69 protein-coding genes, 1 tRNA gene and 5 pseudogenes (1 of these 75 running past the window's edge) are annotated in these 54408 nt (G+C 37.5%); 65 read left to right on the top strand and 10 right to left on the bottom strand.

What is annotated here, in order from left to right:
- Positions 1 to 41: 41 nt before the first annotated feature.
- From AC6I5B_RS18330 to rsmG, 9 genes are all read left to right on the top strand, one after another.
- On the top strand, positions 42 to 227 hold the full coding sequence (locus AC6I5B_RS18330; RefSeq protein ID WP_004613284.1) for a hypothetical protein: 186 nt from the start codon (positions 42 to 44) through the stop codon (positions 225 to 227).
- A gap of 69 nt (positions 228 to 296) precedes the next feature.
- Entirely contained in the window at positions 297 to 431 is a 135-nt protein-coding gene (gene rpmH, locus AC6I5B_RS18325; RefSeq protein WP_004613283.1) for a 50S ribosomal protein L34, read from the top strand.
- Positions 432 to 480: 49 nt separating this feature from the next.
- The gene (gene rnpA, locus AC6I5B_RS18320; RefSeq protein WP_004613282.1) at positions 481 to 831 is read left to right on the top strand and encodes a ribonuclease P protein component; all 351 of its coding nucleotides are present in this window, start codon (positions 481 to 483) and stop codon (positions 829 to 831) included.
- Between the two features lie 3 nt (positions 832 to 834).
- The gene (yidD, locus tag AC6I5B_RS18315; RefSeq protein ID WP_004613281.1) at positions 835 to 1047 is read left to right on the top strand and encodes a membrane protein insertion efficiency factor YidD; all 213 of its coding nucleotides are present in this window, start codon (positions 835 to 837) and stop codon (positions 1045 to 1047) included.
- A gap of 24 nt (positions 1048 to 1071) precedes the next feature.
- Positions 1072 to 2316, top strand: coding sequence for a YidC/Oxa1 family membrane protein insertase (locus AC6I5B_RS18310; RefSeq protein WP_156554948.1), 1245 nt, complete (start codon positions 1072 to 1074; stop codon positions 2314 to 2316).
- 54 nt (positions 2317 to 2370) lie between these two features.
- A complete protein-coding gene (gene jag / locus AC6I5B_RS18305; protein ID WP_004615696.1) occupies positions 2371 to 3180 on the top strand; it encodes an RNA-binding cell elongation regulator Jag/EloR in 810 nt (269 codons plus the stop codon).
- Between the two features lie 66 nt (positions 3181 to 3246).
- On the top strand, positions 3247 to 4620 hold the full coding sequence (gene mnmE / locus AC6I5B_RS18300) for a tRNA uridine-5-carboxymethylaminomethyl(34) synthesis GTPase MnmE (protein WP_004613278.1): 1374 nt from the start codon (positions 3247 to 3249) through the stop codon (positions 4618 to 4620).
- Positions 4586 to 6532, top strand: a complete 1947-nt coding sequence (gene mnmG / locus AC6I5B_RS18295; protein WP_004613277.1) for a tRNA uridine-5-carboxymethylaminomethyl(34) synthesis enzyme MnmG — start codon at positions 4586 to 4588, stop codon at positions 6530 to 6532. The genes mnmE and mnmG overlap by 35 nt, the downstream gene beginning before the upstream one ends.
- Before the next feature lie 6 nt (positions 6533 to 6538).
- On the top strand, positions 6539 to 7252 hold the full coding sequence (gene rsmG, locus AC6I5B_RS18290) for a 16S rRNA (guanine(527)-N(7))-methyltransferase RsmG (RefSeq protein ID WP_004613276.1): 714 nt from the start codon (positions 6539 to 6541) through the stop codon (positions 7250 to 7252).
- A gap of 47 nt (positions 7253 to 7299) precedes the next feature.
- On the opposite strand, the gene AC6I5B_RS18285 is transcribed toward rsmG, so the two are convergent.
- Positions 7300 to 8256, bottom strand: coding sequence for an alpha/beta fold hydrolase (locus tag AC6I5B_RS18285; RefSeq protein ID WP_004613275.1), 957 nt, complete (start codon positions 8254 to 8256; stop codon positions 7300 to 7302).
- A gap of 232 nt (positions 8257 to 8488) precedes the next feature.
- Between AC6I5B_RS18285 and AC6I5B_RS18280 the strand changes: the two genes are divergently transcribed.
- The 20 genes from AC6I5B_RS18280 to AC6I5B_RS18185 all read left to right on the top strand — a co-directional run bounded on the left by AC6I5B_RS18280 (position 8489) and on the right by AC6I5B_RS18185 (position 26036).
- Positions 8489 to 9598, top strand: a complete 1110-nt coding sequence (locus AC6I5B_RS18280; protein ID WP_497773521.1) for an ISAs1 family transposase — start codon at positions 8489 to 8491, stop codon at positions 9596 to 9598.
- 132 nt (positions 9599 to 9730) lie between these two features.
- Positions 9731 to 10498 (top strand): ParA family protein, encoded by a 768-nt coding sequence (locus AC6I5B_RS18275; RefSeq protein ID WP_004613274.1) that lies wholly within the window; start codon positions 9731 to 9733, stop codon positions 10496 to 10498.
- Positions 10498 to 11400 carry a ParB/RepB/Spo0J family partition protein gene (locus tag AC6I5B_RS18270; RefSeq protein ID WP_004613273.1) on the top strand — a complete coding sequence of 301 codons (903 nt, stop codon included), beginning with the start codon at positions 10498 to 10500 and terminating at the stop codon, positions 11398 to 11400. The genes AC6I5B_RS18275 and AC6I5B_RS18270 overlap by 1 nt, the downstream gene beginning before the upstream one ends.
- Positions 11401 to 11423: 23 nt before the next feature.
- Complete coding sequence (locus AC6I5B_RS18265) at positions 11424 to 11960, top strand: DUF4446 family protein (RefSeq protein ID WP_004613272.1); 537 nt, start codon at positions 11424 to 11426, stop codon at positions 11958 to 11960.
- Between the two features lie 19 nt (positions 11961 to 11979).
- Positions 11980 to 13257 (top strand): serine--tRNA ligase, encoded by a 1278-nt coding sequence (serS, locus tag AC6I5B_RS18260; protein ID WP_004613271.1) that lies wholly within the window; start codon positions 11980 to 11982, stop codon positions 13255 to 13257.
- Positions 13258 to 13272: 15 nt separating this feature from the next.
- Positions 13273 to 14148 (top strand): DUF3881 family protein, encoded by an 876-nt coding sequence (locus AC6I5B_RS18255; RefSeq protein ID WP_004613270.1) that lies wholly within the window; start codon positions 13273 to 13275, stop codon positions 14146 to 14148.
- A 327-nt stretch (positions 14149 to 14475) separates the two neighbouring features.
- Positions 14476 to 14549: transfer RNA gene (locus AC6I5B_RS18250), tRNA-Arg, on the top strand.
- A 249-nt stretch (positions 14550 to 14798) separates the two neighbouring features.
- Positions 14799 to 15764, top strand: coding sequence for a ParB/RepB/Spo0J family partition protein (locus tag AC6I5B_RS18245; protein ID WP_062807461.1), 966 nt, complete (start codon positions 14799 to 14801; stop codon positions 15762 to 15764).
- 14 nt (positions 15765 to 15778) lie between these two features.
- Positions 15779 to 16564, top strand: coding sequence for a ParA family protein (locus AC6I5B_RS18240; protein ID WP_497773520.1), 786 nt, complete (start codon positions 15779 to 15781; stop codon positions 16562 to 16564).
- Complete coding sequence (locus tag AC6I5B_RS18235) at positions 16554 to 17459, top strand: ParB/RepB/Spo0J family partition protein (RefSeq protein ID WP_497773519.1); 906 nt, start codon at positions 16554 to 16556, stop codon at positions 17457 to 17459. The genes AC6I5B_RS18240 and AC6I5B_RS18235 overlap by 11 nt, the downstream gene beginning before the upstream one ends.
- A gap of 78 nt (positions 17460 to 17537) precedes the next feature.
- Entirely contained in the window at positions 17538 to 18536 is a 999-nt protein-coding gene (locus AC6I5B_RS18230; RefSeq protein ID WP_270608467.1) for a DUF6017 domain-containing protein, read from the top strand.
- A gap of 9 nt (positions 18537 to 18545) precedes the next feature.
- Positions 18546 to 18842 carry a hypothetical protein gene (locus AC6I5B_RS18225; RefSeq protein ID WP_005334864.1) on the top strand — a complete coding sequence of 99 codons (297 nt, stop codon included), beginning with the start codon at positions 18546 to 18548 and terminating at the stop codon, positions 18840 to 18842.
- A 7-nt stretch (positions 18843 to 18849) separates the two neighbouring features.
- Entirely contained in the window at positions 18850 to 19254 is a 405-nt protein-coding gene (locus tag AC6I5B_RS18220; protein ID WP_270608468.1) for a hypothetical protein, read from the top strand.
- Between the two features lie 134 nt (positions 19255 to 19388).
- On the top strand, positions 19389 to 20366 hold the full coding sequence (bsh, locus tag AC6I5B_RS18215; RefSeq protein ID WP_270608469.1) for a choloylglycine hydrolase: 978 nt from the start codon (positions 19389 to 19391) through the stop codon (positions 20364 to 20366).
- A gap of 38 nt (positions 20367 to 20404) precedes the next feature.
- Entirely contained in the window at positions 20405 to 21085 is a 681-nt protein-coding gene (locus tag AC6I5B_RS18210; RefSeq protein WP_055166959.1) for a GTP pyrophosphokinase, read from the top strand.
- Positions 21086 to 21120: 35 nt separating this feature from the next.
- The gene (cls, locus tag AC6I5B_RS18205; protein WP_497773518.1) at positions 21121 to 22680 is read left to right on the top strand and encodes a cardiolipin synthase; all 1560 of its coding nucleotides are present in this window, start codon (positions 21121 to 21123) and stop codon (positions 22678 to 22680) included.
- 254 nt (positions 22681 to 22934) lie between these two features.
- On the top strand, positions 22935 to 24659 hold the full coding sequence (locus tag AC6I5B_RS18200) for a citrate synthase (protein WP_270608471.1): 1725 nt from the start codon (positions 22935 to 22937) through the stop codon (positions 24657 to 24659).
- Positions 24660 to 24662: 3 nt separating this feature from the next.
- Positions 24663 to 24938, top strand: a complete 276-nt coding sequence (locus AC6I5B_RS18195; RefSeq protein ID WP_270608472.1) for a molecular chaperone — start codon at positions 24663 to 24665, stop codon at positions 24936 to 24938.
- A gap of 239 nt (positions 24939 to 25177) precedes the next feature.
- A complete protein-coding gene (locus AC6I5B_RS18190) occupies positions 25178 to 25492 on the top strand; it encodes a helix-turn-helix domain-containing protein (protein ID WP_003864550.1) in 315 nt (104 codons plus the stop codon).
- 115 nt (positions 25493 to 25607) lie between these two features.
- On the top strand, positions 25608 to 26036 hold the full coding sequence (locus AC6I5B_RS18185) for a hypothetical protein (protein ID WP_195678624.1): 429 nt from the start codon (positions 25608 to 25610) through the stop codon (positions 26034 to 26036).
- A gap of 130 nt (positions 26037 to 26166) precedes the next feature.
- Here the strand turns inward: AC6I5B_RS18185 and AC6I5B_RS18180 are convergent, their stop codons facing one another.
- The 6 genes from AC6I5B_RS18180 to AC6I5B_RS18155 are packed head-to-tail and all read right to left on the bottom strand — an operon-like array spanning position 26167 to position 29892.
- On the bottom strand, positions 26167 to 26445 hold the full coding sequence (locus AC6I5B_RS18180) for a helix-turn-helix domain-containing protein (protein WP_005334794.1): 279 nt from the start codon (positions 26443 to 26445) through the stop codon (positions 26167 to 26169).
- Between the two features lie 4 nt (positions 26446 to 26449).
- On the bottom strand, positions 26450 to 26836 hold the full coding sequence (locus tag AC6I5B_RS18175) for a dCTP deaminase domain-containing protein (RefSeq protein WP_270608480.1): 387 nt from the start codon (positions 26834 to 26836) through the stop codon (positions 26450 to 26452).
- 16 nt (positions 26837 to 26852) lie between these two features.
- Positions 26853 to 27632, bottom strand: coding sequence for an FAD-dependent thymidylate synthase (locus AC6I5B_RS18170; protein WP_270608473.1), 780 nt, complete (start codon positions 27630 to 27632; stop codon positions 26853 to 26855).
- On the bottom strand, positions 27619 to 27945 hold the full coding sequence (locus AC6I5B_RS18165; RefSeq protein WP_029471619.1) for a hypothetical protein: 327 nt from the start codon (positions 27943 to 27945) through the stop codon (positions 27619 to 27621). The genes AC6I5B_RS18170 and AC6I5B_RS18165 overlap by 14 nt, the downstream gene beginning before the upstream one ends.
- A 29-nt stretch (positions 27946 to 27974) precedes the next feature.
- A complete protein-coding gene (locus AC6I5B_RS18160; RefSeq protein WP_497773517.1) occupies positions 27975 to 29528 on the bottom strand; it encodes a relaxase/mobilization nuclease domain-containing protein in 1554 nt (517 codons plus the stop codon).
- On the bottom strand, positions 29506 to 29892 hold the full coding sequence (locus tag AC6I5B_RS18155; RefSeq protein ID WP_270608475.1) for a plasmid mobilization protein: 387 nt from the start codon (positions 29890 to 29892) through the stop codon (positions 29506 to 29508). Before AC6I5B_RS18155 ends, AC6I5B_RS18160 begins: the two co-directional genes overlap by 23 nt.
- Positions 29893 to 30024: 132 nt before the next feature.
- Here AC6I5B_RS18155 and AC6I5B_RS18150 point away from each other — a divergent pair, with 132 nt between their 5' ends.
- The 17 genes and pseudogenes from AC6I5B_RS18150 to AC6I5B_RS18070 form a co-directional block, all read left to right on the top strand.
- Positions 30025 to 30282 carry a hypothetical protein gene (locus AC6I5B_RS18150; protein ID WP_270608476.1) on the top strand — a complete coding sequence of 86 codons (258 nt, stop codon included), beginning with the start codon at positions 30025 to 30027 and terminating at the stop codon, positions 30280 to 30282.
- Entirely contained in the window at positions 30275 to 30700 is a 426-nt protein-coding gene (locus AC6I5B_RS18145) for a GNAT family N-acetyltransferase (protein WP_497773516.1), read from the top strand. Before AC6I5B_RS18150 ends, AC6I5B_RS18145 begins: the two co-directional genes overlap by 8 nt.
- 528 nt (positions 30701 to 31228) lie before the next feature.
- Positions 31229 to 31828 (top strand): MptD family putative ECF transporter S component, encoded by a 600-nt coding sequence (locus AC6I5B_RS18140; protein ID WP_021925583.1) that lies wholly within the window; start codon positions 31229 to 31231, stop codon positions 31826 to 31828.
- Complete coding sequence (locus tag AC6I5B_RS18135) at positions 31828 to 32520, top strand: energy-coupling factor transporter transmembrane component T family protein (protein WP_117855326.1); 693 nt, start codon at positions 31828 to 31830, stop codon at positions 32518 to 32520. The genes AC6I5B_RS18140 and AC6I5B_RS18135 overlap by 1 nt, the downstream gene beginning before the upstream one ends.
- Positions 32520 to 33926: an ABC transporter ATP-binding protein gene (locus AC6I5B_RS18130; RefSeq protein WP_021925585.1), complete on the top strand. Its 1407-nt coding sequence runs from the start codon at positions 32520 to 32522 to the stop codon at positions 33924 to 33926. The genes AC6I5B_RS18135 and AC6I5B_RS18130 overlap by 1 nt, the downstream gene beginning before the upstream one ends.
- Complete coding sequence (locus AC6I5B_RS18125; protein WP_021925586.1) at positions 33916 to 34542, top strand: hypothetical protein; 627 nt, start codon at positions 33916 to 33918, stop codon at positions 34540 to 34542. The genes AC6I5B_RS18130 and AC6I5B_RS18125 overlap by 11 nt, the downstream gene beginning before the upstream one ends.
- Before the next feature lie 209 nt (positions 34543 to 34751).
- Entirely contained in the window at positions 34752 to 35129 is a 378-nt protein-coding gene (locus AC6I5B_RS18120) for a DUF6544 family protein (protein WP_021925587.1), read from the top strand.
- Between the two features lie 30 nt (positions 35130 to 35159).
- Positions 35160 to 35333 (top strand): hypothetical protein, encoded by a 174-nt coding sequence (locus tag AC6I5B_RS18115; RefSeq protein ID WP_270608951.1) that lies wholly within the window; start codon positions 35160 to 35162, stop codon positions 35331 to 35333.
- A gap of 59 nt (positions 35334 to 35392) precedes the next feature.
- Positions 35393 to 36226: a class I SAM-dependent methyltransferase gene (locus AC6I5B_RS18110; protein WP_270608950.1), complete on the top strand. Its 834-nt coding sequence runs from the start codon at positions 35393 to 35395 to the stop codon at positions 36224 to 36226.
- A 12-nt stretch (positions 36227 to 36238) separates the two neighbouring features.
- Positions 36239 to 36424: a hypothetical protein gene (locus AC6I5B_RS18105; protein ID WP_147608946.1), complete on the top strand. Its 186-nt coding sequence runs from the start codon at positions 36239 to 36241 to the stop codon at positions 36422 to 36424.
- Between the two features lie 97 nt (positions 36425 to 36521).
- Positions 36522 to 36617, top strand: a pseudogene (locus AC6I5B_RS18100) (helix-turn-helix domain-containing protein); the annotation flags it as partial.
- 204 nt (positions 36618 to 36821) lie between these two features.
- The gene (locus AC6I5B_RS18095) at positions 36822 to 37247 is read left to right on the top strand and encodes a GNAT family N-acetyltransferase (protein WP_270608949.1); all 426 of its coding nucleotides are present in this window, start codon (positions 36822 to 36824) and stop codon (positions 37245 to 37247) included.
- A 27-nt stretch (positions 37248 to 37274) separates the two neighbouring features.
- Positions 37275 to 37445, top strand: a complete 171-nt coding sequence (locus AC6I5B_RS18090) for a hypothetical protein (RefSeq protein ID WP_015535374.1) — start codon at positions 37275 to 37277, stop codon at positions 37443 to 37445.
- Between the two features lie 26 nt (positions 37446 to 37471).
- Positions 37472 to 38044: an alpha/beta hydrolase gene (locus tag AC6I5B_RS18085; RefSeq protein WP_497773515.1), complete on the top strand. Its 573-nt coding sequence runs from the start codon at positions 37472 to 37474 to the stop codon at positions 38042 to 38044.
- A gap of 238 nt (positions 38045 to 38282) precedes the next feature.
- Positions 38283 to 38507: a hypothetical protein gene (locus AC6I5B_RS18080; RefSeq protein ID WP_009244748.1), complete on the top strand. Its 225-nt coding sequence runs from the start codon at positions 38283 to 38285 to the stop codon at positions 38505 to 38507.
- Positions 38492 to 40024, top strand: coding sequence for a DUF438 domain-containing protein (locus AC6I5B_RS18075; RefSeq protein ID WP_370791335.1), 1533 nt, complete (start codon positions 38492 to 38494; stop codon positions 40022 to 40024). The genes AC6I5B_RS18080 and AC6I5B_RS18075 overlap by 16 nt, the downstream gene beginning before the upstream one ends.
- 9 nt (positions 40025 to 40033) lie before the next feature.
- A pseudogene (locus AC6I5B_RS18070) lies at positions 40034 to 40576 on the top strand (Rossmann-fold NAD(P)-binding domain-containing protein); the annotation flags it as partial.
- 60 nt (positions 40577 to 40636) lie between these two features.
- Here AC6I5B_RS18070 and AC6I5B_RS18065 read toward each other — a convergent pair.
- Positions 40637 to 41314, bottom strand: a complete 678-nt coding sequence (locus AC6I5B_RS18065) for a Crp/Fnr family transcriptional regulator (RefSeq protein WP_004613243.1) — start codon at positions 41312 to 41314, stop codon at positions 40637 to 40639.
- Positions 41315 to 41394: 80 nt separating this feature from the next.
- On the opposite strand from AC6I5B_RS18065, the gene AC6I5B_RS18060 reads away from it, so the two are divergent.
- Positions 41395 to 41529: a hypothetical protein gene (locus tag AC6I5B_RS18060; protein WP_497773514.1), complete on the top strand. Its 135-nt coding sequence runs from the start codon at positions 41395 to 41397 to the stop codon at positions 41527 to 41529.
- Between the two features lie 126 nt (positions 41530 to 41655).
- Positions 41656 to 41982, top strand: a complete 327-nt coding sequence (locus AC6I5B_RS18055) for a cupin domain-containing protein (RefSeq protein WP_044987364.1) — start codon at positions 41656 to 41658, stop codon at positions 41980 to 41982.
- A 27-nt stretch (positions 41983 to 42009) separates the two neighbouring features.
- Here AC6I5B_RS18055 and AC6I5B_RS18050 read toward each other — a convergent pair whose 3' ends face one another.
- On the bottom strand, positions 42010 to 42219 hold the full coding sequence (locus tag AC6I5B_RS18050; RefSeq protein ID WP_004613239.1) for a hypothetical protein: 210 nt from the start codon (positions 42217 to 42219) through the stop codon (positions 42010 to 42012).
- A gap of 323 nt (positions 42220 to 42542) precedes the next feature.
- On the opposite strand from AC6I5B_RS18050, the gene AC6I5B_RS18045 reads away from it, so the two are divergent.
- From AC6I5B_RS18045 to AC6I5B_RS17990, 12 genes and pseudogenes are all read left to right on the top strand, one after another.
- The gene (locus AC6I5B_RS18045) at positions 42543 to 42866 is read left to right on the top strand and encodes a hypothetical protein (protein WP_004613237.1); all 324 of its coding nucleotides are present in this window, start codon (positions 42543 to 42545) and stop codon (positions 42864 to 42866) included.
- 34 nt (positions 42867 to 42900) lie between these two features.
- On the top strand, positions 42901 to 43344 hold the full coding sequence (locus tag AC6I5B_RS18040; protein WP_497773513.1) for a GNAT family N-acetyltransferase: 444 nt from the start codon (positions 42901 to 42903) through the stop codon (positions 43342 to 43344).
- Between the two features lie 490 nt (positions 43345 to 43834).
- The gene (ltrA, locus tag AC6I5B_RS18035) at positions 43835 to 45130 is read left to right on the top strand and encodes a group II intron reverse transcriptase/maturase (protein WP_004615792.1); all 1296 of its coding nucleotides are present in this window, start codon (positions 43835 to 43837) and stop codon (positions 45128 to 45130) included.
- Positions 45131 to 45461: 331 nt separating this feature from the next.
- The gene (locus AC6I5B_RS18030) at positions 45462 to 46157 is read left to right on the top strand and encodes a class I SAM-dependent methyltransferase (protein ID WP_497773777.1); all 696 of its coding nucleotides are present in this window, start codon (positions 45462 to 45464) and stop codon (positions 46155 to 46157) included.
- Positions 46158 to 46216: 59 nt separating this feature from the next.
- A complete protein-coding gene (locus AC6I5B_RS18025) occupies positions 46217 to 46726 on the top strand; it encodes a GNAT family N-acetyltransferase (RefSeq protein ID WP_008981868.1) in 510 nt (169 codons plus the stop codon).
- Positions 46727 to 46763: 37 nt separating this feature from the next.
- Positions 46764 to 47069: pseudogene (locus AC6I5B_RS18020) on the top strand (class I SAM-dependent methyltransferase); the annotation flags it as partial.
- 37 nt (positions 47070 to 47106) lie between these two features.
- Positions 47107 to 47600, top strand: a pseudogene (locus AC6I5B_RS18015) (HD domain-containing protein).
- A gap of 83 nt (positions 47601 to 47683) precedes the next feature.
- Positions 47684 to 47905: pseudogene (locus AC6I5B_RS18010) on the top strand (GNAT family N-acetyltransferase); the annotation flags it as partial.
- A gap of 48 nt (positions 47906 to 47953) precedes the next feature.
- Positions 47954 to 48151 carry a DUF6019 family protein gene (locus AC6I5B_RS18005; protein ID WP_004613229.1) on the top strand — a complete coding sequence of 66 codons (198 nt, stop codon included), beginning with the start codon at positions 47954 to 47956 and terminating at the stop codon, positions 48149 to 48151.
- Positions 48152 to 48311: 160 nt separating this feature from the next.
- Positions 48312 to 49205, top strand: coding sequence for a GNAT family N-acetyltransferase (locus AC6I5B_RS18000; RefSeq protein ID WP_497773512.1), 894 nt, complete (start codon positions 48312 to 48314; stop codon positions 49203 to 49205).
- A 227-nt stretch (positions 49206 to 49432) separates the two neighbouring features.
- Positions 49433 to 49882 carry a YaiI/YqxD family protein gene (locus AC6I5B_RS17995; protein WP_044987465.1) on the top strand — a complete coding sequence of 150 codons (450 nt, stop codon included), beginning with the start codon at positions 49433 to 49435 and terminating at the stop codon, positions 49880 to 49882.
- Positions 49883 to 49909: 27 nt separating this feature from the next.
- On the top strand, positions 49910 to 50443 hold the full coding sequence (locus tag AC6I5B_RS17990; protein ID WP_004613225.1) for a GNAT family N-acetyltransferase: 534 nt from the start codon (positions 49910 to 49912) through the stop codon (positions 50441 to 50443).
- A 68-nt stretch (positions 50444 to 50511) separates the two neighbouring features.
- Here AC6I5B_RS17990 and AC6I5B_RS17985 read toward each other — a convergent pair whose 3' ends face one another.
- Positions 50512 to 51114 carry a cytidylate kinase-like family protein gene (locus AC6I5B_RS17985; protein ID WP_004613224.1) on the bottom strand — a complete coding sequence of 201 codons (603 nt, stop codon included), beginning with the start codon at positions 51112 to 51114 and terminating at the stop codon, positions 50512 to 50514.
- Between the two features lie 128 nt (positions 51115 to 51242).
- On the opposite strand from AC6I5B_RS17985, the gene AC6I5B_RS17980 reads away from it, so the two are divergent.
- From AC6I5B_RS17980 to AC6I5B_RS17960, 5 genes are all read left to right on the top strand, one after another.
- A complete protein-coding gene (locus tag AC6I5B_RS17980) occupies positions 51243 to 52637 on the top strand; it encodes a D-alanyl-D-alanine carboxypeptidase family protein (protein ID WP_022250024.1) in 1395 nt (464 codons plus the stop codon).
- 260 nt (positions 52638 to 52897) lie between these two features.
- Positions 52898 to 53140, top strand: a complete 243-nt coding sequence (locus AC6I5B_RS17975) for a hypothetical protein (RefSeq protein WP_144166796.1) — start codon at positions 52898 to 52900, stop codon at positions 53138 to 53140.
- Between the two features lie 18 nt (positions 53141 to 53158).
- A complete protein-coding gene (locus AC6I5B_RS17970; RefSeq protein WP_004613221.1) occupies positions 53159 to 53302 on the top strand; it encodes a hypothetical protein in 144 nt (47 codons plus the stop codon).
- Positions 53303 to 53479: 177 nt separating this feature from the next.
- Complete coding sequence (locus AC6I5B_RS17965; RefSeq protein ID WP_022250025.1) at positions 53480 to 53803, top strand: hypothetical protein; 324 nt, start codon at positions 53480 to 53482, stop codon at positions 53801 to 53803.
- Between the two features lie 88 nt (positions 53804 to 53891).
- Positions 53892 to 54408: the 5' end (the start) of a nucleotidyltransferase domain-containing protein gene (locus tag AC6I5B_RS17960; RefSeq protein ID WP_497773511.1), read on the top strand. The gene runs 665 nt beyond the window's last position; only the first 517 of its 1182 coding nucleotides appear in the window; the start codon lies at positions 53892 to 53894; its stop codon lies beyond the right edge, outside the window.

Below are 54408 nucleotides of genomic sequence, written 5' to 3'. Positions count from 1 at the left end.
TGTGGAAAACTTTTTAAACAGCGAAAAATAAGGAAAAATCGTTGAAAAGCAGAAAAATAAATTTTAAATTAACAGCTTATCCACAGGAAATCCACAAGTTATCCACAAAATGTGGAAAACTTGTGGAAAACTTTGGGGATGAAAGAGTGAGAAAATTAAGATGTGTATTAAGTTCAAAAAAATATCCAGAATCCCTTGACGTAGAGGGATTTATTGACTATAATTAAGTGCGATGTCTAAAAAAATATGTACTTATATTAATTATATATAGGTTTGAGTCAAGGAGGTGGATATCAATGAAAATGACATTCCAACCAAAAAAGAGATCTAGATCAAAAGTTCATGGATTTAGAGCAAGAATGAGCACAGCTGGTGGAAGAAAAGTTTTAGCAGCTAGAAGAGCAAAAGGAAGAAAACAGTTATCAGCGTAGGCCGCATATATGTGGCCTTTTCTTCTATGTAAAAAGTGGAGAGAGAAGAATGCATTTTTCCGAATCATTGAAAAAAAATAAAGACTTTCAGATTGTTTATAGAAAAGGACAGTCTTATGCTAATAAGTATCTGGTGATGTATATTTATCAGAATCAGAGTGAAAGAAATCGCTTGGGCATTTCAGTGAGTAAAAAGGTTGGCAATAGTGTGGTAAGACACAGGCTGACAAGATTGATCAGAGAGAGTTATAGACTACAAGAAGATAAATTCCAGAATGGATTGGATATTGTTATTATTGCGAGAGCAGGTGCAAAAGGTAGAACATATAAAGAGATAGAGAGTGCACTGATTCATTTGGGAAAACTTCATAATATTATAGATTCACATTTGGAGATGTAAAAATTGAAAAGAATATTTATAGGACTCATTAAGTTTTATAGAAAATATTTATCCGGACTGAAAACAGCAAGTTGCTGCAAATATTTTCCGACTTGTTCCCAGTATGGACTGGAAGCAATTGAAAAATACGGTGCATTAAAGGGTGGACTGCTTACAGTGTGGAGAATTTTACGTTGTAATCCATTTTCAAAAGGCGGATATGATCCGGTGCCTTAAGAATAACATTTGGAGGAGAAAAATATGGGTATTGTATTGACGCAGTCTAATACTTTTATTATTGGAAGTATTGCAAAACTGCTCGGATTTATCATGAATGGAATTTTCAATGCGTTGAGTTATATTGGTATTGAGAATATTGGTCTTAGTATCATTATATTTACAGTAATTGTCTATACATTGATGATTCCGATGACGATTAAGCAGCAGAAATTTTCAAGAATGTCGGCTGTTATGAATCCGGAGATTCAGAAAATTCAGAAAAAATATAAAAATAAAAAAGATCAGGCATCTATGATGAAGATGCAGGAAGAGACGAAGCTGGTTTATGAAAAATATGGGACATCACCGACTGGCGGGTGTCTTGGTTCACTGATTCAGTTTCCTATTTTGTTTGCATTATGGCCGGTTATTCAAAATATTCCAGCATATGTAACAAGTATTAAAGATGCATACATGCCTTTGGTCAACCAGATTATGGCGACAGACGGTTACCAGAAAATCATGGAAGGGATCGGAAAAGCAAGTCCGATCATGATCAATCCTGAAACATATGATTATAGCAAAGCAAATACACTCGTTGACGTATTATACAAATTCAGACCGGGAACCTGGGATACACTTGCAGATAAATTTCCGGATTTGACAAATTTAATTGATTCTACAAAAAACAGTTTAACACATTTGAATACATTTCTTGGAATCAATATTGCAGAGACACCGGGATCTATGTTCATGACAGCAACAAAGAACTTTTCTATCGGTCTGATCATCGTTGCGCTTGCAATTCCGGTATTATCCGGACTTTCACAGTGGATCAGTGCAAAACTGATGCAGCAGGCGACATCAACAGGAAATGATGATGATAACCCGATGGCAGCGCAGATGAAGACAATGATGAATGTTATGCCGTTGATTTCTGTGTTTATGTGTTTCTCAATGCCGGCAGGTCTTGGTATCTACTGGATTGCCAGTGCGGTAGTAAGAACGATTCAGCAGCTTGTAATCAATAAATTCTTAAGCAAGAAGTCAATGGATGAGCTGATTGAAGAGAATATCAAAAAAGCTGCGAAGAAGCGTGAGAAAAAAGATGCAGTTTCTGGAAAAGAGATCAATGCGATGGCACATAAAAATGTGAAGAACATTGATGAGCCGAAGAGAAAAACAACAAGCAGCAATAATATTGATTCTTATAAGCAAAATGCAAAACCAGGAAGTTTGGCATCGAAAGCAAATATGGTAAGTGATTTTAATAAAAACAAAAAATAGGCTAAACCAAAATTCTTATTTTTAGAAAGATAAGAATGTCAAGGAGGGTTTAAGATGAATGAGATTAGAGTATCAGCAAAAAATGTAAGTGATGCAATTACAGAGGCAAGTATTCAGCTTGGAGTTACAAGCAGTGAACTAGAATATGAGGTAATCGAAAAGGGAAGTACCGGTTTTTTAGGAATCGGAAGTAAACAGGCTGTGATCAGAGCTTGGAAAAAAGTGGTGGAAGAGCCTGTTGAGGAAGTAAGAGAAGAAGTTGAAGAAGTAAAACCTTCGTTGGAACAACAAATTGAAAAGGCAAAAGAAACTGTGGAATCACACAGAGAAGTAAAAAAAGAAGTGCATGTTAAGAAAGAACATGTGAAAGAGCCTGTGAGAAGAGAAGAAAAACTTTCGGAAGTACAGGAAAGTACAAAAGAAGCTTGTGAAAAATTCTTGCATGATGTCTTAAAAACAATGGGAATGGAAGTTGAGATTACTTCAAGTATTGATCAGGATGGCGCTTTGTGTATCGAGATGCAGGGCGAGCATATGGGAATTCTCATCGGAAAACGTGGACAGACTTTAGATTCTCTTCAGTATTTGACAAACCGTGTAGCGAATAAAATGCAGGATGGTTATGTGCGTGTCAAACTAGATACAGAAAATTATCGTCAGAGAAGAAAAGAGACATTAGAAAATCTTGCAAAAAACATTGCTTACAAAGTAAAGAGAACAAAGAAACCTGTTTCATTAGAGCCTATGAATCCTTATGAAAGAAGAATTATTCATTCAGCACTTCAAGCGGATAAATATGTGTCTACACACAGTGAAGGTGAAGAACCTTATAGAAGAGTAGTAGTGACATTGGCAAGAAAATAAATGTGAATTGGGGACGGGGGTGATATCATATCATCCCCGTCCTTAGTTACACTTGGAGGAAAAAGTATGAAAACAGATACAATTGCAGCAATTGCGACAGCTATGACGAATTCAGGAATCGGAATTGTCAGAATGAGTGGTGATGAAGCATTTGAAATTATCCAGAAGATTTATAAAGGAAAAAAAGAAAAATATTTTCAGGAAGAAAAAGGTTACACAATACATTATGGATATATTGTAGATGGTGAAGAGACAATTGATGAAGTGCTTGTGATGATCATGCGGGGACCACATAGCTTTACAGGTGAAGATACGGTGGAGATCAATTGTCATGGCGGTGTTTATGTGATGAAACGCATTTTGGAAACTGTGATCAAATATGGAGCGAGACCTGCCGAGCCCGGTGAATTTACAAAGCGTGCATTTTTGAATGGGAGAATGGATTTGTCTCAGGCAGAGGCGGTCATCGATGTCATTCATTCCAAAAGTGAGTATGCACTGAAGAGTTCTGTGAGCCAGTTAAAAGGAACGGTTCATCAGAAGATAAAGAAAATAAGAGAGGAAATTTTGTATCACACTGCATTTATTGAGACTGCCTTAGATGATCCGGAGCATATCAGTGTGGATGGATATGGTGGAGAACTGAAGGTGGTTGTGGATAAACTACTGGAAGAACTGAAGGCATTGTTGATAAGTTCTGACAATGGACGTATTATCAAAGAAGGGATTAAGACGGTTATTGTCGGAAAACCAAATGCAGGAAAGTCCTCGCTTTTAAATGTATTGGTCGGTGAAGACCGTGCGATTGTGACAGATATTGAAGGGACAACGAGAGATGTTTTGGAGGAATCCATTCAGCTTCAGGGAATCAGTCTGAATATCATGGATACCGCAGGGATCCGCAATACAGAGGATATAGTGGAAAAAATCGGTGTGGACAAAGCAAAAGAGCATGCGAATGAGGCTGATTTAATTATTTATGTTGTAGATGCATCTAGAAATCTGGATGAGAATGATATGGAGATCATTCAGATGATTCAGGATAAAAAGGCAGTGATTTTATTAAATAAATCAGATCTTGCTACTGTTGTATCAAAAGATATGTTAAAATCATATATTGAAAAGCCGATGATTGAGATATCTGCAAAAGAAGAGAGTGGAATCAAAGAGTTGGAACAGACATTAAAGGATATGTTTTTCCATGGAGATATTTCTTTTAATGATGAGGTTTATATTACAAATATTCGTCATAAGGCGGCAATTCAGGATGCTTATGACAGTTTGGAAAAAGTAAATATGAGTATAGAAAATAATATGCCGGAGGATTTTTATTCCATTGATTTGTTGGATGCGTACGAATCTCTTGGAAGCATTACCGGCGAGACGATAGGAGAAGATTTGGTAAATGAAATATTCAGTAAATTCTGTATGGGAAAATAAAGATGAATATGATGTAGTTGTAGTCGGAGCAGGGCATGCAGGCTGTGAAGCGGCGCTTGCCTGTGCACGACTGGGGATAAAAACAATTATTTTTACAGTGAGTGTGGATAGTATTGCTTTGATGCCTTGTAATCCAAATATCGGAGGAAGCTCGAAAGGACATTTGGTAAAGGAAGTAGACGCACTCGGCGGTGAGATGGGGAAAGTGATCGATCAGACATTTATCCAGTCAAAAATGTTAAATAAGTCAAAGGGGCCGGCAGTACATTCGTTGAGAGCACAGGCAGATAAAGCAAATTACAGCAAGACGATGCGCATGGTTTTGGAAAATCAGGAAAATCTTGAAATCAAACAGGCGGAAGTGACAGACATTCTTGCAAAAGACGGAAAAATTGAGGGAGTGCAGACCTACTCCGGAGCAGTTTATAAATGTAAAGCTGTTATTTTGTGTACAGGAACGTATTTGAAAGCGAGATGTATTTATGGAGAAATCAGTCAGGAGACAGGACCAAACGGACTTCAGGCAGCGACTTATCTGACAGATTCCTTGAAAAAACTCGGAATCGAGATGTATCGCTTTAAAACAGGAACACCGGCAAGAATTGATAAAAATTCCATTGATTTTTCAAAGATGGAGGAACAATTCGGTGATGAGAGAGTCGTTCCGTTTTCATTTACGACAAATCCGGAAGATGTTCAGATTGAGCAGGCATCTTGTTGGCTGACTTACACAAACGAAAAGACACATGAGATCATTCGGGCAAATTTAGACCGTTCTCCATTATTTTCAGGTATGATAGAAGGAACCGGACCGAGATATTGTCCATCTATTGAAGATAAGGTAGTGAAATTTGCGGATAAAAATAAGCATCAGGTATTTATTGAGCCGGAAGGCTTGGATACAAATGAGATGTATGTGGGAGGAATGTCAAGTTCGCTGCCGGAGGATGTGCAGTATGCTATGTACCGCAGTGTACCGGGGCTTGAACATGCAAAAATCGTGAGAAACGCATATGCGATTGAGTACGACTGTATCGATGCCAGACAGCTTTATCCAACATTAGAGTTTAAGAATGTTGGAGGTTTGTACAGTGGGGGACAATTCAATGGAAGTTCCGGATATGAGGAAGCTGCCGCACAAGGGCTTGTAGCGGGGATAAATGCGGCTTTAAAGATCTTAGGCAGGGAACAGATCGTCTTGGATCGTTCGCAGGCTTATATCGGCGTTTTGATTGATGATTTGGTTACAAAAGAGAGCCATGAGCCTTACCGTATGATGACGTCCCGTGCGGAATATCGTCTGTTGCTCCGTCAGGATAATGCAGACCAGCGTTTGACAAAGATTGGACATGAGATCGGATTGATTTCAGATGAGCGTTACGAGTATCTTTTGGAAAAAGAAAGAATTATTGTATCTGAGGTAGAACGATTAGAACATACAAATATCGGTGCAGCACAGGAAGTACAGGATTTACTTGTGAAATATGGAAGTACACCTTTGAACTCAGGAACAACACTTGCAGAATTGATTCGCAGACCAGAACTTTCTTATGAAGTATTAGAGCCGATTGATAAGAGAAGAAATATCGTACAAAAATGTGCGGAAAAATATCCTGAAAATGTAGATAAATTGTGTCAGGAAGTTGTAGAGCAAGTAAATATCAATATTAAATATGATGGATATATTAAGAGACAGCAAAAGCAAGTAGAGCAGTTTAAAAAGTTGGAAAAGAAAAGAATTCCAGAAGATATTGACTATGATGTGATTAAGAGTCTTCGTATCGAGGCAGTGCAAAAATTGAAGCAGTATCGTCCTTTGTCCATCGGGCAGGCATCTAGAATTTCAGGAGTATCACCTGCAGATATTTCTGTATTGTTAGTATATTTGAGTGGAAAGAATGAAACGAGGTAGTTGTGAATGAGTCAGATATTTGAGAATAAGTTAAAAGAGCTTGGCATTGTATTAAATGATGAGCAGAAACGTCAATTTGATTCTTTTTATGAACTCTTGGTGGAATGGAATAAGGTCATGAATCTGACTGGTATTACCGAATATGAAGAGGTAAATGAAAAACATTTTGTGGATAGCTTGTCGATAACAAAGGCGATTGACATGAATTGTGTGGATAACTTAATTGATATTGGAACGGGAGCTGGTTTTCCGGGAATTCCGTTAAAGATTGCATTTCCTCATCTGAAAGTAGTATTATTGGACTCATTAAATAAAAGAATTAAATTTTTGAATACAGTAATTGAGGAACTTGAATTGATTGACATAGAAACAATTCACGGAAGAGCAGAAGATTTTGCAAAACAGGGAGAGTATCGGGAACAATTTGATCTTTGTGTATCAAGAGCAGTGGCAAACTTATCCACACTTTCTGAGTATTGCATGCCATATATCCACACTGGTGGAATGTTTATCCCCTACAAGTCTGGAGAAATTGAGGAAGAGGTGACTGGGGCAAAGAAAGCAGTGCATGTGCTTGGTGGAAAAATTGAGGATGTGGTGAAGTTTCAACTTCCGGGAACTGAAATTGGTCGTTCTTTTGTAAAGATAAAAAAATATCAAAACACACCAAAAAAATATCCGAGAAAAGCAGGATTACCTGCAAAGGAGCCAATAGCATAAAAAATCAGCATATCATCTTAGATGATATGCTGATTTTTTATGAATAATTATAATTCAAATAGAATTTTTATCTGTTCGAGGACTTTTTCTGGTACCTCTAATTGTGGCAAATATTTTGCTTTTTTAATCGTTTGCACTTCAATTGCGGGAGTATAAGACTGATATTGTTGCGCATATTCTTTGTAAGTAGGGTTTCCACTTCCAACTAAAATAAAAATACTATTATCAATATGAGTTAGACATTCTGTAATATTTGCAGTTGTATATTTTCCCTTAATACTTGCAAATAAATATTTAGATTGCGTTTTCGAAATCTGAGCTGATTCACAGTAAGTCTTAACTATTTCATCATCAACAAATTGAGGATTGTAGAAATATTCGGTCATAAAAGTTTGTTCAATACTATCTTTACTATGCAGAAGATTAAACAGAAGAGTTCCAATAAAAGGAATGTTAATAATAAATTTTAACATTTTTGTTCGTTTTGTAGGAACTTTTGATATAGAGGAAATACTAGGAGGATTAATCAATAGTATTCTATCTATTATTTCATCATTGTTATGGCAAGCCATTAATACAAAAGAACAAGAGTTTCCAGTAACAATGACATCTGCCTTTTCACCAATAACATTGTTAATAAAGTCCGTGACTAATTGCACATATAAAAAGTTTGTGTAGGTGAAATTGGGTTTATCAGATTTTCCACATCCTAACAGGTCTAATGTATACACAGTATTTTTCTTAGAAAGATCAGAAACAATTCGATTCCATTCGTATTCTGAACTGCACGCTGAAAGATCGTGAATTAATAAAATTGGTTTGCCAGTGCCCTCTTTTGTATAGAAAATTTTTCCAAATCTCCATTCATAATAAAGACCTTCTTTTCTGCCGAGCAAATTATCAATAGTGGACATAAAATAAATAAGTTTATTGATAATGTGGATGATAAAGGTTGCCAAAACAGTTAAAGAAGCATAAGTTGCGAGTTTCTTTTTCCAGTTCATAAAGCACCTGCCTTTCTTATAAATACTTTTCTTTTATTATACTACACAAAGGAAATCAATACAACAATGGAGTAAATGTTTCACGTGAAACATTTTTAGTCCAGTACAGTATAAAGTAACTACAATATTTTTTGTTTCACGTGAAACCACGACAAACGCATGAATGAATAAATTATGAACACCCTGTCCGGATTTTTTGATATAATCAAAGAAAAAAGGATGGGGTGTTCCTATGAAAGAGATTTTAGACTATGCAGGTACGGTGATGGACATAAGACAGGAGAAGAAAGTTTTGCATAAGATGGCGGATATTATCCTGCTTGTATTTTTTGCTACGCTTGCAAATGCAGATGATTGGGTAGAGATTGAGATGTTTGGAAAAGAACATGAAGATTTTTTGCAAAATTATCTGGAACTTCCAAATGGAATCCCTTTCCATGATACACTCCAAAGAGTTTTTGCAATGGTGCCCACTGAATTTCTGGAAAGTTTTCAGCAAAAGTGGAATGAAATGTTAAGCAGCGATGAGGGGGAGAAAGTAAAGCGCCTGCTTGCGATTGACGGAAAAACCCAGAGAGGGAACGGAAATAAGAACCAGAGACCGAATCATATTGTCAGTGCTGTAGATGAAAGAGGCTTTTGCCTGGGACAGAAACGAGTAGAAGAAAAAACAAATGAGATCAAAGCAATCCCAGAACTGTTGGACCATCTGAATATAAAAGGGACAATCATAACAACAGATGCCATGGGAACCCAGGTGGCTATTGTAAAGAAAATCCGCCAAAAGCGTGCGGATTATGTTCTGGCATTAAAGGCAAACCAGGGGAGTCTTCTGGAAGATGTGAGGGAATATTTTGCAGATAAAGAACTTCGTGAGAAATGCGCTTATAAAAACCGGATAGAAAAGGCCAGGGGGAACCTTGAGAAACGGGAATACTGGCAGACAGAAGACATCAGCTGGTTAAGCCGGAAGAAAGAATGGGCAGGATTAAAAAGCATTATCATGACTCGTAATACAATAGCAGGGACAGATGGCAGTACAACAGTAGAAGAAAGATATTTCATAAGCAGCCTGTCGACCAATATAGAAGAAGCAGAGCGAGCTGTGCGTGGTCATTGGATGATAGAAAGCTATCATTGGCATTTAGATGTAACCTTTCGAGAAGATGGGAATCACACATTAGAAAAGCAGGCATCCTATAATCTGAACATTATAAGAAAACTGGCTTTGAATATGTTAAAAATTTTAGAGGTAGGAAGCCGTCCGTTAAGCATGAAAAAGAAACGGTATGTGATTGGAACAAATCCAGAAAAGCATTTAGAGAAGATTATGTCTTTATAATTTTTGAATTTAGTATATGGTGTGGTTGAGGAGCACATTCATGCGTTTGGCTTGCACGTGAAACATTTTGTGTAGATTATAATTTAAAAAGGTGGTATAATTATCTGAGGACAGAAAGGGGTAGCTGAAAAAATGGGAAGAATAATAGCTGTAGCCAATCAAAAGGGTGGTGTAGGTAAGACAACAACTGCAATCAATTTATCCTCATGTTTGGCATCATTAGGGAAAAAAGTATTAGCTATAGATATGGATCCACAAGGAAATATGACGAGTGGTCTGGGAATTGATAAAAATGAGGTCGAATATACTGTTTATGAATTAATTCTTGGACAAGTTGGTATTGAGAAGGTTATTTGTAAAGATGCTTTGGAAAACCTTGATGTGTTGCCAACAAATATAAATTTATCAGCTGCAGAGATTGAATTAATAGGAGTAGAAGAAAAAGAATTTATTATTCGAAAAGAAGTGGATAAAGTCAAAAAAAATTATGATTTTATAGTAATTGATTGTCCACCTTCATTAAGTATGCTCACGATTAATGCAATGACTACTGCTGATAGTGTACTGGTGCCTATTCAATGTGAATATTATGCATTAGAAGGATTAAGTCAATTAATACATACAATTGATTTGGTAAAGGAACGTTTAAATCCAGAATTAAAAATAGAAGGTGTTGTATTTACAATGTATGATGCCAGAACTAATTTATCATTACAGGTAGTTGAAAACGTAAAAGATAATTTGCAACAGACAATTTATAAAACAATTATCCCTAGAAATATTCGTCTTGCTGAAGCACCGAGTCATGGATTACCAATTAATCTATATGATCCAAAATCCTCGGGTGCAGAAAGTTATATGTTGTTGGCAGAAGAGGTAATTAATAAAGGAGAAAAATAATGGCAGTAAAGCGTGGAGGATTGGGAAAAGGGCTGGATAGTCTGATTCCGGATCATAAGACTGTAAAAACAACTGAAAAGAAAAAGCCGGAAGTAGAAGAAAAAAAAGAAGGCGAACAGCTTGTTAATATTAATAAAGTAGAGCCAAACCATGAGCAGCCAAGAAGACATTTTGAAGAAGATTCATTATTGGAACTTGCTGATTCCATCAAACAATTTGGAGTCTTACAACCTCTAATTGTTCAAAAAAGAAATGACTATTATGAAATTATTGCAGGCGAAAGAAGATGGAGAGCCGCAAAAATGGCTGGAATAAAAGAAATTCCGGTAATTATTAAAGAATATACGAAAAGAGAAGCAGTTGAGATTGCTTTGATTGAAAATATACAGAGAGAAAATCTGAATCCAATTGAAGAGGCAATGGCATTTAAGCGACTTTTGACAGAGTTTTCACTCAAACAAGATGAAGTGGCAGAGCGTGTTTCAAAAAGCAGAACAACAGTTACCAATTCTATGCGGTTACTAAAATTGGATGAAAGAGTTCAACAGATGATTGTAGATGATATGATTTCCACAGGACATGCGAGAACCTTGCTTGCAATTGAAAATCATGAAGAACAATATAATCTTGCAAATAAAATTTTCGATGAAAAATTAAGCGTACGAGAGACAGAAAAACTCATTAAAGAACTAAAAAATCCAAAGAAAGAAAAAGAAAAAAAAGTCGTTGAAAATGATTTTATTTATAAAGATTTAGAAGAGAAAATGAAAACAGTCATGGGAACGAAGGTTCATGTAAATCCCAAAAAAAAGGGAAAAGGAAAAATTGAGATTGAATATTACTCAGACGAGGAACTCGAACGTATATTCGAGCTCATTATGACTGTTACAAATAATTCATAAGGGTAAAAGAGGAAACTTGTAATATGGAAAGTAAGTTGTTGGAAACAATAGGAATTGATCCAGGTATTATCTTGATTGCAATGTTTGTTTTAATAATTATATTGTTTTTTATTGCAATCCGCACCAATATGAAATACAATCGTTTAAAAGCCAGTTATACAACGTTTATGCGTGGAAAGAATGGTAAAACTTTAGAAGATAGTATTTTTGAAAAATTTAGTGAATTGGATAATATGGTGGATACGGTTCAAAAAAATCGTAAAGATATTCGAGAACTGAACAAAAACGTCAGAGCTAATTATCAAAAAGTTGGAATTGTAAAATATGATGCTTTTAATGAAATGGGTGGAAAATTAAGTTTTGCAATCGCATTACTTGATGGAAAAGACAGTGGATTTATTTTAAATTCTATGCATAGCAGAGATGGCTGTTACAATTATGTAAAAGAGATTGTAAATGGACAAAGTTATATCGAACTGTCAGAAGAAGAAGCAGAATCATTAGAAAAAGCGATGTATCAGGAAACATTTGGACTTGATTTAAAAAATATCAAAAAGTAGAGAGTAGAGGAGAAAGACCATGTTAGATATCAAATTTTTAAGAGCAAACCCGGAAATTGTAAAACAAAATATCAAGAATAAATTTCAGGACAGTAAATTACCACTTGTAGATGAAGTGATTGAACTGGATTTGAGAAACAGAGAAATTAAACAGGAAGTAGAAGCGCTGAGAGCAGAAAAAAACAAGGTGTCAAAACAAATTGGTGCGTTGATGGCTCAGGGGAAAAAAGAAGAAGCAGAAGAAGTCAAAAAGCGTATTGCTGAAGATGGACAAAAGATTGAACAGCTTTCTGTAGAAGAAAAAGAAGTGGAAGAAAAGATCAAAACAATTATGATGACAATTCCAAATATTATTGATCCGTCTGTTCCAATCGGAAAAGATGACAGCGAAAATGTGGAATTGCAGAAATATGGAGAACCGGTTGTTCCGGATTTTGAAATCCCATATCATACAGAAATTATGGAAAAATTTAATGGTATTGATCTTGAAGCAGCTGGAAAAGTAGCTGGAAACGGTTTCTACTATTTAATGGGAGATATCGCAAGATTGCATTCAGCAGTGATTTCTTACGCACGTGATTTCATGATTGACAGAGGATTTACGTACTGTATTCCTCCATATATGATCAGAAGTAACGTTGTTACAGGCGTTATGAGCTTTGCAGAAATGGATTCCATGATGTATAAAATTGAAGGAGAAGATTTGTATCTGATTGGAACAAGTGAACATTCTATGATTGGTAAATTTATTGATACAATGTTGGAAGAAGAGACTCTTCCTAAAACATTGACATCATATTCACCATGTTTCCGTAAAGAAAAAGGTGCTCATGGTATTGAAGAACGTGGTGTATATCGTATTCACCAGTTCGAAAAACAAGAAATGATCGTTGTGTGTAAACCAGAAGAGAGCATGGAATGGTATGATAAAATGTGGCAGAATACAGTTGATCTGTTTCGTTCATTAGATATTCCAGTTCGTACTTTAGAGTGCTGTTCAGGAGATTTGGCAGATTTAAAAGTGAAATCTGTCGATGTAGAAGCATGGTCACCAAGACAGCAAAAATATTTTGAAGTAGGAAGCTGCTCAAATCTTGGAGATGCACAGGCAAGAAGATTAAATATTCGTGTAAAAGGGAAAGATGGCAAGTATTTTGCTCATACACTTAATAATACAGTAGTTGCTCCACCGAGAATGTTGATTGCATTTTTGGAAAATAATTTACAGGAAGATGGTTCTGTAAAGATTCCAGCTGCATTACAGCCATACATGGGTGGAAAAACAGAGATTAGATAATAGAAAGGTAAAAACGTGCATAAGTATTTAAAAGCAATCGGTTTTACAGAATTAAAGAAAAAGCAGGAGATTCGAGAGATACTCAGGCAGACTGCAGACGAATTTGATTCGCAACAGGCAGTATCTTTGGATGAAACATCAGAATTTTATGAGTTAAAAAAACAATATGGTGACAGTGTAGGGATTTCTGTGTACGGAGAGATGGATCAGGATAAAATTTTCGAGAGGGAATATTATGTGCCATATTTTGAAGGCACAGGAATTACAACTTATGCGGATGTGCTTGTGGAGCGACGCATTGAAAAAGAGATGTATGTCGGAATCTGCGAGGATGTAAAAGTGGGAGCAAGTATTATTTTCCATATACAAAATGCAATTGAGTATATGAAAGAAAAGCAGCTTGGCGGACTTGCAAAGAGAACAACATCCGTGACGCTATCCGGACTTGGCTCTTCCGGAATGATTCTTTTCCCGATTTCAAAAGATGAACATTTGGAAAAGACAAGAAAAGAAGAGGAGCGCAATCGCATGATGCTTTTGAGCGCAGCTAGAAATGGCGATCAGGAGGCAATGGAAAGTCTCACTTTGGATGACATTGACACCTATTCTAAAGTATCAAAGCGATTGATTACAGAAGATATTTTTACGATTGTAGAGACATATTTCATGCCGTATGGTGTGGAATGCGACGAGTATTCGATTTTGGGAGAAATCATAGACTTGCGCAAAACACAGAACAAAGTAACGCAGGAAACGCTCTACATAATGACATTGGATGTGAATGAATTACAATTTGATGTGTGTATTCCTGAAAAAGAAGTTATGGGAGTTCCGGAAGTTGGAAGACGATTCAAAGGAAATATCTGGCTTCAAGGAAAAATCAATTTTTAAAAACACTTCACAACATCTCCCATTCGTGGTAGAATGAGAGATGTTGAAAATAAAAATGTTCCCTTAGTTAAATGGATATAACAAGTGCCTCCTAAGCGAAAGCCGAGGCATTCCCCAAAGGGAAAAAATGAAAAACAACTTTCAGTTCGAATCTATTCTGAAAAATGCTAATGGTGACAACAAAGCATTCCCCAAATTGGGGAACGTTCTAATGTTACCAAATCAAAAAAATCTGTAGATTGACAACTCGAAAAAGAGTTGATATCTTATATATGGCCGAAGGGAAAAATCCCAGAAACCCAGTAAAATCAAGGGTTTGCGGCATGTGTCGTCATAGCTCAGCTGGATAGAGCACTCGCCTCCTAAGCGAGGGGTCGGAGGTTCAAATCCTCTTGGCGACGGGCTTCAAAGCGTTCGAAAATGTTAGCTGGATTAGCTGACAACGAACGCTTTTGTTATTTTCAAATCACGTTCGTGACACAAAATTCCATTCAAAATGATCAATTTCCAGCTAACATTTGGGTTCCGCTCCGTTGTCACCCCTTATTCGGGGATGTAAATCAGAGAAAAGGCGGGAAAAGAAACAATCTCTCCCAAACCTGCAAACATAAATTAGCTGAAACAGTATTCAATTCTATTAGCTACAGCTAATGGTCAAACAGCAATGTCTGTTTGGAACTTTACTATCTATAAAAGTTCCAGGCAGGCATTTTTTATTGCCTGAATCCTGGAGGAAAGGAGTCAAGATGACTGAGCCAAACAGACAATCAGGAGAAAACGAAGAAAGAATCATAGAAATTGAGATTGAGCGTCTTCGACCGTTCAAAGAGCATCCGTTTCAGGTGAAAGATGATAAGGAAATGTTTCTTCTGCAGGAAAGCATTGAGAAGTATGGAATATTAAATCCGCTGATCGTCAGACCGGTACCGGATGGATACTATGAGATCATATCCGGCCACAGAAGAAAACATGCTGCGGAGAAACTGGGATACCGAAAAGTGCCGGTGATTATCCGGGTATTAAGTGAAGATGATTCCATTTTAAGCATGGTAGATTCTAATCTTCACAGAGAACGGATCAGCTACAGTGAAAAAGCTTTTGCTTACAAATTGAAGAATGACGTATTAAAAAGAAAAAGTGGTCGAAAAAAGAGTCAAGTTGACCACAAAACACCAAGAAAGCGGGCGATAGAGATTATCAGCGAGGATTGTGGTGATAGCCCAAAACAAGTGCAGCGTTATATCTCACTGACAAAACTGATACCGGAAATGCTGCAGAAACTGGATGATGAGATTATTTCTTTTTGTCCGGCTGTAGAGATAGCTGCATTAAGTGAAAAAGAGCAAAAGGAACTGCTTGTAGCAATGGAGTATGCACAGGCAATCCCGTCACTCTCACAGGCCCAGAGGATCCGGCAACTGAGTAAAGAAAAGCAGTTGTCACTGGAAAAGATGGAAGAAATCATGTGTGAGGTTAAAAAGGGTGAAATCACAAGAGTGGCTTTCACAAACGAACAGTTACATAAGTATTTTCCGAATTCCTATACACCGGCAATGATGAAACGGGAAATATTGGCACTACTAAAATTATGGAAAAAAGAATCATGGGAAAGTTAAAGGAGGAAGAAATCATGTGTAAAGTTATATCCGTAGTAAACCAGAAAGGCGGCGTTGGAAAGACCACCACAACCGTAAATGTAGGCATTGGACTGGCAAGAGAAGGTAAGAAAGTGTTGCTGATCGACGCGGATCCACAGGGAAGTTTAACCGCAAGTCTTGGATATGAGGAACCGGATGATCTTCGCATCACACTGGCAACGATCATGATGGATGTCATCAATGAAGAAGAAATCTCTCTGGAAGATGGTATCTTACATCACCAGGAAAATGTAGATCTACTTCCGGCAAATATTGAGCTTTCTGCCCTGGAAGTAACGATGGGAAATGTTATGAGCAGGGAAATGATCATGAAGGAATACATCGATGCGATAAGATGCCGATACGATTATATCTTGATCGACTGTATGCCAAGCCTTGGTATGATGACAATCAATGCACTGGTCTCTTCCGATTCCGTGCTGATACCTGTACAGGCCGCATATCTGCCGGTGAAAGGACTTCAGCAGCTGATCAAGACCATTCTTACAGTAAAGAAAAGGCTGAACCGGAAACTGGCGATTGAGGGCATTCTCCTGACTATGGTAGATTTTAGAACCAATTACGCAAGGGACATTGCATTGAGAGTACATACAACCTATGGAAGCCAGATAGAAGTATTTGAAAATGTGATTCCGATGTCCGTAAAAGCAGCTGAGACCAGTGCAGAGGGAAAAAGTATCTACATGCACTGTCCGAAAGGAAAAGTTGCTGAGGCATATATGAAATTGACACAGGAGGTTTTGAATAATGAAAAATAGAAGTGGCGAAAAGATTAAACTGGCTAGTATTGATGAATTGCTTGGTGTGGTAAATGAAGAGTCAGCAATGGAGATAGAGATCAGTAAGATCCATCCGTTTAAGAATCATCCGTTCAAGGTGCTGGATGATGAAAAGATGCAGGACCTGGTAGAAAGCGTAAAGATCAATGGAGTGCTGACACCGGTACTGCTTCGCATGGATGAAAATGAAGAATATGAAATGGTATCCGGTCACAGAAGAATGCATGCAGCACAGCTTGCAGGACTGACGACAATTCCGGCAATCGTAAGAGAATTATCAGATGATGATGCCATTGTGGCTATGGTGGACGCTAACATTCAGCGAGAGGAACTGTTGCCGAGTGAAAAAGCTTTTGCTTACAAAATGAAACAAGAGGCCATGAAACACCAAGGTTCTCGGACAGACTTGACTTTGGGACAAAATGTCCCAAAGTTCAAAAGAACAACGGAAGCAATTGCGGATGGGACAGGTGAAAGTTATAAACAGATTCAGCGTTACATTCGACTGACAGAGTTAATTCCGGAACTTCTTGATCTGGTAGATAACAAAAAGCTTCAGTTCACGGTTGCTGTTAATATCTCCTATATCGATAAGGAAGTACAGGAATGGATTTACGAATATATTAGCGACACTGGATTTATCAAGCCAAAACAGATTGCATCACTCAGAAATCAACTGAATGATGGGCCAATCAATCAGATCCAGATGTTATCAATTTTCAATAACTGTGTGATGGCAAAGAAAGTATCCCGGTCTCTCACATTCTCGGAAAAGAAACTAACAAAGTACTTTCCGGATGATTATACAGCCAAAGATATGGAGCAGGTGATTGAATCATTATTAGAAAAATGGATGCAGGAACAGTCCTGTTAAGGATAGAAAAAGCTAAGAAAACAAAGTCAAAGAAGTTTAAAAAGAGGACTTCTTAGCAGAAAATGAAAGGAGGAAATTATGGAGAAAAAAATGACATTTAATTATTTTTACGGTACCGAAGCTGATCAGTTCAGCTTCTACCGCATACCAAAAGCATTATTTACAGACAGTTATTTTAAAGATTTATCGAGCGATGCTAAAATTTTATATGGACTGATGTTGGATCGAATGTCTCTTTCTATCAAGAATCAGTGGTTTGATGACAAAAACAGAGCATATATCTACTTTTCCATCGAAGATATCATGGAATTACTGAACTGTGGCAGAAATAAAGCCATCAAATCCATGAGAGAACTGGATGACGAAACAGGGATTGGCCTGATTGAGAAACGCAGACAGGGATTTGGAAAGGTGAACGTTATCTACGTGAAAACCTTTATGCCTGAGAAAACAGATGAGAAAAAATTTGAAGAGGAATTAAAGAAGTTTAAAAAACAAACTTCTGTGGAAAATGAGGAATCTACAGAAGTTTACATTTCAAACTTCATGAAGTCCCAAAATCAAACTTCTAGAAGTCCCGAAAACAAACTTCAAGAAGTTTACATTTCAAACCCTAATAATACTAATCTTAGTGATACTGAAATGAATGATAATAAATCTAATCCTATCATATCTGTGGATGAGAAAAGATTTGATAGCGATAACCGCTCTGAGGATTATCAGGCTTATGAAAACCTTGTCAAAGAGACCATTGATTATGAATCACTGGAAGTAACCCATCATAACGATATGCGGCAGGTAGATGAAATCGTAAACCTGATCGTAGAGACTGTGATGTGTAAAAATGACAAGATCTTGATTGCCAGCAACTGGTATCCGGCATCACTGGTGAAGAAAAAATTTCTGATGCTGACCTATTCACATATCGAGTACGTCTTACACTGTATGAGTGGTAACACCACAAAGGTGAAGAACATCAAGAAATATTTATTAGCAGCCCTGTTTAATGCACCGTCAACGATGAACGGGTATTATCAGGCAGAGGTGAACCATGATATGCCAGGACTGGTAAGATAGGAGGTGCACATGTTTATTTTAAAACTTGCTGGAAAGATATTATTACTGCCGGTATGGCTGATTCTTTTTGTGATCGGCCTGGCAGTGAAGATGACAGTACAGACTTATGCGGTTGTCAGAGGGATCCTTGGGTTTATATTCACTTTGTTGATTATAGCGACTGCATACTGTTATCATGACTGGGTACAGGTTGCATTTCTATTTTCGCTGAGTGTAATTCTGTATCTGATCCTGTTTGCAGGAGTATTCGTGGACACTGTACTGGACATGACAAGAGAACGTATTATTGATTTTATTATATCGTGAGGAGGATATGAAAATGAGCGAAAACAATGATTATATTCAGTTACCACCACTAAAAAAAGACACACCGTCCGATGTGGTAACATTTATGTGGGAGTACATGAAAGTACCGGAGGATTCAAGAGAAAAAGTTAAGAATCTGCTTAAAGATGCAAATGAAAATGGAGTAAAAATAAGTCATCAGGCACCAACACTGTATGATGTTGTTCCGAAAGAAGAAATTGCTGAATTTGAAGAGCTTATGCGCAAAACCATAGCTGACATTGTATCAGAAGCCAGTAGCGTTGCCTGTTGGGTGTATGTGCAGAAATATGTGAAGCACAAAACCCTAAACGAAATGCTGCAAGAATTGCCAGACGTAGGTCAATTCATCCTAGCTATGAATACCTGGTTTGAAAAACTGATGGAGAAATAATCTAGGAAAATAGTTTAAAGTTTACATGTTATGATTATGTATGAAGTTGGAACAAAATAAAAGAATTGTGCTATAATATTGTTCAAGAAAAAACTCATTGACATATTTCAATCTATTTAGGAGGATAAACGATCATGTGTACAGCAGCAACTTATAAAACAAAAGATTTTTACTTTGGACGAACCCTCGATTATGAATTCTCTTATGGTGATCAGATAGTAATTACACCACGTAATTATGCGTTTAATTTTCGCCATGTTGGCGATATGAAAAATCATTATGCAATTATTGGAATGGCTCATGTTGCAGAGGATTATCCTTTGTATTATGATGCTATGAATGAAAAAGGAGTGGCAATGGCAGGACTGAATTTTGTCGGAAATGCTGTTTATGCCGCGATTAAGCCAGATGTGGAAAATATTGCACAGTTTGAATTTATTCCGTGGATTTTAAGTCAGTGTTCTTCTTTAGTTGAAGTTCGCGAGCTTCTTGAACAAATTAATATTGTTAATACTCCTTTCAGCGAGCAATTACCATTAGCACAATTACACTGGATCATTTCTGATGAGAATGAGTCAATTACGGTAGAATCTATGTCAGATGGTTTGCATATTTATGACAATCCAGTAGGAGTGCTTACGAATAATCCGCCATTTCCACAGCAGATGTTTCAACTAAATAATTATATGTATTTATCTCCTAAACAGCCCAGAAATACTTTCTGCGAAAATTTGGCTCTTGATGCATATAGTAGAGGTATGGGAGGATTAGGTCTTCCGGGAGATCTCTCATCTTCCTCACGCTTTGTACGTGTAGCTTTTACAAAGGTAAATGCAATTTCAGGTGAATCAGAGGAAGAAAGCGTTAGCCAATTCTTCCACATTCTCGGATCTGTGGATCAGCAACGAGGATGTTGCGAAGTAGCGGATGGAAAATATGAAATCACATTGTATACGTCGTGTTGTAATGTTACAAAAGGTATTTATTATTACAATACTTATGAAAACCATCAGATCAGTGCAGTAGATATGCATGTAGAAAATCTGGATAGTGATAAAATGATTTGTTATCCAGTAATTCAAGGAGAACGAATCAACTATCAAAATAAATAATGTTTTGAAATCAGGGATGAGGTAGAAAGGAAAGTTCCATGACAAAAGATGAAGTAAAAAAACTCGGGATGAACAGTCCGGAATCACTACAGTTTTTAAATAATGCTACAAAATTTTATAATTTAATGATGATGTATCGTTGTGCTATTAGGGAGATACAAACTAAACTTGAGGTTTTGGATGATGAATTTTCAGTTGAGAACAATCGAAATCCTATTTCTTTTATAAAAACAAGAATTAAGCAGCCCAATAGTATTTACGATAAATTGCAGAAGATGGGATATGAATTTACAACAGAAAATATACAGACATATCTCAATGATGTAGCAGGCGTTCGAATAGTTTGTGCGTTTATTGACGATATTTATATGATATCAGATTTGATTACCCAACAGGATGATATTAAAGTTATTGAAATAAAAGATTATATAAAAAATCCAAAATCGAATGGTTATCGAAGCTATCATATGATTGTTGAAATACCAGTATTTTTTGCTAAGGGTAAAACACCTATGCGTGTAGAATTACAGATTCGAACCAATGGTATGGATTTCTGGGCAACATTGGAACATCAACTTCGCTATAAAAAAGGAATTGAAGAAATGCCTGGCTATGATGAGATAAGTGAAGAATTACTTCATTCTGCAAGAGCTATCATTGAAGCAGATAATGAAATGCAGAGAATAAAAGACAAAATTGGTATGTTCCACGAAATTTAGGGAGAAAACTGAGCAAGTAGGAAGGTGGAATATATATGAAACAAGATACTTTAGAGGGCAAAGCAAAAACAAAAAATGGGGTAAAACGGCTGTGTTTTTCCATAATCTGCATTCTTCTGGAAGTGATTTTTATTATTACTATCGTAACACGCTTGAATGAATATGCAGAAATCATAAATTTATTTACAAGGATTTTGAGTGGGATCTTGGTTTTGGGATTGTACTCATCAAATAAGACATCCTCTATGAAAATGCCTTGGGTCATCTTAATTCTAATTTTCCCAATTATGGGTGTAGGCCTGTATTTGTTGATTGGTTTGAATGGTGGCACACATAAAATGCGTGAGCGATATGCAGAAATTGATAGCAAATTGTTACCAATGCTTCCGGACAGTCAGGAGTGTTTGAGCAAAATAAAAGAAACAATTCCGAAAGCAGGAAATATAGCAAGTTACATACAAAGAAATTCGCAGTATCCAATCTATCAGAATACGGATATTGTGTATTTTGATGAAGCAGTGAAAGGATTAGAGGCACAGCTTAAGGATTTGGAGAAAGCACAGAAGTTTATCTTTATGGAATATCATGCGATAGAAGACGCTGAAGCATGGCATAAGATTCAAGATGTTCTGGAAGAGCGAGTAAAAGCAGGTGTGGAAGTTAGAGTATTCTACGATGATATGGGTTCTATAGGCTTTATTAACACAGATTTTGTGAAAAAGATGGAGGCAATAGGAATTCATTGCCGTGTATTCAATCCGTTTATGCCAGGTTTAAATCTGTTTTTGAACAATCGTGATCATAGAAAAATAACAGTTATTGATGGAAAAGTCGGATTTACAGGTGGATATAATCTAGCAAACGAATATTTTAATTACACACACCCGTATGGACAGTGGAAAGATACAGGTATTCGTTTAGAAGGAGATGCTGTTCAGTCGCTTACGGTGACATTTTTGGAAATGTGGAATGCAGTAAGTGATAAGGATGCTAATGATTCTGATTTTAGTAAATACCTTTTCCACTATGATTATGCGGCACAGCAAACTGGGTTTGTTCAACCTTATGCAGACAGCCCTATGGATAATGAGCAAGTAGGAGAAGAAGTTTATATCAGTATGATAAATAAAGCTGAAAAATATTGTTGGTTTATGACTCCATATCTAATCATAACAGATGAAATGACGCATGCGTTATGTCTGGCTGCTAAGCGAGGGGTAGACGTAAGAATTATCACACCTGGTATCCCTGATAAAAAATTCATTTATAATATAACTCGTTCTTTTTATCATGGATTAGTTAAACATGGTGTTCGTGTTTATGAGTGGACTCCTGGTTTCTGTCATGCAAAAATGAGTGTGGCAGATGACTGTATGGCAACTTGTGGAACAATTAATCTGGATTATCGAAGTTTATATCACCATTTTGAAAACGGCTGTTTTATGGCAGATTGTCAGGCAGTTGTGGAAATAAAAAATGATCTGATAAGAACGATGGGAGAATGTCGTGATGTGACAGACCAATATCAAACCGGACGAAGTGCATATTTGCGACTGGGACAATTATTTATGAGATTATTTGCTGGATTGCTATAAGAATCTGATGAAACGACCTTTCAAAAAACAGTTGATTTAGAAGTTAACTGTTTTTGAAAGGCCGTTTTTGCTATATCTAACAGTCTGTTGTACAAAGAAGATTTTGCATGGATGAAAAAACAAACCTTGTTGAGGTTAAATTGAGTTTTCCATTGTATTGTATTGCTAATGAATAAGAATAAGAAAAAGAACAGACAATGCTGAATGCACTGGAAACAAGAATATCTGAGTATAGTATGTAAGTTCGTAACAGAATGAAAGGAGCGATTCAAATGAGCAATTTGGAAAATTATATGAAACAGCAAGCAATTTTTTGTGAACAAAATGATAGCATTAGTAAGAAACTGTATTCAGAGTATGGTGTAAAAAGAGGCTTACGAGATGAAAAAGGCCAAGGTGTGTTGACGGGGCTTACAAATATTTCTGATATAAAAGCTTTTGAATATCGTGATGGAGTAAAGAGTCCATGTGATGGCGAGTTATCTTATCGTGGTTATAATATAAAAGATTTAGTAACAGGAAGTAAAGGAAAAAGGTTTGTCTTTGAAGAAGGAGCATATCTTCTTTTATTCGGAGAATTGCCAACTGATACACAGTTAATGGAATTTCAGGGAAGACTATCTGATTGTATGGAACTACCGACTAACTTTACCAGAGATGTCATTATGAAAGCACCTACATCAGATATTATGGGTTCTATGACTCGAAGTATTCTTACATTGGGCTCTTACGATAAGGAGAAAGAAAGTCTTGAAATTCCGAATGTGCTAAGGCAGAGTATGCAGTTGATCGCAGCATTTCCTATGTTAGCAGTATATGCATACCATGCTTATTGTCATTATGAAAAAAACGAAAGTATGTATATTCATAGACCTGAAAAAGATTTATCTATTGCTGAAAATTTCCTGCGCCTATTAAGACCAGATACAAAATTCACAGAACTGGAAGCAAGAGTACTGGATATAGCATTATTGTTACATATGGAACATGGTGGTGGTAACAATTCTACATTCACTACACGGGTAGTAACATCTTCAGGTTCAGATACTTATTCTGTTATTTCAGCAGCAATGTCATCCTTAAAAGGGAAAAAACATGGTGGTGCAAATCTGATGGTAATGAATATGATGGATGATATTAAAAGTCATGTGAAAGATTATGAAGACGAAGAGGAAATTGCATCATATCTGAGTAAGATTTTGAAGAAAGAGGCGTTTGATCAGAAAGGACTTATTTATGGAATGGGACATGCTGTATATTCTATTTCAGATCCGAGAGAAAGGGTGTTCAAAGGCTTTGTAGAACAACTCGCAAGGGATAAAGGACGTGAGAAAGATATGACCCTTTATAACAATATTGAGAAGATTGCACCTAAGTTGATTGCAAAGCAGCGTCAGATATTCAAAGGAGTAAGTCCTAATATAGATTTCTATAGTGGTTTTGTGTATGACATGTTGAATATTCCAAGAGAATTGTACACGCCATTATTTGCAATAGCAAGAATGGAACATCAGGTATACCGGGATCAGGCGCAGGGTGTTATCCTGGATGCCTATGGAAAAATGGTTGTCGAAGAATGTAAGAAATTCGATGAAAAGACAAAACAAAAGATTCATGATTACATCCAACAGCAGGTACCATTAAATCCGGTCGAACAGTTAAAACAGGATGGCAAAATCCGTCTGGAACATTATCAGAAGTTCTACCAGAATGGCACTTATGAACGGAGCAGAGAATCCGGTACCGAAGCAAATTATGATATGGTGGATGGTCTGGTAAATAATCAGAAGAAGAATCCAGAAAAGATCTCTGATGCCCACAGCAACAAACAGACTTCCCGAAATCAACAGGATAATAAACCTAAGAAACGAAGATCTGTGATCAAACGACTCCATCAAAAACAGATTGCTATTGCTCGCCGGTCCGGAAAGCCGATACCAAAGTACCTGGATCAGGAAATGGAAAGAAAGCGGGGGTAGAATATGCGAAGGTTAAAGTGTGAAAAAGAAACGATTATTCTGACCAATGAAGATGATGGATTCTATGATGTGTATACCTTCAATCAGAGTCTGCAGAAACGGTTACGGTCCTTTGCTGAGAAGTATCCGGATGATTGCTGGTTGAAAGGATCTTCGGAGGATGGAAGTGAAACGTATATGATCAAAAAAGGGCGGTTATCATTGAATTTAAGACCACCCTATTCCAAGGATAGAATTCATAAAGCAACCGAACGAATTATTGAAGAACAGAAAGAGTAATCGAAGGATTCATAGAATGCGATTTAAGAGAAAAAAGCCTCATGACCATGAGGAAAAATGAAAGTAAAATACGTTAGCTGATAAAGTGTATAGGCTCAAAAGGGAAAGTGCCCTTTTGGGCCTTTTTGATTTAAAATAGTTCTAAAGAACAAGTTAACAATCTGTAGATTCTGTATGTTTTAAAGATCAATCGTTATACTAATTTTAGACCGAATTATCGTTCTAAAGGAGGTGTCACAATGGATTTAAAGGCGGTTGGTCAGAGAATAAAAGCTGCAAGGGAAGCTAAGAATCTTACACAAGAAGAATTGGCAGCACTGGTAAACTTGAGTCCAACTCATGTAAGTGTTATAGAGAGAGGACTGAAAGTAACAAAACTTGATACTTTTATTGCGATTGCAAATGCATTAGATGTTTCAGCAGATACACTATTGATTGATGTTGTGACACATTCGGTTAGCGGCGTTACGAATGAATTATCTGAAATGATAGAGAAACTACCGAAAGAAAAGCAACAGAGAATTATCAATGCAGTGAGAGCATTGGTGGAATAAATACGTGAATAAGAAGATGGAAGGGCTTATTGCTCTTCTTTTTTATTTGGTTTAACGTGAAAATATGATATAGTAGTTCTAAAGACTTATATATAATTCTAAGGAACTTGATAAAATGAAGAAAAAAAATATAACACTTGTATTTGTTGCTATCGTTTTTTCGATTATTGTTGGAATGATAATTGGGAAAAGCTTATTAAAGTATAAAGAAGGTGAGCCAGATGTAGTTGGCAGTTTTTCTATGAATAGAGATGAGAATCTTACAGTAGTTGCTAACAGAAAAAATATTTCTGATAAAGAAGCATTTACAAGACTGCTTTTAAAAATGTACAAAGAGAATTCATTTCATTCAATAAAATTTTCTACAGATCATGGATATGCAACCAGCCTTGATATGACCGTATATTCTTGGAAGGAAGATATCGAAAATGGAAAATCCATTATGCAGATAGAACTTAGGCCGATTGAATATGGAAAAGATTATGATATTGTTCATAATCCGGATAAATATGTGCTTTTTATCGATGGAACAGAAATAAAATGAAATATATAGATATGCAGATAAAGCGCAGAAAAAGAGGATTGCTCAACACAGGAGGATATTTTCAATTACCCTCAAAATGATAAAAGCGAGGCAGCGGAAAATCCGTTGCCTCATTTCAGTATTATGACAATTAATCTAGTTCCGCCCCTAACTCATACCTCCAATATTCTGCCGCTTCATACTCTCTAGGTTCTGAGAGTACTGGTACGGTAAAGAGTTCAACCGGAACACCGAGTGTTGATGCGAAGAGTTTCATAAGATCCTCTTTTGGTGTTCGGACATCGCCTTCATATTGAGCAATCCGGACATCAGCACAGCTGTCGGGAAATCCAACAGCTATGCCAAGTTCTTTCTGGGTGAGATGATTTTTCTGTCTTAAGTGTTTTAATTTTCTTCCAAATGTAATCATAGTATTATTCTCCTGTGCTTCCGAATGACCCGGTTCCTCGTTCATTACCAAGGTCCAGGACAAAATCTGCGATCACGACCGGTGTAATCACCAGCTGACCGACGCGTGTGTCTTTATGAATGGTCTGAGAAGATGTGCTTACGTTGCTGATAATGGCGTGGATCTCACCACGGTAACCGGAGTCGATCGGTGGAAGTTCGCATACCAGTCCTTTTGCTGCCATGCTGCTTCGTGGAAAGACATATCCGGCAAATCCATCTGGTATGATGAGACCGAATCCAAGTGGAATTCTTGCAACCTCACCTGGTTTTAATACGCAATCATAAGGCATGAATACATCAGCACCGGCATCATTTTCATGTGGCCGGAAGGGATGATGATCTGCTTTCAGACCAAAGTCAATCAGTTTAATCTTTATGGCTGCTCACCTCCCTTCTGATGAGCAATGGATAATCTGCTTTTAAGATATCTGACGGTATCCAAAGTTTCGAAATAGGATCCTGGCAGGACATCTGTTTTTCCATACAGCTTCCTCTCTGACAGAATGAACCGGTCAGATCCGGTGCAAAAAGAATTGGGCTTAATTTGTACAATCTCTGCCAGATCTGTAGCATCACAATCCTTGTTTCATCCGTATTTCTTCTGCAGGTTCTCTGACCGATCATATGCTTCCACTGGTAAGGCGTTGCACTGATGACCAGTACGTTACGAAGTCCCTGAGGTGTGGCATATCCGGCTGAATCATGATCAATGCCTAAGGCACAGAGTTCTGCATAGTGATCCAGATCTGACTGACAGCTTTTCTTGTAAATATTCTGGATTTCTTTATCTGCTTTCATGATTTCATATGGAATAGCAAATGCAGCGTGACCGGAATAATTGCTGTACTGCAGAGATGCACTCATGTATTTCACTTCGTTCTGATGCCTGGTGATCTGTGCCAGGAAGCGTCTGCTTGCACCAACAACAGCCACGGTAATGACCATGAATTTCTGTACTGTTGGATGGGGAAGTCCTGCAATGTTTTCTACAGTTTTCTGACTGTAGGATTGATGGTAAAGCTCCATCAGATCTGCCATGTTCTGGATCGTATGACCGTGTTGTGTGAGCCTGGCTGCAAAGACCATATTTTGTTCTGCTTCCCGGATTCCATAGCAGTTTAAGATAGCTGTTTCAATGTGATCCATAGGCCTGTTCCTCCTTTACCAGAGCTTTTAAAAGGATCAGATAATTGATGCAGTCTGTGATTTTTTCATCCCACTGTTCCATGTCAAAATGTAACAGAGTGGAATAACACATATCGTAAAGGGATACGACATGTTTCGACATCATACCGGCCAGTGCTGCTTTTGGATCGCAGTTCTGTAAAGCGGCAGCAATCTTGAATGCACTGAGACGGTCAATATTATCACCGGTATATTCTTTCTTTTTATGTGCCAGAATATCGGCACACTTTCTCATCTGAAGTTCAAATACAACATTAAATTCTTCTTGTGTCATGTGATAGTTCCTCCTTTGTTTTGTAATAGTTATCGTTCGAGATCCTTGGTTTTTGATCTTACTGGTTCCGGAATCTGCATCTGAAGGATGGCATCAACATTCTGATCGGCAGTATCCAGATCTTTTAATTTTTCTTTCAAGCTGCTTATTGCTTCTTCTTCGGAAGCTATCTGCTGTTGCAGTTTTTCTTTTTGTAAAGTCAAGGTTTTTAGGCTTGTCATCTTTCCATCCTGATAAAAGGATCTCAGCCAATTTCTGGCTTTTTCATATTTCTGAATTTCCTTCGCATGTTCTTTCCGGTACTTTCCTTTGTACTTTGCATTTGAAAATTGGGAATAAACTTCCTTATTTGCATAGTACTGTCCGGTATAACGGATGTGATCGTTGAGAATCCTTAGATCGGATCGATGCTGAGCAAACTGTGTCTGCATTTCTTTCAGTTCCTGCTTTGATGCAAGCAGTGTATTTTTCAAATCTGACTGCGTATCAAATCCATGTTCCTGCACATAGATAATGGTATTTGCCATTTGCTGCAGGTTAGAAAGTTTTACCCGATGAGCATAAGCCGGGCTCTGCATTGCTTTCACATTTGTCTGGAGATTTACAACCAGACGCAGGTGAGATCTGACGTAGAGAATGGCCAATGGATCCTTGCGTAAGAAGGTCTGTTCCAGGTGCTCTTTTCCATATCGTGTTCCCAGTGCACGTTCAGTAATCCGCTTCTGTCGATCAGGATGAAGATAGCTGTATCTGCCACGATGCTCAATCACAGAGATTTGAAATTGTTCCAGAAGTTTGGATTGGAATTCATCAAAACTATTGGATGTGGTAGCACATTCATCAATCGCATTTCGTAAATATTCTTTCTGTGTAAGGAACACGGTGGATGTTGGTTTGAGACCATCTTCAATAATTTTCTGATTGATCTCATCCAGTTTTTGCTGGCCGTGTTTCTGTGACATATATTCTTTCTGAGTAATTTTTTTCTCAGTCGGTGCAAGAAGATCTATTTGGTGAAGTCCTTCCTGTTGGCACCGATCCATGACGGTTTTCTTAAAAGTGTTCATGAATTTATCAGTGGATCGATGCTTGTAACCGGCGGCTTCCTCATGTGGTTTATCCATATAAGGCCGCCTTTTCACTGCAGTCTTTCGCACACTGTTGATGACGATATGAGTATGGATATTTCCGGATTCATTGTGACCATCAGTATGAGTAACCACCAGTGCCTGATATCCGGGAAACATCTGCTTTGCAAGGTCCAAACTGATTGCCTGTGCTCTCTCTCCGGTAAGACCGTTTTCTGTAACATCGGCTGGATCGTAGCTGATAATGTAGTGGTGACTTTTGATATCTTCACGTTTCTTATTTTTGTGAAAATGAGCATTTGTCAGTTCACATTCCTTGTCAAAAGACATCGGATCACAGTTCAGTCCATCCATATAAAACTCTTTTCGTAGGATGCTTCGTCCGGATTCATCTACAATCTTTTTCCCGGTTTTTTCATCATGTTCAAACAGAAGGTAATTGATAGCAGCCGAGTAATTTGCATTTCTGCTTTTAATGTGCTTTACGATTGCCATTCATACCACCTGCCAGTTTCAGTACCTCTTTTCTCAATAGGAATAAGTCCGTGATACACTGATGGATTTCGTTTTCTATAGCACGTGACTGACTGCCACCACTGTTAAAATGCTTGGCGATCTGATTGAGATTCGATCCAATCTTTCCATATTCACTGACCAGTTTTCTGAGATCGTTCATGTCTGCAACAACTTCAATCTGATGATTGATTTGCTTCTCAAGCAGAAGTTTTCTCAGATATTCAGATCGTGAGATTGAAAAACAAGTAGCTCCTTGATCCAGCAAATTGAGTTCGACATCTGTCAGTCGTACTGCAACAAAATGTCTGTGATTTAGTTCTTTATCTTTGTTTTTTGTTCTCATACTCCTCCTTCCGTTGCTACTATTCCTCCCACTGGGAGTCCACGTATTTCAATATCGGCTGTCCCTTCCGATATTAGAAATAGTGCTGTGAACACCTTTAGGTGGAACCAACAGACAAGTGAAACGTCTGTTATGAAGAGGGTATGGGGAGATCCCCATCAAGATAAAACCCATAGGAGAACAGGATGCCAAGCGGCAATACTGTTAAACACGGGTGGATCTTGCTCTGTATGTGTACCCCTCTATATAACGAAACGCTCAGAGGCTGTTTTACAGTGGGGGAAAAGAAAAAATATCAAAAAAATGATGATTAATGGTGAGCTTGTGGTAGAATGGAAAAAAGAGAAAAGCATAAAGGATGTAGTTGTGGAGAATATTTGTTATGATTAGAAAATTGCTGAACGGAGATATCGATAGAGTCGCTGACATATGGTTAAAGACAAATCTGAAAGCACATTATTTTATTTCCAATCAATACTGGAAAAGTAATTATGAATTAGTAAAAGAAATGATGTCACAATCCGAAGTCTATGTGTTTGAAGCGGATAAAATGATACAAGGATTTGTAGGACTAAATGATGAATATATCGAAGGTATTTTTGTCTCTGATGAAATACAGTCATGTGGTATAGGTAAACTTTTATTGGATTATGTTAAGAATAAAAAAGTTAGCTTACGATTAAATGTATACCAGAAGAATGCCAGAGCAATTTCTTTTTACCAAAGAGAAGGGTTCATTATTCAATGTGAAGATTTGGATGAAGATACTGGTGAAAAAGAGTACACTATGCTATGGAAACAAAAATAGAAATCGGGATTTGACGGAGAGTCTGCTTTCATAATGCAAGAAGTTTTATGTGTGTTAAAACCGGGTGGGGTTTACATATTGTCAGATACCGGAGTGGGTAGAAAAATACAGGAAATCAAGAAACATGGCGTGTCTTGAAGAAAGATGGCACCTTCATAGCTTGTTTTTATATTAAGGAAAAATCACGCGTCACAGATTGGTTGGTCAAAAATATTCTCTCGAAGAAAGGGTGGTTTACGCCGCCATTTCATACAGAAAATGAATTGAAAATAATTCTTGAGAAATTTTATAAAAATATAGATATGCATGTTGATGGTTCTATAGTTTATTTTAAGTGTTTTAATAAGTTAGATAAAACTAATTGATTTTTGGAGAGCTATATGCTATATTCTTTTGAGAGAAAAAGAAATTTGGGGCACAAGGGTGTGCAATCACATATTCAAGTAATATGAGAAGCACACCATATTTTAAGTCAATGGATTAGTGATGACTAATTTGCGAAATTATATAAAACGGAGGACACTTTTTATGAACAAAACAAATAAATTGACAGTACCGGACTTAATTAGTATTGGTGTATTTACTGCACTTTATTTTGTACTTGTAACGATTGCAACCTTTGCTAGTGTGGCGATTTTTCCTGGATTTAATAACGTAGTCTTACCTGCGTTCTGTGCGTTGATATCAGGATGCGTATATACGCTTTTAGTGGTAAAATTACAGAAGTTTGGTGGGATTTCAGTAATGGGGATTGTCATGGGATTGTTTTTTATGATTTCCGGTCATTTCATTATCTCGTTTGCTGCCAATATTGTAATGGGTATCGTTGCTGATTGTGTTGCGAAAGTGGGAAAATATAAAAGTAAAAAATGGATTATACTTAGTTATGTTCTTTTTTCTTATGGGCTGTTTGGACCGGTAATTCCGATGTGGTTTATGAAGGATGCATATGTGGCGAATTTGGTGGCTCGTGGTAAAGATGCAGTTTATATTGCAGAGTTGTTTGCGAACATTAACATGGTAACTTTTGTCCTTGCAGTAGTGGCAACCCTTATATGTGCCCTTGTTGGTGGCTGGTTCGGAATGAAGATGATTAAGAAACATTTTGTAAAGGCTGGTATTGTATAATGAAACTTCGCTTAGATCCAAGAACAAAGTTGTTTTTACTCTTACTATCCAATATGACATTGTTTTTTCATGTCAATTTAATAACAGAGGTTATTTTAGTGTCGATACTGCTTTCGTTATTCTTTTTTTCAGGGAGATATAAAAGCGGTATTCGAATGACGTTAATTTATGGTTTTATGGTAAGTGCTGAATTCTTGATAATCCCTTATACAGAAGGTGTTTTTTTGAACTTTATAGCCATGTTTAGTGTGGGAATAAGAATGATGCTGCCATGTGTGATTTCTGGGGCATATGCCTTTTCTACCACGACAGTAGGCGAAATGGTATGCGGGCTCCGAAAAATCAAGGTGCCGGAATGTATCATTGTACCAAGTGTGACGATAATAAGATTCTTTCCTACTATAGCAGAAGATTACAGACAAATTAAGAATGCTATGGCATTTCGTGGAATTGCCTCAGGAAAGCTGGCCTTGTTACGCAATCCGGCACAATCTTTGGAATATATACTGATGCCTCTTTTGATGAATAGTAATAATGTGGCGCAGGATTTATCTGTGGCTGCCATGACAAAAGGAATCAGTATGCCGGGAATACATACGAGCATGACGGAATTAAGAATGACAGCTGCGGATGGGTGCTGTATGTTAGCTGGGGTAATGCCATTTGCACTGTATTTTGGAGGTGTTCTGTAATGATCGAAGTAAGTAAGGCTTCTTTTTACTATCCAAACACGGACGAGGGAGCATTGAATGATGTTTCGTTGCAGATAAATTCCGGAGAATGCGTGGTGTTATGCGGAAAAAGTGGTTGCGGAAAAACTACTTTGACCAGATTGCTTAATGGCTTGGCTCCTTCTTTTTTTGATGGAAAACTGGATGGTATGTGTCAAAGCTTTGGGCTATGTGCAGGAGAAGCTGCCATAGAAGAGTATGTACCTATAGTTGGAAGTGTATTTCAAAATCCTAAAACACAACACTTTAACATAGATACAACGGCAGAATTGGCATTTCCATGTGAAAACATGGGTATGAATTCAACAGATATTCAGGAAAGAGTAAGAAGCTGTGCGAATGAGTTTGCTATGGAACATCTTATGGATAGGAGCATATTCAAATTATCCGGCGGTGAAAAACAAAAAATTGCATTTGCAACGGCTTGTATGTTACAGCCAAAGTTATTGGTCCTTGATGAGCCGACCAGTAACTTGGATTACAAAGCAATACAGGAACTACATGATATGATTGCAAAAAAGAAGTCAGAAGGAATTACGATTGTGATTGCAGAACATAGACTGGCATGGTTAGCTGATATTGCAGATAGGTTTTGTTATTTTGCGAGTGGAGAATTGCAAAGACAGTGGAATGCAACAGAATTTTTAAAGTTATCGAATGAAGAAATGCAAAAGATGGGATTACGTCCAATGGACATAACTTCTTACAGAAAGCGTGCGAAAGAAAAAACAAAAAGTGAGATGCTTGGTTCGATACCATTAATGAGTGCAGAACATTTATTGGTTGGATATGAGAAGAAGAAACCAGTATACGAAATAGATAGATTTGCTATTTGCAAGGGTGAGATTGTTGGATTGATGGGAAGCAATGGAGTCGGGAAAAGCACATTTGCAAAAACACTTTGCGGTTTGCAAAAACCGATAGCAGGAACGATGGAGCCTGTTAAAGAGAAAGAACGCTTAAAGAAAAGTTTTATGGTAATGCAGGATGTAAATTATCAATTGTTTTCTGATAGTGTTCGTGAAGAGGTACTACTTGGAGCAAACAGACCGGAGTTGTGTGAAGCAGTGCTGGAAGCCTTAGGATTAACGGAATTTGCTGACAGACATCCTATAAGTTTGTCCGGAGGACAAAAACAACGAGTGGCAATTGCCTCTGCGATGCTGTCAGGGAAAGAACTTATTGTCTTAGATGAGCCAACCAGCGGCCTTGATTATTATCATATGACGCAGGTTGCGCATTTGTTAAATCAGTTGAAAGAATGGGGAGCAGCGGTGCTTGTTATCACACATGATGAAGAATTAGCAGCAGGCTGGTGTGACAGAGTAATTTATTTGGAAGATAAGGGGAAAAAGAATGGAATTTAAACAGAGTCAGTGGTTAGGAAAATGGATTAATTTTGAAAACTTAATTTATAGTGATGAAACAGCAATAAAACTTTGTTGGGAGGAGGCAGAACGTATTGCAGGTGCAATGCCAATGTTTAAAAATGGAGCAAAAGCATTTTGGAAAATGGCGTGTAGTACAATAAATGAAGAATGCAATGTACGTCTTGGTGGTTGGAATATTACGGAATCAGACGGAGGTATGACCATTGAATGGATGGATGTGGATGGAAATGTTCTAGGTAAATATTCATATGAAGTAAAAGATATTATAGAAAAAGGATTAGAGGGCAAGGAAAACTTTTTGTTTGAAGCAAAAGATGCACCGAACGAATGTCAATTCCGTTATATGCTTGCGATGGAACCTATGCCTGAGCGTGAAGAAAGATTGAACGGAGGTCTGTTGAGTCACCTGCATTTTCAATATGCAAGTCGATTGGAACTGTTATTTAAAGACGGAAAACTAAATAAACAGATGTGGTATGCAACTATGTGCGATGGTGATGGTGAATTGCTGGAACAATGCAATATCGTTCGGGCATTACACAGAATTCCAAAATGGGAGAAGTTGCCGGATGGCATAACAAACAATAAATAGTGATATAATGGAATGAAGCTTAAGAAAGTGGAAACTTTCTGCAATGGTTCCAAAGAAATCTACATATATTGCATCTTTTTTATCAAATTATGTGCTTTTTACAATCATATGTATCAACTTGTGCAAAACTCCTCCTACAGTTAAGGAGTTGGCGGTATGAAGGGAGTTATTGCAAAAGGAATAACCTTATTTGATCAGACGGGCCAGACATGGATGAAGCATGCCTGGCAACATATCTTGCGGAGAGTATGTTTGTGCCGTCAATTTTACTGCAGGATTATATTTCTTTTGAAGAAATCAGTGATTATGAAGTGAAAGCAATCATTCGTCACGGCGGTCAGACTGCAAGTGGTATTTTTGCGTTTAATGAGCAGTATGAATTTGTTTCTTTTACAACAAATGACAGAGCGGTGTCCAATACGGATGGATCCATGGAATATATCCCATGGTCGGCGGTTTGTGGTGAATATTGTATTTCTGAAAATGGAATTAAGTACCTGACCAGATTTCAGGCAATATGGAATTATCCGGATGGAGAGTTTGTTTATTTCGATGGTGTAATTAGTACAGTATCATATGATGAGTGAGACAATCGGAATTTATGGAGGATAAAGTTGATGAACAACAAAAGGATAATTATAGGAGTCACTATCGGAATAATCGCAGCAATACTTTGGAGCGTTGTTTTTATAAATGCCTTAAATAGCATGGCTGGAATTGGAATCGGAATATGTCTGGGTATATCTTTTGGTATATCTGGCAGTCTTATTTTTTCAAAAAAAGATAAATGATGATACAACTTCAAGTTTTGAGAATTGAGAAAATCGGAATTTTCAGGAGGTTCATTGAAGTGGAAAAAATAAAAATAGAAAAGAATACCGTTCAGGAAACACTGATTATACCTCTATATGGTAGAAAAATGTGTTCTGAAAAATTTTCTGCTCTTTATACTGACATTTATGCCAAAAAATTATGTGATAGGTTAGACTATGATTTTTCGGAATTGGAAAAAAAGAATAACTCATTTTTATATGAGTTTGGAGCACTTGAAGCTGCAATGCGTCAGTTAGATATCATTTGGGAAATAAAAGAATACTTGAAGATTTATCCAAAGGCTACAATTGTCAATCTTGGTTGTGGATTAGATGAGACTGGTAAGGCTTGCGATAATGGAAGTTGTAGTATAGTCAATGTAGACTTCCCTGATGTCATAAATGTTCGAAACCAACTGATATCAAATCATGAAAGAGAAAAAAATGTTGCATGTGATTTAAAAGATTATTCATGGATGAACGAAGTAGACGGTTCAAACGGAGTTGTTTTCTTTGCGGCAGGGGTATTCCATTATTTTAAAAGAGAAGAAGTAAAAAGTTTAGTGCTAGAACTTTCCAAAAGATATGAAAAAGGATGCCTAATTTTTGATAGCGTAGGTAAGCTAGGCTTAAAACTTATGATGTCAAAGATATTGAAGAATATGGGGATTAAAGATGTGGAAGGTCTATTTTATGTGAATAATACAATTAAAGAGCTTAATTGGTCGGATAAAATAAAAGTAACATCAAAGGGATATATGTTAGGCTATTATAATATGAAAAGTTTCAATATTCGCAGTTTTCATCGCTTACTTGCAAGGATAGGAGATAATGTGATGAAGATGAAAATAAATAAATTCCTGTTTGACTAGAAGGTGCATTACATGAAAAAGAATATATCAAGGATTATCGGTGTGATAATGTTGATTGTAGCTATTGTATTTATAGTGTTAGCATTGAATCATCCAGAAAAGAGTTTCCCTTGGAACAATACAATTACTTGGTTACTGTATGGTATATATTTTCTTGTGACAGTGGTGTTGCTTATTGCTCCTAAGATGAAAAAGTGAGAAATTTCAGTTTGTTGAATTAAAAATGAAATAAAGTTTCAGTAATCATAGAGTGTATGGATTCAATTCCATATGCTCTTTTTCTTTACCTAATTTCAGGAAAAAGGAATTCCGGTGGATCCAGTTGGATGGCGGAAAGTATCGCATCTCTAAGAAGAGTTTCGATGACTGGCTCGATAACTTGGAACAGTAAGAAACAGGGTGTTGATCAGGCAGATTTTGTCTGAAACAACTTCAATTTCTGTATGTGTACCCCTCTATATAACGAAACGCTCAGATGCTGTTTTGCAGTAGGGGAAAAGAAAAAATATCAAAAAATTGATGATTAATGGTGAGCTTGTGATAGAATGGATAAAAGAGAAAAGCATAAAGGATGTAGTTGTGGAGAATATTTGTTATGATTAGAAAGTTGCTGAACGGAGATATCGATAGAGTTGCTGACATATGGTTAAAGACAAATCTGAAAGCACATTATTTTATTTCCAATCAATACTGGAAAAGTAATTATGAATTAGTGAAAGAAATGATGTCACAATCCGAAGTCTATGTGTATGAAGATGATAAAATGATTCAAGGATTTGTAGGACTAAATGCTGGATATATCGAAGGTATTTTTGTCTCCGATGAAATGCAGTCATGTGGCATAGGTAAGCTTTTATTAGATTATGTTAAGGATAAAAAAGTTAGCTTACGATTAAATGTATACCAGAAGAATGCCAGAGCAATTTCTTTTTACCAAAGAGAAGGGTTCATTATTCAATGTGAAGATTTGGATGAAGCTACTGGTGAAAAAGAGTACACTATGCTATGGAAACGAAAATAGAAATCGGTATTTGTGGAGGAAACAAACATGGAAGATAATAAATCAATGACTGTCAAGAAAACGGTAAAATCAGGAATAACTTTTGGAAGTGCATTAGCTATGGTTATTAGTTATACAACGTGGAAGTCTGTCGGCTGGGCGATTTTTCATGGATTACTTAGTTGGGTGTATGTCATATATTTCCTTTTGCGCTATTAAATTTGAATTTGTGGAGGATAACTATTGTGGATAAAGCAGTTATTTATATACATGGAAAAGGTGATAATGCTGAAGAAGCTATTCATTACAAACCGCTCTTTAGTAATTGTGATGTGATTGGTCTCGACTATACTGCACAGTTTCCATGGGAAGCAAAAGAAGAATTTCCATTACTTTTTAATTCAATTTATAGAAACTACAAGATTGTTGAAGTAATTGCCAATAGCATTGGAGCGTATTTTGCTATCAATGCCTTATCAAATCAGCAAATAGAGAAAGCATATTTTATTTCGCCCGTTGTAGATATGGAAAGGCTTATTGCTGATATGATGATTTGGGCAAATGTTACAGAGGATGAACTCAAAGAGAAAAAAGAAATTCAGACAACCTTTGGAGAGACTCTTTCATGGGATTATCTTTGCTATACAAGAGAAAATCCTATTATATGGGAAATCCCAACGCACATTTTGTATGGTGAAAAAGATAATCTTACCGCTTATGGAACGATATTTGAATTTGTACAGAGGACTAATTCAACACTTTCTATTATCAGAGTTCGTAAACATTGGTGGGACGATATAACACAAGGGAAACAATAAGGGAAAGCTCACCTGCGATAAATCCAGTGTTTTCAAGGGTTTGCAGAGAATTTAATAACAAAATATAATAGATATTAAATCTCTTAAAACAGGTGAAATCTCAATCGGTATTTTATGAGGTGAGTTATGTAAAAAGCAAAAGCAATTAATATTTTGGGAGAATTTTGTGGCAAGCGTGATATAGAAGAATTTACACAAAATGTATTAGAAAAAAATTGGAATCAATCAGGCTGATGTAATGGTTTTATTTGGAGGAAGCATTATAGCTGGTGGTGATATTCTTGCTGAAGCCATTCAGAACGAAGTGGCAAAGAAAAATATTATTGTCGGAGGTGCTGGACACACAACAGAGACATTGAGAAATGTTGCTGGAGCAACAGATTATTTTAGGGAATTTAGGTTATTCTATTTTGTAACAAGGAAAGATAGAAAGGTGTGGATGTTTATATGGCAAAGAAATTAGACTTAAACAAACCAGTATTTGAATTGGTTCAGGAATATCCTGAGCTTGTAGATGTTTTAAAGGATTTAGGATTTTCAGAGATTACAAAGCCTGCAATGCTTAACTCTGTGGGACGCATCACAACAATTCCAAAGGGAGCTAAGATGAGAAACATATCCATGATGAAGGTTGTGCCGGCACTTATGAGTAATGGGTTTGAACTTATTGGGAAGATGCCAAATATCTTTGCACTTGGAAAGAATAATGCAGGAGACGAGACCAGCAGTGAAGATGGGGCTTTTCAGGAAAATACAAGAGAAAAGATAAAGAGCTATTTAAAGCGACTTGGAGAAGGCGAAGACTTAGAGAGTGTGCGCAAAGACTTCGTAGAGAATTTTTCAGAGGTAGAGGCATCTGAAATTATGAAAGCTGAGCAGGAGCTAATTAAGGAAGGCACACCAATCACAGAAGTGCAGAAATTGTGCGATGTTCACAGTGCCTTATTTCACGGTGCAACAAAGGAAGAAAAGATTGCAAATGCAGAAAAAGCAGTAGAAGAGTCGCTTAAGAAAGAGGAGACATCTAAGAAACTGATGCCGGATGCATACAATCAGAAGCATGCTGCAGCAAAGACTCTTAGAGAAACTGTTGGACATCCGATGTATCGATGGGCTCTTGAAAACGAGAGGATAGCCGCATTGATTCATGAAATTCAAGGAGATATTGAGTCTGGGAATGATGTAGGAGAGAAGCTATCTGAGCTTCGACAGATTTCTATTCATTATGCAGAAAAAGGAGATCTTGTCTATCCGGTATTAAAGGTACGCTATGAGATCTCAGGACCTTCGGATGTGATGTGGACAGTGGATGATGAAATTCGTGATGAGCTAGCTGCACTTGATAAAATATCAGATTATGATGAAGAATGGATGAACCGACTTCAGACAGTTCTCAAACGAGCAGATGAGATGATCTATAAAGAAAATAATATTTTATACCCTATCTGCGCAGTGAATTTCAGCAGGGAAGAGTGGTATGGCATTTACGAGGATGCTAAGGACTATGCACCTGTGTTTGGAGTAGAAATGATCTGGGATGAGGCAGAAAAATATAGTGCTGATAAAAAAGCAAGAACAGAGGCGGCTCTAAGCGATGGAGAAATCATATTAAGTGGTGGTCATATGACAGTTCCACAGCTGGAAGCACTTCTCAATACATTGCCTATCGAGATTACATTTGTGGATGATAATAATATCAATCGCTTCTTCAACGAAGGACCAAAGGTGTTCAAACGCCCTCAGATGGCGATTGACAGGGAAGTATTTTCTTGCCATCCACCTAAGATAGAACCGATGGTGCGAGCAATTTTAGATGATTTTAGAAATAATAAGCGTGACAGAGTTCCAGTTTGGATGGAGAAGAATGGAAAACCATTCCTTGTAACATATATGGCAGTAAGAGATAAGAAAGGCAATTATCTTGGAACGGTTGAAGTAGTACAGGATATGCAGTTTGCAAAAGAGCATTTTGAACAATAAGGAGGGCAAGGATATGCACCGAATCGTGTGATTGGATCAGGAACGGTTCTGGATACAGCAAGACTAAAAGAACGTCTCGGGGAGCATCTGGAAGTAGATAGTCGAAGTGTTCATGCGTTTATTGTTGGAGAACATGGAGACAGTGAGATTGCCGCTTGATCAAGTGCCAACGTGTCAGGTATTCCACTCCATGATTTCTGCGAGATGAGAGGGCATCATGACCATGAAGGAGCTACGTCAGAAATTGCGGAGAAAGTAAAAAACAGCGCCTATGAAATTATTCAAAGGAAGGGTGCTACTTATTATGGAATAGCAATGTCGGTAAAGAGAATATGTGAAGCTATAATCAGAGATGAACGTTCGATACTTCCAATTTCAACAATGATGGATGGAGAATACGGAATCAAGGATGTAGTTCTGTCTATGCCAAGTATTGTAGGTGCAGAAGGATTTATATCAAAGGTTCCCATTTCACTATCTGAAGATGAAATCAAGGCATTACACAAATCAGCTGAAACACTGAAATCAGTGCTGGAAGAGGCATTGGAATAAAATTGTTGTGAAATCGCATACAGCGTATGTGGCAAAGGGGATGGGCGCATCCCCTTTTTTCTATAGTAAAAGTTTCATTTTTTTATCGTTAACTTCTATAAGATTTTCATCTTGCATACGACCAAGTTCTCTGGACAGTGCACTTCGGTTTACACCTAAGAATTCTGCAAGTGCTGTCTGTGTAAAGGGAACATGGAGATACCCTTCTGAGTCTGGCGCTAAACTATGCAAATAGATTAGAATTCGATCTCTTAAAGATTTCTGATTTGCAATTCTTAGTTTTAGATTTGAAAAAACATTTTGTGAGGCAAGTATTTTGAGCATGTTAGTGGTTAAATTCAGTTGGTAAGAGCATGGACAGGAAGAACCGCTTATAATACCTTTAAGATTAATTAACATAATGGTGCAGTTAGTCAATGCTTTTAGCTGTATTGGACTGTATGGTGTTTGCACGCATGCCAGGGCTTCTGCAAATGATCGACCACGTTCAAAATGATTCATATTGATTTTGCTGTAGTTTTCATTGATAAATGATCCTTCAACTGTTCCATCAAGCACAATTCCGGAATATAACAAAGGTTCTCCTAGGTGTTGAATTAATTCGTCTTTTTCAAAAGAGAGAATTGAGGCCTGGAGGAAGTTGAAAATTTGCGGATAGTGTTCAAGAGGAATTCCTTCAAATAGCTTTGCTTTCGATAGTATCGGAAGATACTTCTGATAATCATCTAGTTTCTTCATATGCTTATTACCATCCTTTCAAATGAAATTTTATCATATCATCGATATTGTTGCTACAGCAACAGAAAAACAAGAGGCCTATGGATAAAATAATAGATGTAAAGAAGAGAAAGAGAGGTGGAAACGATGAAAGAACAAACTGGAAAAATTATAGATTTTGTAAGAGAAAACAGAACAGTGCCAGGGTGTACCATCTCGAAGCAAATCTATCATGAGAATGGCACAGGGATATCAATTTTTTGCCTGGAGAAAGTATTCTAACACCTATTCAACGGTCGGTTGGAGTTAGTGCAATAAAAGATTCTATATATAAAGAGATTGAATTTCGAAAGGAGACTATTATGAACGAGGTAATCAAGGCGGGAGAAGTATTTAAGTTAGCAGAGTTACTTCCATATCAGGAAGGAAAGATTGTAAATATAGATTTGGCGCATAATGACAAGATGAAATTTGTTGTTATGAGTTTTGATGCAGGAACAGGTCTTTCAGAGCATGCAGCTCCGGGAGAAGCCCTTGTGATGGCACTTGATGGAGAGGCTGTGATTGGATATGAGGGACAGGAGCAGGTGATCCACGCAGGAGAAACTTTTAAGTTTGATAAGTTTGGAAAGCACTCAGTAAGTGCAACAAAGCAGTTCAAAATGGCACTGTTATTGGTTCTTGAGTAAATATGAGGAGATATCGCTATGAACTATTTAGAGATTGAAAAAGTAATCGGAAGACAGATTATTGATTCCACTGCCCCATTGGAAAGCAGCAAGTGTATATAACGAATACTGTGAGCGGGGAGTGGCTTTTAGTCCATCCTCTGCCTTATTACAGTCAATGCGTAACATATATCCGGCAGATGTATAAATGTCAATGCTGTTGTGATACATGTTGTATTTTGCGTAAATGGTATTCATGTTGTGTCTCCTTCAAATCAATAAAAATATAGAAGCATTTCAATCAGTTCACCATGTCATTTTCATTTTATGTTATAATGTGTTATCAGATTTTTTTTGCCCTTGTATTTTCCCTTATCAGAGTTCGTAAACTTATATGGGAAGATATAACACAAGGGAAACAATAAGGGAAAGCTCACCTGCGACAAATCCAGCGTTTTCAAAGGTTTACAGTGAATTTAATAACAAAATATAACAGTTATTAAATTTCCTAAAACAGGTGAAATCTCAATCGGTATTTATCAGAAAATGAGGAATAGTTGAAATGGAGGCGCTATAATAACATGAAGATTGAAGGGAACCAGAAAGAACTGGATGCAATGGTAGAATTTCATAAGGGAAACCGTGTCGAGGGACTGAGACTGCAAGAAGAATTTGCAGCGGAATTTCGTAAGGAGTATAAAGACAAAGATCACTGTCCTTGCCTGAAAGCCTGTCGTTATCACGGAAACTGTAAGGAATGTGTAGCAATCCACAGAGCGCATCAGGAACATGTTCCTAATTGTATGCGACCATTGATTAATAAAAAATTGAAATTGATGTCAGAATTAACAGAGCATACCTTGGCAAATGAAATAGAAGCTCCACATGAGATTTTAAGAAAATAGGCAAGTCAAATTCAAGTTTGACGGAGTAATAAATATGAAAATCCGAGAAGTGAATGAGAATAAAAAGCAATTTATAGCATTATTGTTATTAGCTGATGAGCAGGAAAATATGATTGATCACTATCTTGAAAAAGGTACTATGTATGTACTTGAAGATGGTAATGTAAAAGCTGAATGTGTCGTTACTGATGAAGATAATGGAATACTTGAAATTAAAAATATTGCAGTTGATCCTCAGAATCAAGGACAGGGCTATGGAAAAGCATTGATTGACTTCCTTTCAAGTAAATATGCAGATGAATATTCTATTTTGCAGGTTGGAACAGGTGATAGCCCGTTGACCGTACCGTTTTATGAAAAATGCGGATTTGTCCGATCTCACAATACTCCGAATTTCTTTACGGACAATTATGACCACCCAATTTATGAGTGTGGTGTACAGTTAATAGATATGGTATATTTGCAAAGATGTTTATAACTTCCAGTTGTGCGCCCAGCTAAGGGTGTGTAACCAAGTCGGTGGGAATCCGATTTATCCAAGGTCTAGCCAGCCAGATAATAGCGAGTCTTGGGATGTTGTTGGTAACAGCAACTGACAAGCGTAGACAGCAAGAAAGCAGGGTTGCAATGCTATTGAGCCTCGAAAAGTTAACTTCAGTAGGCCGACGTCTTAACTGGTGCGGAAGGCAACAGCACACAAGTCATTATGGCGAGAATTGTGTGGCGCTGCGGGGTCAAAGGGCCAATCATGCTTGACATTGTGGGTACACATCAACTGGGGAGAACCTGTTGTCTCTCGTATAAGAGTATGAAGTATCAACTGAAAATGGAGAGCTTCAAATGGATAACAGGTAGTCGGACAGTCTCATAGTACTGATGAAATCGGGTAATGCCGATGGAGGGAAGGGGACTGCATAGTAACGGTCTTTCTGAGGACACATTATCCGTACTCAGGGACGGAGGAAATAATGGGAACGAAATTAGAAAGAATAGCTGAAATATCGGCAGAAACAAAGAAACCTGTATTCACATCCATATATCACTTGATAAATGCAGAATTGCTGAAACAATGCCATAAAGAATTAGATGGCAAAAAGGCAGTTGGTGTTGATAAGGTGACAAAGGAAGAATACGGAAAGAACCTCGATAGAAATATCGAAGACTTAGTACAGAGGTTAAAGAACAAATCTTTTAAACCACTCCCATCATTGAGGGTATATATTCCAAAGGGAAATGGAAAAATGCGACCGCTGGGAATAGCCTCTTACGAGGATAAGATTGTCCAAATGGCAGTAAAGAAAGTACTAGAAGCAATTTACGAGCCAAGATTTCTGAACTGTATGTATGGATTTAGACCAAACAGAGGTTGTCACGAAGCGGTAAAAGAAGTATATCAGAGAATCAGTTATGGGAAAATCAGCTACATAGTGGACGCTGATATTAAAGGATTTTTCGATCACATTAACCATGACTGGATGATGAGATTTCTGGAATGGCATATTCAAGACCCAAATCTGCTCTGGCTGATAAAGAAATATTTAAAAGCTGGAATAATGGAAGATGGAAAATTTGAATCAACAGAGGAAGGTTCAGCACAGGGTTCAGTCATGAGTCCGATGCTAGCAAATATATACATGCATAACGTGTTAACGCTGTGGTTTAAATTTGTGGTGAAAAAGACGTTAAAAGGAGACTGTTTTCTGGTGAATTTTGCAGATGATTTTGTAGCTGGATTCCAGTATAAATCAGAAGCAGAGTGGTATTATTCAGCCCTGAAAGAGAGGATGGAACAATTCAATCTTGAGCTGGAAAGCAGTAAAAGCAGGTTGATTGAATTTGGGAGATTTGCAGAAACCAACAGACTATCCAGAGGAATAGGTAAGCCAGAAGCATTCGATTTTCTAGGTTTTACTTTCTATTGCGGGAAAACAAGAAAGGGAACATTTGCATTAAAGTTGCAGACATCTCGAAAGAAGTTTGAACGTAAGCTGAAAGAATATAAACTATGGATATATGATAATCGGAACCGTCCGGTCAGAGAAATCATAAAAGAGCTGAATGTAAAGCTTGTAGGTCACTATCGCTATTATGGAGTAACATGGAATTATAGAAGATTATGTGCATTCTTACACAGAGTACAACAATTCCTGTTTAAAGCGGTAAATCGTCGAGGTTGCAGAAGAGCCTATACATGGGGTGGTTTTTGGGAAATGCTAAAGTGTTATCCGCTTGCGAAACCAAAGACGTACTATTGCTTATATTAAAGTGAATGTTATTATGAGGAGCCGTATGCGGGAAAGCCGCACGTACGGATCTGTGAGGGGCTAAAGTTGCAAGGCTTTAGTCTACTCGACTTTGAAACTGAGAAATCGGAATTTTTATAAAGAGCTGATCCAAAAAGCAGGCGCTGAAACGGAACTTGTCTATATGAAAGCCAGTAAGGAGCTTTTGCAAAAAAGGCTCTATAAAAGAAATCAGGTCTTAAATGCCAATTCGCCGTTTGTGATAACAGATGAAATATTGGAACATCATTATCACGCATTTCAGGAGCCATGGGGCGAAGGAGAAAAAGTAATTTTGCAGAAAGAGGATATTATGCAGTATTCAAAGGAAGAAAGTAAAGCAATCTGGAATCAAAACGCTGAATTTTGGGATTGTGCAATGGGGGATGAATCAAATGATTTTCACAGAGAAGTTGTCCGCCCCAAAGTAACAGAGCTTCTAAATCCTGATCCAACAGACTATATTTTAGATATTGCCTGTGGAAATGGAAATTATTCTGCATATCTTGCAGAAAAAGCTGTCTCTGTTTTGGCTTTTGATTATAGTGAGAAAATGGTGGAACTGGCAAAAAAGCGCCAAAAACGGTATGCTGATCACATTGAGTTTTGTGTAGCAGACGCCACGAATGAAACAAGTCTGATGGCATTAAAAAGAAATAAGCCGTTTACAAAAGCAGTCTCCAATATGGCGGTCATGGATATTACCGATATTAAGCCGCTTTTTACCTCTGTTTATAAATTGCTTGAGGATAACGGAGTATTTGTATTTGCGACACAGCACCCCTGTTTTGTAACGCTTACAGAAAAATATGTGACGCCGCATAGCTATTACGATATTGCGATTGAAGGACAGCCTCAAAAACAATGTTATTATCATCGTTCTTTACAGGATATTTTTAATCTGTGTTTTGATACCGGATTTGTCATAGACGGATTTTACGAAGAATGCTATTTTAATAAAGAAATCCCGGATATTATCATTGTCAGAGCCATAAAAATTGAGAGGTAGATAGTAGATTTGCCATTTCCTGTAATTGTAAAAAGCTTAAAACTATGTAGGTATCTATTTTGATTATAAGACAAGAAAGACCAGAAGATTATGATACGGTATATCATGTTGTAAAAGAAGCATTTGAAAATGCTGAATATACAGATGGAAATGAACAGAACTTAGTTGCTGCGTTAAGAAAAAGCAAATCGTTTATTCCGGAACTTTCTCTTGTTGCTGTCGAGGACGAAAAAATTGTAGGACATATTCTTTTTACAAAAGCAGTTGTTCAAGGGGTTGAGGTTCTTGCGCTTGCCCCTCTTTCTGTATTACCCGATTATCAGAACAGGGGAATCGGATTATCTTTGATGAAAGAAGGACACAGTATAGCACATAAATTGGGATATGAATATTCAGTTGTTTTGGGACATTCCAAATACTATCCAAAGGCAGGATATATTCCGGCAAGTGAGTGTGGAATAAAAGCGCCATTTGAAGTTGACGATGAAAGTTTTATGGCACTTAATCTTAACGGAAGTCAAAACAAATTAAATGGAGTTATTGAGTACGACAAGGCTTTTGGGATATGATGTAAAAAATTAGAAGTTGGGAAGGTAAAACATAGATCCTGTTTTTACTGCCTATGGAACACAAGACTGGCATTATAACGAAAAAGGAGAAATACTGCATTTTCCGGTGGATAATTATTATTATGAGGGCAAACGGACAGCTGTGTTTTTGGGAGAAAAGGTTACAAAATATCATAGAACACTGACCACATATCTAAATACACTGCTTTCAAATGGTTTTATAATAAATCATATTGTGGAGCCGCAGCCGCCGGAATACATGATGGATATTCCGGGGATGCAGGATGAAATGCGCCGTCCCATGATGCTGATTGTATCGGCGAACAAAAAAGTGGATAGATAGAACTAAAACACCTATAAGGTATAAATGGAGGTAATTTATGTTTAAAGAAAAAATTATTATAGAGATGAAAGAAGTATTCAAAGAAATTCCTTTTGGCATAGAGCATACTCTCAAAGTTTTGAAAAATGCAGAAGATATAATGAAAGGAGAAAATATCGGAGAGGAAGAAAAAGAATTCATCAGTATTATTGCTATACTACATGATATTGGTGCGGTTGAAGCACAAAAAAATACGGTTCTATTGATGGTGTCTATCAAGAAAAGGAAGGACCAGAAGTAGCGAAAGAAATATTAAAAAAGGTAGGCTATAACAAAAATATTGATAGAATATGCTTTATAATAGGCAACCATCATACTCCATCTAAAATTGATGGACTTGATTTTCAAATACAATGGGAAGCTGATTTGCTTGAAAATTTAACGGTTATGGATAAAGAAAAAGAACAGGAAAAGATAAAAAAGTGTATAGATGAAAACTTTAAAACAAACACAGGAAAAAGGATAGCTTATAATCGCTTTATTTTAGATTAGTAGTAGATTATTACAGTTATGTATTTTATATCTCAAAGAAAAAATAGTAGTTAAGTTTAACCCTAGGGTTAAATGATGAATATGTTGAGGGCATTTTTGTTTCTGGTGAAATGCAATCGCAGGGTCTAGGTAAAATTCTGCTGAATTATGCAAAGGATAAAAGGAATAAGTTGTACTTGAACGTATACCAAAAGAACGCACGGGCAATATCTTTTTATAAGAGAGAAGAATTTGAGATTCAGCATAGTGGCTTAGATGAGGCTACCGGAGAAAAAGATTATGTAATGACATGGCAACACAAATAGAAATTCCAGTTTTTGAAACTGAGGAATTTGAATTTGGAGGATTGAATTATGTGGAATGAATTAGGCATAAGCGGAGGAACCGCAATTGTTATTTTGATAGCACTATATTTTGTCATTAAGTGGGCTGTGAAGAATGGTGTGAAAGAAGCATATAAGGATATTACCGGAAAGAAACCTGTTGAAGATGAAAAAAATGAAAAAGAGCTAGAAGGACTGGTAAATGATTCACAAGACGCAAAAATTTAATATGAAATCTGAACGTAGAGCGTATAGAGAAATCTATGCGTTCTATTTTTTTTGCTTATTTTTGAAAAAAGTGATTAAAAAACTATTGACATTTTGTTACTGGATCCGGAATATTATATTTAACAAATTTGAGATATGGCTGAGAAAGAGAGTGTTTTACATGGGTATTGAATATAGGGAAGAAAGAAGTGGAAGTAAGATTCAGATTTTTTCATATTGTGATGAAAAGAAGACAGGAGCAATCTGCGCGCTGTCTGACGGATATGACTGGGCATTGATTTGTGATGTATGGGCTGATAAGGTGGAAACGGAAAAGAAACTTATCCGTGAAATGATTTTAAAACTGCAGGGACAGGAAATTTTTGTGACAGCCACACCGGATAAACTGGATTTATATGAAGAAATCGGTTTTCGGCGCTCCAAAAATTCTTTTACATATGTAGGAAAAGCGTTAAGTGATGCACAGGAAAAAGAACTGACCGAAAGTGGATTATACCTGCCAATCGGGTATCGGTATGAAACGGAATTTGAGCCTTTTACCGGGATGTTTCCGGTCGGGAAGAAATCGGATAAACCAAAATTTAAGGTTTTTTATTCCGATAAATCTGACCGTGCCGATTATCATCAGGTAAATGCGCTGCTAGAAAAAGCTTTTGGAGGGAAACGAAACGAACATGTGACAAAAGACACATTTTCTAAAAGTCAGTATGTACAGTATGCATACGATAATGAAACATTAATCGGCTGTGCCAGAGCAATTTCCGATGGAGCGCATGCACTGATTTTAAATGTGGCTGTTGATCCTGACTATCAGGGACTTCATTTAGGATGGAACATTGTGGACAAGCTCTCGCGTCAAATGAAAGATCAAAATATTTTTTTGAATACACATCCCGGCGGAGTCGGATTTTATAATCAAAAAGGCTTCCGAAGGAATAAAACCGCTTTATTGCTGCAAGCACATGAAATGCCGGATGAGATAAAAAAAGGCTTCTGTCTGCCGAGAGGCTATCGGTTTTCAGATGAAAGTTTAAAAGTACAGAAAACACCGTAGACAAGCAGTACATTCTGCGGTATATTATATACAAAATGCCCGCTTTGGTCAGGCTTGAGATGAAGTCGATCCAAAACGGGCATTTATTACAAGGCGGATCATCTTTTGCGCAAGAGTGTACGGCGTTGAGGGTAAGTTCAGATAGTGAAAAACTTTTATAAAAAGAGGGAGAATAAATTGCAGATTCAGCAGAACTGGCACAGGTAGGTATTATTATGAACGAGAATATGAAAATTTTAGTGGATGCAGATGCTTGCCCGGTAGTAACTATTGTAGAGCTGATTGCACAAAAATATCAGATACCGGTAATTTTATTATGTGATACCAATCACGTACTGGAGTCTTCGTACAGTCAAGTTGTGACTGTCGGTGCTGGGACAGATGCGGTTGACTTTAAATTAGTCAGCATCTGCAAAAGAGGAGATATTGTCGTGACTCAGGATTATGGCGTGGCTGCTATGATTCTCGGAAAAGGTGCTTATGGTATTCATCAGAGTGGAAAATGGTACACAAATGAAAACATAGATCAGATGTTAATGGAACGCCATTTGGCAAAAAAAGCGAGAAATACAAAAAAACGACAGCATCTAAAAGGACCTGCAAAAAGAACGGAGTTGGATAATAAAAGATTTGAAGAGGCGTTTGACAAGTTGATATGTACAATATTGGGCAGGTAAGAAAAAGAGCATTAGAGGGAGAATAAGATGGAAACAATTTTACAAAAATATGAATTTCGAATGATTCGACTAGAGGAGACGGAACAAGCAGCAGAGATTGAACAAATCTGTTTTCCGCCAAATGAAGCGTGTTCTTATGAGCACATGGCAGCACGTATAAAAAAGGCACCGGATTTGTTTTTGGTAGCAGTGGATAGGGAGACAGGAAAATTAGCAGGATTTCTCAATGGTTTGGCAACAGATCGGGAACATCTCACCGATGATTTTTTTACAGATGCCAGCGTACATAATCCGGAAGGAAAGAACATTATGCTGCTTGGTCTGGATGTGCTTCCGGACCATAGAGGTCAGGGATTGGCGAGAGCGCTAGTGGATGAATATTTGAGAAGAGAGCGGGAAAAGAATCGCAAGTTAGTCATTTTGACCTGTGTAGAAGAGAAAGTAAATATGTATGAAAAATTTGGTTTTCATGATCATGGCATTGGAGAGTCTAATTGGGGCGGCGAGCAGTGGCATGAAATGAGCATTCATCTGTCTGACACTTGTGAAAGAAAAAACTAAAGGGAGATACACGGTGATATCTCCCTTGTTGTCATATCAAGGCTCAATCGTTCGAGCCATACAGTTATTTACAATTTGTTATAAACCATCTCAAGCAGATCGACAATCTCATCAACGGTAAATGCACTTGTGTCTATGCTCAGATCATAAGTGTTCATCTCATCCCAGCTCTGGTCGGTGTAGTAGTTGAAATAGTAGCTTCTGTCTTTATCCATCTTGCGCACTAAGGAGTGAGCGCCCTTTTCATCTAGTTGGTATCGCTCCATAATGGTTGAGATACGGACATCTAAAGGGGCGTACAGATAGATATTTTTACATCTTTCTTCATCGCGGAGCACATAATTACCGCAGCGTCCCACAATAATGCAGTCTTCTTTTGAAGCCATTTCTTTGATAATCTTTGACTGCAGGTTGAACAGAATCTCATCAATGTGACCGTAACGATAGTGACGATCGATATTGCTGTTTTCGTCTACTTGATACCGCCAAGGTTTTTCTCTTTTTTCGTCTACCAGTTTCAGTTGGTCATATGGAATATCTGTGTGTTCTGAGGCAAGTTTGATCAGATCCTTGTCATAACAGTTGATTCCGAGACGTTCTGCCAACGCAATCCCGATTAGACGTCCGTTACTTCCAAATTGTCTTCCGATTGTAATAATTCGTTTACTCATAAAAACAACCCCTTTCCAGATTTATTTGATATCCCTATTATACCACAATAAGTTGTTATTGCGGGAAATATAGAAATAATTTATAATACAAAATAGATTTTAAGTTACATACTGTGGAGGAAAAGAAAATGAGATTTAGAAAAAGGCTGTTATCGGGTCTGATTGCCGGCATTTTAGTGATGGGAACCGTGGGAATGAATGTGGATGCAGCAAAGATACAGGTAGATCAGCAGATTCCGGCGGAAGAAGTAGACAGTGTCTATAATCAGGAAGTGGATTCGAATGCGCTGGCCGGATGGCCTGTCGGACCGAATATTTACAGCGAATCGGGAATTGTAATGGATATGGATAGTGGCGCCATTCTCTATGCAAAGAAAATAGATGATCAGCATTATCCGGCGAGCATTACAAAGATTTTGACTGCAGTGGTCGCTTTGGAGAACAGCCAGTTGACAGATCGGGTGAAATTCACACAGAATTGTATTGATTTTCTCGAATATGGAGATGCACATATCGGAATGAAAGTTGGCGAAGAGATTTCGATGGAAGATGCCTTGTATGGAATGCTTCTCGCTTCGGCGAACGAGGTGTCTTATGCCATTGCAAACAGTGTAAATGGCGGATACGATAATTTTATCAATATGATGAATGAGAAAGTGGCTGAACTGGGAGGCACAAATTCACACTTTGTAAATGCAAACGGACTTCATAATGATGAACATTATACTTCGGCACATGATATGGCTTTGATCGGAGCTGCCGCATTTAAATATGAAGAGTTTCGAAAAATAACAGGTACTCGTCAGTACACAATTGGACCGACTGCGCTTACGAGCGAATCAAGAACATTTCAGCAGAATCATAAGATGCTGTTTCAGGGAAACCGCAATTATTATGAGTACTGTGTAGGAGGAAAGACAGGATATACAGATCAGGCATTGACGACACTTGTAACATTTGCGACAAAGGATGATAAGAATCTTGTGGCGGTTACTCTCAGGGTTCACGGAGGCGGACAGAATGCATATGTAGACACGAGAGCAATGCTGGATTATGCGTTTGATAATTTTTCAAAGGTTCCGGTAACGAAAGAACAGGTTACCGACAAAAATATAAAGTCTGTCGACGAGAATGCATATGTCATGTTGCCGTCAGGAGTGACTTTTGATAAATTGGATGCCACACTGCAGGAGCCAACAGAGCTGGGAGATAAAAGTGGAACTTTGATCTACACTTATCAAGGTCAGGAAGTTGGAAAAGTGCCTGTGACTATTACCGATAAATATTATAATAAGATACATGGAATAGAGGAAAAGAAGACTGCAAAAGCGGAGAAGAAAGAGACAAAGAAAGAAGAAGGACTTCCAACAGTAGTTGTAGTTTTACTGGTCATTTTAGGGATTGTGATTCTTTTCGCATTTGCATTGATTCTTCTGTTAGCTTATAAGAGAAAAAAAATAAAAGAACGCCGCAAGAGAGCTCGCATGAGACATCAGAGACAGCAGCGAATGAAAAGAGAATAATTGGAAAAAATTACACTTGCACTGAGGAAATAGTCTATTGTATACTAGAGAGCGATTAGTTAGAAAAGACTACTCATAAGTGAATAGAGAAACTGAGGCCTGCCCACAAATAGACATACCTCAGTTTTTTTGTTGAAAAATTTACAAATAAGAAGAGGAAAGGATGAAAATGCTTGGATAGAAAAAGATTTAGTAAAAAAGTACTATGGATCGCGGGAAGTATAGCGGTGTGTATTTTTTGTATTTCAGCAGGGATTTTTTTGTGGAACAGACAAAGTAAGTCTCAAAGTACAGTGAAAGAGAAGCCAGATGAGGTGCAGGAAATACAAAATATAAATGCGAGGGACAATGTGGCAGAGCCCGATGCATTTGAAGGAAAAGAACTTACGAAAAAGGAACAAAAGAAATTGGAAGAAAAGTTGGCAGAAGCTGTAGCATCGACAGGGCAGGATGAACAGAATAAGCAGGATACAGCATCGAAAGAAACAAATACACAGTCATAGGAAATTCAGCAATCAGAAGTGGAGCAGCCATCAGAGGAGGAGAATCAGTCAGAAACGGACAAACCTTCAGATAACAATGATGAGCAACAGACAGAGCCGGAAGAGCCGGCAGAACAGCTCCCAATTGTAAAGGAACCGGGCTGGGTAACAGGAATATACTAAGGAAGGACTAGAACAGCGAATGACAGTAAAAGGAAATAAGAGGAAAATCTACAGACAGTTGGAGGGCAGGTAAGAACCGTTGAGCCGATGGGCTTTGTTTTTTGTCCTGCATAAAAGACAGTTATATCTTCTTCAAATACAAGATGGAAGATTACACATGTAGATGATGCATCAGAATTGAGCAACTGGGTTAAGATTTACCATTCTCCTGCAAAACCGGGAACAGTTCCATCGCACTGGGCAATCAGTGAGCCGGAGTCGTGGACCGGAGGTTTGACATCACCGACGTTCTATGCATACTCTATGATGTTAAATACGTCTATTTGGAATACAGATACGGCATCCAATAAAGGATACCCAGTCTTACGCGGAATGCCGGATGCTGTGGAAGTGTTTGCGTTTGAAGGAGATATCCAGATGCAGATGACATTGAGCGGTCAAAACGACGATGACACATGGGGAGATAATGATCTAGTTATGCCTGGCACAGGTTGGGAGTAATCTAATGTAACCGGATGAGTAAGAGTGGAAAAGGACTGGCGGATTTTTACAGATTTGCCGGTTCTTTTCAGATAAAAAGGAGAAGCAGATGACGACAGAAAGGGAAGCCGAGTACATATTTTATATGGCATGTGCAGTTGTGGGAAAGGTGAACGTGCCGTTTCCGAATGTGTGGCCAGATTGGCAGAAGATATATGAGATAAGTGCTTATCATCGCATTGAAAATATTGTGGCGTATGCGGTGGAACAACTATGCCTGAATAAAGAATATTGTGAACAGATACCGGATGAAGTAAAAAAGCAGTTTCAAAAAGCAAGATTATCCGGAATTATGCGGGAGACGATACAATACCATGAATATGAAAAGCTGACAAAACTTTTTGAGGAGGAAGGCATTGAGCGGATGCTGCTGAAAGGCGGTTTGTTAAAATACGAGTATCCTTCTCAGGACATGCGGTTTTTGACAGATTTGGATATCTTAGTAAAGACAAAAGATCTTGAGCGGGTATCTGTGCTGATGGAAAAGCTTGGATATCGGGTCCTGCATAAGGGAGGGCATCATGATGTCTATCAGAAAGAGCCTTGTATGACAGTAGAAATTCACA

It is taken from the genome of Faecalimonas nexilis, assembly GCF_059731825.1.
Note: the sequence above shows the minus strand (reverse complement) of the source record. Positions and strands in the feature narration are given on the sequence as shown.

Coding starts and splice junctions, on each gene's coding strand:
- AC6I5B_RS18225 (WP_005334864.1), top strand. CDS start 18,546: ATGTTTATTTTAAAACTTGCTGGAAAGATATTATTACTGCCGGTATGG.
- rpmH (WP_004613283.1), top strand. CDS start 297: ATGAAAATGACATTCCAACCAAAAAAGAGATCTAGATCAAAAGTTCAT.
- AC6I5B_RS18185 (WP_195678624.1), top strand. CDS start 25,608: ATGAAGAAAAAAAATATAACACTTGTATTTGTTGCTATCGTTTTTTCG.
- AC6I5B_RS18090 (WP_015535374.1), top strand. CDS start 37,275: ATGGAAGATAATAAATCAATGACTGTCAAGAAAACGGTAAAATCAGGA.
- AC6I5B_RS18235 (WP_497773519.1), top strand. CDS start 16,554: ATGAAAAATAGAAGTGGCGAAAAGATTAAACTGGCTAGTATTGATGAA.
- AC6I5B_RS18045 (WP_004613237.1), top strand. CDS start 42,543: ATGAAGATTGAAGGGAACCAGAAAGAACTGGATGCAATGGTAGAATTT.
- AC6I5B_RS18135 (WP_117855326.1), top strand. CDS start 31,828: ATGAAACTTCGCTTAGATCCAAGAACAAAGTTGTTTTTACTCTTACTA.
- AC6I5B_RS18230 (WP_270608467.1), top strand. CDS start 17,538: ATGGAGAAAAAAATGACATTTAATTATTTTTACGGTACCGAAGCTGAT.
- AC6I5B_RS18075 (WP_370791335.1), top strand. CDS start 38,492: ATGGCAAAGAAATTAGACTTAAACAAACCAGTATTTGAATTGGTTCAG.
- AC6I5B_RS17990 (WP_004613225.1), top strand. CDS start 49,910: ATGGAAACAATTTTACAAAAATATGAATTTCGAATGATTCGACTAGAG.
- AC6I5B_RS18155 (WP_270608475.1), bottom strand. CDS start 29,892: ATGAGAACAAAAAACAAAGATAAAGAACTAAATCACAGACATTTTGTT.
- AC6I5B_RS18120 (WP_021925587.1), top strand. CDS start 34,752: ATGGATGAAGCATGCCTGGCAACATATCTTGCGGAGAGTATGTTTGTG.
- AC6I5B_RS18195 (WP_270608472.1), top strand. CDS start 24,663: ATGCGAAGGTTAAAGTGTGAAAAAGAAACGATTATTCTGACCAATGAA.
- AC6I5B_RS18055 (WP_044987364.1), top strand. CDS start 41,656: ATGAACGAGGTAATCAAGGCGGGAGAAGTATTTAAGTTAGCAGAGTTA.
- AC6I5B_RS18150 (WP_270608476.1), top strand. CDS start 30,025: ATGAAGAGGGTATGGGGAGATCCCCATCAAGATAAAACCCATAGGAGA.
- bsh (WP_270608469.1), top strand. CDS start 19,389: ATGTGTACAGCAGCAACTTATAAAACAAAAGATTTTTACTTTGGACGA.
- AC6I5B_RS18280 (WP_497773521.1), top strand. CDS start 8,489: ATGAAAGAGATTTTAGACTATGCAGGTACGGTGATGGACATAAGACAG.
- AC6I5B_RS18140 (WP_021925583.1), top strand. CDS start 31,229: ATGAACAAAACAAATAAATTGACAGTACCGGACTTAATTAGTATTGGT.
- AC6I5B_RS17980 (WP_022250024.1), top strand. CDS start 51,243: ATGAGATTTAGAAAAAGGCTGTTATCGGGTCTGATTGCCGGCATTTTA.
- AC6I5B_RS18265 (WP_004613272.1), top strand. CDS start 11,424: ATGGAAAGTAAGTTGTTGGAAACAATAGGAATTGATCCAGGTATTATC.
- AC6I5B_RS18240 (WP_497773520.1), top strand. CDS start 15,779: ATGTGTAAAGTTATATCCGTAGTAAACCAGAAAGGCGGCGTTGGAAAG.
- AC6I5B_RS18050 (WP_004613239.1), bottom strand. CDS start 42,219: ATGAATACCATTTACGCAAAATACAACATGTATCACAACAGCATTGAC.
- AC6I5B_RS18030 (WP_497773777.1), top strand. CDS start 45,462: ATGCAGTATTCAAAGGAAGAAAGTAAAGCAATCTGGAATCAAAACGCT.
- AC6I5B_RS18040 (WP_497773513.1), top strand. CDS start 42,901: ATGAAAATCCGAGAAGTGAATGAGAATAAAAAGCAATTTATAGCATTA.
- AC6I5B_RS18005 (WP_004613229.1), top strand. CDS start 47,954: ATGTGGAATGAATTAGGCATAAGCGGAGGAACCGCAATTGTTATTTTG.
- AC6I5B_RS17985 (WP_004613224.1), bottom strand. CDS start 51,114: ATGAGTAAACGAATTATTACAATCGGAAGACAATTTGGAAGTAACGGA.
- AC6I5B_RS18190 (WP_003864550.1), top strand. CDS start 25,178: ATGGATTTAAAGGCGGTTGGTCAGAGAATAAAAGCTGCAAGGGAAGCT.
- AC6I5B_RS18095 (WP_270608949.1), top strand. CDS start 36,822: ATGATTAGAAAGTTGCTGAACGGAGATATCGATAGAGTTGCTGACATA.
- AC6I5B_RS17995 (WP_044987465.1), top strand. CDS start 49,433: ATGAAAATTTTAGTGGATGCAGATGCTTGCCCGGTAGTAACTATTGTA.
- jag (WP_004615696.1), top strand. CDS start 2,371: ATGAATGAGATTAGAGTATCAGCAAAAAATGTAAGTGATGCAATTACA.
- AC6I5B_RS18200 (WP_270608471.1), top strand. CDS start 22,935: ATGAAAGGAGCGATTCAAATGAGCAATTTGGAAAATTATATGAAACAG.
- AC6I5B_RS18125 (WP_021925586.1), top strand. CDS start 33,916: ATGGAATTTAAACAGAGTCAGTGGTTAGGAAAATGGATTAATTTTGAA.
- rsmG (WP_004613276.1), top strand. CDS start 6,539: ATGAGTCAGATATTTGAGAATAAGTTAAAAGAGCTTGGCATTGTATTA.
- AC6I5B_RS18180 (WP_005334794.1), bottom strand. CDS start 26,445: ATGATTACATTTGGAAGAAAATTAAAACACTTAAGACAGAAAAATCAT.
- mnmE (WP_004613278.1), top strand. CDS start 3,247: ATGAAAACAGATACAATTGCAGCAATTGCGACAGCTATGACGAATTCA.
- AC6I5B_RS18105 (WP_147608946.1), top strand. CDS start 36,239: ATGAAAAAGAATATATCAAGGATTATCGGTGTGATAATGTTGATTGTA.
- cls (WP_497773518.1), top strand. CDS start 21,121: ATGAAACAAGATACTTTAGAGGGCAAAGCAAAAACAAAAAATGGGGTA.
- ltrA (WP_004615792.1), top strand. CDS start 43,835: ATGGGAACGAAATTAGAAAGAATAGCTGAAATATCGGCAGAAACAAAG.
- AC6I5B_RS18275 (WP_004613274.1), top strand. CDS start 9,731: ATGGGAAGAATAATAGCTGTAGCCAATCAAAAGGGTGGTGTAGGTAAG.
- AC6I5B_RS18310 (WP_156554948.1), top strand. CDS start 1,072: ATGGGTATTGTATTGACGCAGTCTAATACTTTTATTATTGGAAGTATT.
- AC6I5B_RS18245 (WP_062807461.1), top strand. CDS start 14,799: ATGGTCAAACAGCAATGTCTGTTTGGAACTTTACTATCTATAAAAGTT.
- AC6I5B_RS18210 (WP_055166959.1), top strand. CDS start 20,405: ATGACAAAAGATGAAGTAAAAAAACTCGGGATGAACAGTCCGGAATCA.
- AC6I5B_RS18065 (WP_004613243.1), bottom strand. CDS start 41,314: ATGAAGAAACTAGATGATTATCAGAAGTATCTTCCGATACTATCGAAA.
- AC6I5B_RS18220 (WP_270608468.1), top strand. CDS start 18,850: ATGAAAATGAGCGAAAACAATGATTATATTCAGTTACCACCACTAAAA.
- AC6I5B_RS18170 (WP_270608473.1), bottom strand. CDS start 27,632: ATGGATCACATTGAAACAGCTATCTTAAACTGCTATGGAATCCGGGAA.
- AC6I5B_RS18060 (WP_497773514.1), top strand. CDS start 41,395: ATGGATAAAATAATAGATGTAAAGAAGAGAAAGAGAGGTGGAAACGAT.
- AC6I5B_RS18285 (WP_004613275.1), bottom strand. CDS start 8,256: ATGAACTGGAAAAAGAAACTCGCAACTTATGCTTCTTTAACTGTTTTG.
- AC6I5B_RS18080 (WP_009244748.1), top strand. CDS start 38,283: ATGGTTTTATTTGGAGGAAGCATTATAGCTGGTGGTGATATTCTTGCT.
- AC6I5B_RS18000 (WP_497773512.1), top strand. CDS start 48,312: ATGGGTATTGAATATAGGGAAGAAAGAAGTGGAAGTAAGATTCAGATT.
- AC6I5B_RS18165 (WP_029471619.1), bottom strand. CDS start 27,945: ATGACACAAGAAGAATTTAATGTTGTATTTGAACTTCAGATGAGAAAG.
- AC6I5B_RS18115 (WP_270608951.1), top strand. CDS start 35,160: ATGAACAACAAAAGGATAATTATAGGAGTCACTATCGGAATAATCGCA.
- AC6I5B_RS18160 (WP_497773517.1), bottom strand. CDS start 29,528: ATGGCAATCGTAAAGCACATTAAAAGCAGAAATGCAAATTACTCGGCT.
- rnpA (WP_004613282.1), top strand. CDS start 481: ATGCATTTTTCCGAATCATTGAAAAAAAATAAAGACTTTCAGATTGTT.
- AC6I5B_RS18270 (WP_004613273.1), top strand. CDS start 10,498: ATGGCAGTAAAGCGTGGAGGATTGGGAAAAGGGCTGGATAGTCTGATT.
- serS (WP_004613271.1), top strand. CDS start 11,980: ATGTTAGATATCAAATTTTTAAGAGCAAACCCGGAAATTGTAAAACAA.
- AC6I5B_RS18145 (WP_497773516.1), top strand. CDS start 30,275: ATGATTAGAAAATTGCTGAACGGAGATATCGATAGAGTCGCTGACATA.
- mnmG (WP_004613277.1), top strand. CDS start 4,586: ATGAAATATTCAGTAAATTCTGTATGGGAAAATAAAGATGAATATGAT.
- AC6I5B_RS18130 (WP_021925585.1), top strand. CDS start 32,520: ATGATCGAAGTAAGTAAGGCTTCTTTTTACTATCCAAACACGGACGAG.